This window comes from Brevibacterium sp. VCM10 (assembly GCF_000583215.1).
Taxonomy (GTDB): domain Bacteria; phylum Actinomycetota; class Actinomycetes; order Actinomycetales; family Brevibacteriaceae; genus Brevibacterium; species Brevibacterium linens.
This window is the reverse complement of sequence record NZ_JAJB01000041.1, coordinates 1-57,671: the sequence shown is the minus strand read 5'-3', so window position 1 is coordinate 57,671 and position 57,671 is coordinate 1. Positions and strand designations below refer to the sequence as shown.

Genomic DNA, 57,671 nt, shown 5'->3' with positions numbered 1-57,671 from the left:
TGGTCTGCGCGTGCGGGCTCGCCTTGCCGCGGACGAGACGGTCGCCGTGTTCGGCTGCGGCGGAGTGGGACTGTCTGCGATCATGATCGCCCGTGCCCTCGGTGCGAGGGTCGTGGCCATCGACGTCAGCGATGCGGCCTTGGAGTCCGCCCGTGAGTTCGGTGCCGCACGGACCGTCAACGCACGAGATCTCAGTCCGGAGGAGCTGAGCGCCGAGGTGGTCGCGCAGTTCGCGTCGACCGATGCCGACGGGGTGGCTGTGACCGTCGACGCGCTGGGCCGGGAGGACACGATCCGGGCGGCGATCGGAGCTCTGGGACCCGTGGGTCGGCATGTGCAGATCGGGCTGCTGCCCGCCGAGCCGGTCGTCGATCTGCCGCGCGTGATCGCGCTCGAACTCAGCGTGCTCGGATCGCACGGAATGGCCGCGGCCGAGTACCCGGAGCTCGTCGACCTCGTCGTGCAGGGACGGCTGCGCCCGCAGGACCTCGTCACCACTGTCATCGGACTCGACGAGGCACCGGCGGCGATGGAGGCGATGGGCTCCCCCGCCGCCTCGACGGGAATGACGATCATCGACCTGGCGCGGTGAGAACGGCCGGAGGCCCGGGCACTGTGCGTCGCCTCGGCGAGGTCGAGCACAACGCCGGCGATCACGGCAATGCTCACTCCGCGTCGAGCGACTCCCGCATGCTCGCGGCCAGGGAGCCGATGAGCTCTTGATCCCCGCGGACGCCGGGTTCGAACGGCAGACGCAGGCGGTCCTTGCTCTTGTCCCGGTAGCGCGGAATCACATGCATGTGGAAGTGGAAGACCGACTGCCAGGCATCGGCACCGCAGCAGTTGAGGAGATTGACTCCGTCCGCATCCCACGCCGCATAGGCGTGCTTGGCGATGCGCTGAGACTCGAGCGCCACCGCCGCCAGGTCGTCGGTCGGGATGTCCCGCAGATCAGTGCTGTGCCGTTTCGGCACGACGAGCAGATGCCCGTCCGCCCCGGGCTGGATGTCCATGAACGCCAACGTCGCTTCGGTCTCGGCGATCGGCGCACTCGGTGCGTCACCCGCGACGATCTGGCAGAAGATGCAATCGCTGCTCATGAGTACCGGCTCCTCCCCCGCGGTGAGTTGGCTGGGCCCTACGGCGTTCGGCCAGGGCCCCTCAGATCATAGAGGCGAGCCCTCAGACCATGATGGCGAGGACGACGTTCGTGTCCTGGCCCTCCCAGCGGCCGAGCAGCAGACCGGCGTCGGACTTCTCCGCCGGCGAATCGGGCGACAGGCGGTAGAGGATCTCGACGTCGCCGGCGCCCGGCAGCGGTCCCGTCCCGAAGGCGTGGGCCACGTCGGTGATCTCCTCTCCCCGATTGCCCTCAGCGTCGACGCGGTACTGCTTCGCCGCGGTCGATGCGGTGGCGATGGTGTGGTCGAGGCGCTGTCGGAACAGCGGGTCGCCCATGCCGGCGTAGACCCACCGCTTGCCGAGCACCGAATGCTCCATGTTCGCCACGAATGCTTCGTCGGCGCCGGCGAGCGGTGCACCACGGTAGGTCAGCGGCACCTGCAGCAGCTGATCGCCGCTGCGCACGATGTGCACCTCGATGCCGACCTCTCCGGTGGGATCGTCGAAGCGGTACGCGGTGACGGCCTCGAGCGGATTCGCCTCGAGATCGAGCTCGGCGGCCCAGTCCTGCTCGGCCACCCAGTCGCTGACGACGTCGAGCTTGCCGGGGTTGAGCTGAGCTGCGTAGATATCTGCCATGGCATGTCCTCCTGGAATCTGTCTGACGTCGGCGTCAGGTGTGGCTGGTGGTGGCGAGCCTCAGGCCTTGCGGGTGCCGGGGATCCATTCTCCGTCGACGACCTCGTAGTCGGCGAAGACCGCCGGAGCCTCCTCGCGCATGACCTCACCGATCTTGTTGAAGATCAGGCGGATCTCCTCTTCGGCGCCCTTCGCAGTGCGCATCTCGACGACATGGCGCAGAGAGCGCAGGTTCGCGGTGTAGACGATGCCGGTGGCCAGCCCCTCGGGGGCGAAGCGACGCATGAACGAGGTCATGTGCTTCTTGTGCGAGAACTTCGTGCCCTCCTCGTCGAGCTCGAAGTGCTCGGCCATCCACTTCTGGTGCTCCTCGAGGGTGTCGAGGACCTGAAGGCTGCGTTCCATGAGTTCGGGATCTTCGCGGGCCCACTCGGGGAACCAGAACGGGATGTCGGTGAGGCGGACGTATCGCAGCGATTCCTGCGAGAACGCCGACCCCGCGCGGTGGCGGATGAGCTCGTGGGTGAGCACGCGCGAGACGTTGTGGAGGACGAAGGTGAAGTTCGCGTGTTCGAGCACGGATCCGTGCTGGGACTTCACGACGTTGCCGAGGTACTGCGCGGAATCGGTGCGCACCCGGGAGACGTTCGGGTTGAGGCCCGGCTCCCACGAGCGGTAGCACATGCGTCCGGAGAACTCGAGGAGATCCTCGGCGTCGGGAGATTCCGCATCTTCGACCCGGTCCGCCCAGGAGGTTCCGCCCACCTCATCGAGGTAAGTCCTCATCGCCTCCCAATCGATATTGGGCTTGGCGAGCAGTTCAACGGACGGTTCGACCTGGCGCATGGCTCTCCTTGTGCAGGGGACGTGATTGGTTCCCAATCCTACAGACCGCCGCCGCCCGGATGGCCACCCGTCCGTCTCGAAACTCTTCTCGATTCGTCAGTCAGCGGTGGCAGCCGGGGAGCTCTCGCCGTTCATTCCTCGGCGGCCCGCGGCCGTGCGTGGTCGTTCAGGGTCCGGAGTCGGCCGTATTCGTCGACCGAATACGCGGCTGCGCCGTCGGATTCCACCATCACCGAGGTGGCCGCACCATCGACGTAGACGACCGCAGCATGGTCGTCGATGGCGGTTCCCGGGCCCGGCAGGCTGCCGTCGGCGATCCATTTCCGGAAGGAGGCTTCCCGGCCGGGTTCGCCGTGGAGATGCGGGCAGGCGCTCCCCTGCAGAAATCCGAGCCCATCGTCCAACGGGGCCAGCGGACCGAACGAATCCGTCGAGGATGCCTCGAACCAGCAGTTCGCTCCGGCGCTGATGCCGGCGAGGATCGTGCCGCCGGCAGCCGCCCGGCGCATGACCTCGTCGACTCCGTGCCGACGCCACAGGCTGAGCAGGTTCGCCGTGGAGCCGCCGCCGACGTAGATGAGATCCATGCCGAGCAGCATCTCCGGGTCCTGGTAGTCCCACGGAGCCTGCCCGAACAGGGAGAGGACGTGGGTTCGTGCCCGCGCCTCGAATGCCGCTTCGAACCGTTCGATGTAGTCGCGGCTGTCGCCGGATGCCGTCGGGACGAAGCAGACATGCGGGAGGTCAGATGCGGTGCTTCGCCGACTCGCCATCTGCAGAAGCTCGTCATCAATGCCCGACTGCCCGGTCTCGGACATCGAGAACCCACCGCCGCCGAGCGCGACGATCGTGCCGCGGAACTGCTCGACCGCCTCGGCGATCGGGCCGGAGCCCGCGGTCACGGCACTCGGTGCGTCCACTTCTCGGTTCCGAACTTCTCATCGACGAGTTCCTGTGCCCGCTTCAGCTCATCCTCGGTGTAGGTGCCGTAGGTGGCTCCATAGCGTGTGGCGAAGGTGTCGGCCATGACATCGATGATGTCCTTGCGTGCCTCACCGGTCTGGCTCCGCAGCGGATCGACGCGCTTCTTCGCACTCGCCACTCCTTTGTCGGAGATCTTCGCTTCGCCGATGCGCAGCACCTCGACCATCTTGTCGGCGTCGATGTCATAGCTCATCGTCGCGTGGTGGAGCAGGGTGCCGTCGCGATTGCGCTTCTGTGCTGCTCCGCCGATCTTGCCGCCGGTCGAGGAGATGTCGTTGATCGGCTTGTAGAACGCCTCCACACCGAGAGTCTTCAGCGCCGCGAGCACCCACTGGTCGAGGAACACATACGATTCTTCGTAGTCGAGACCGGCGACGAGGGCAGGCGGGACGAACATCGAGTAGGTGATGCAGTTGCCGCCTTCCATGAACATGGCTCCGCCCCCGGAGATGCGACGGACCACCTGCACGTCGTACTTGTCCACGCCTTCGGGGCGCAGTTCGTTGACGTAGGACTGGAAGGCGCCGATGACGGTGGCGGTGTCCTCCCATTCCCAGAACCGCAGGGTCGGCTGCCGACGACCTGCCGCGACCTCTTCGAGCAGCACCTGATCGAGCGCCACATTGAGCTGAGTGGGCAGCACCTCTCCGCGGATGACCTGCCAGTCGAAGTCGGTGAAGTTCGCGGCCGAGCCGAGGGCGCGACGCACGACCGTGGCGATATCGGCGGTGGAGAAGCCGTGCATCGCCAGGTCCGAACCATATCCGGCCAGGGCCTCGTCGAGGCGGCCGCGCAGGGCCGCATTGTCGGCGGTGACGCTGGCGCCGACGAGGGCCGGGGCAAGGTCGAAATAAGCTTCCTCGGGTTCGAGGAAGAAGTCACCGGAGATCTTCACCTCGGTGATGGTAGTACCGTCGGTGGTGACATCGGCGACGACGAGTTTGCCGCCGATGACCTTGTATTCGCCGTGGAAGTGCTGTGTCTCGTTCGTCATATCTGTCAACCTACTCCCCTGTCAGCGCGTTCCACATGAACCGGTAGCTCAGCGCCCGGGTGAACGCGGTCTGCTCATTGTCCGAAGCCGCGGAATGACCGCCTTCGGTGTCTTCGAAGAACCACACGTTCTCGATACCCTGCGCCTGCATCCGGGCGGCCATCTTCCGCGCCTGCACCGGTCCCACCCGGTCATCCGACGTCGCCGTCCAGAACAGCACCGGCGGATAGTCCCGTCCGTCTTCGAGGAGGTGGTAGGGCGAGAAGTGTCTGATGAACGCCCAGTCCTCGGCCACGTCCGGGTCGCCGTACTCGGCCTTCCATGAATAGCCGGCGCTGAGCTTCGTGTACCGGGCCATGTCCAGCAGCGGAACTCCACAGGAGACTGCGCCGAACAGCTCGGGATACTGGGTGAGCATATTGCCGACCAACAATCCGCCGTTCGAACCGCCGGCACAGGCGAGCCTCTTCGGGCTCGTCACTCCGCGGGCGATGAGATCGCGGGCCACGGCCGAATGGTCTTCATAGCAACGCATGCGGTTCTCTCGCATCGCGGATGTGTGCCATTCAGGCCCGTATTCGCCTCCGCCGCGGATGTTCGCGAGGACATAGACGCCTCGGCGGCCTGCCGGGATCGTGTCTCCGGTGGTGCTGCGGCTGAGCCAGCCGATGCCGACCACGGGTGAATATCCGGGTGTGCGGCTGACTTCGAATCCGCCGTAGCCGTCGAGCAGTGTGGGATTGTCGCCGTCGAGCACGAGGTCGTCGGATCCGATCTGGAAGTACGGGATCGTCGTTCCGTCAGCGCTGGTGGCGAAGTGCTGCTCGACGCTGAGCCCGTCGGCATCGAACATCGCCGGTGCCGATTTGATCACCTCGGCGGTGGACTTTTCGGAGTCCGTTCCCGCAGCTTCGTCCGAGGGGCCCAGAGTTCCGTACGACAGCGTCGAGGGCGTGAGGAAGCCGGTGCTGACCATCCAGAAGTCGTTGGCGGTGGCCGGGTCGTATTTGTCGACTGCGCCGAGGCCGACCATGTGGTTGGCCGGCACCCCGGGCAGGGTGGATTCGGCGAAGTCGTTGTTCAGGTCGAGGACCGTCAGTGTCGACTGCACGTCGGCGAGCAGCTCGAGGACGAGGTAGTCGCGGGTGAAGGTGAAGGACTGCAGCGAGGTGCGGGCGTCCGGGGTGAAGATCACGCGCGGAGTGATCTCTCCTGCCTTGACCGCATCGATATCGGCGATGGCAAGGCCGCCGGCGGCCACCTCGGTGGTGGTGGACTGCCAGGTCGACTGCGGACGGAAGAGCACGAGGTCGCGGTCGAAGCCGACCTCGACGTCGGTGGGAACGTCGACTCGGTTGAGCACGTCGGCCCAAGTCGTCGGTTCGACCGACAGCGTCCCGTCTGCGCCGGTGATGTCGGCGAGGTCGACGAAGCTCATCGTCGAGTTGAAGAAGTCGATGGCGTCGATGATGACTGCGCGGTCGGTGGCCGCGGTGTCGGGGCGGATGTCGCTGCCGACGAAGATCGCCACATGGTCGCGTGGGACTTCGGCGACGATCGGGGCCTCGTCGAGGCTCTGACCGCGGCGGAGTGCTCTGGCTTGGCGAGGATACGACGAGGTCGTCAGTGAGTCGGCGTCGGTCTCGGTGGCGACAAGGACGGTGTCATCATCGAGCCAGGCCAATCGTGTCTTGGCGGCGGGGATGTCGAAGCCGCCGTCGACGAAGGTGCGGTCATCGAGGTCGAATTCGCGGACTCGGTGGGAGTCGCCTCCGTCCGGGGACAGGAGGACCAGGGCGCGCCGATTGTCGCTGCGCCGGACCATCGCTCCTGACCAGACCCAGGCGGTGTCTTCCTGTGCCGCCAGTTCGTCGAGGTCGAGCAGCACATCCCAGTCGGGTGCATCCGTGCGGTAGCTCTCCCAAGTGGTGCGTCGCCACAGACCTTTCGGGTTGGTCCTATCGCGCCAGAAGTTGAAGAAGTGGTCGCCGCGTTTGGTGACCATCGGAATGCGGTCGTCGGAGTCCAGCGCGGTGCGCAGTTCGCCGGAGATGGTATCGAAGAGGTCGTCGTGGAATCGGTCGAGGGTCTCCGCGTTCTGGTTCTTCACCCAGGCGATCTGCTGCTCGCCGGAGATGTCTTCGAGCCAGAGGTTTTCGTCGTCGGGCAGTTCGGCACTCGTCGTCGGGGCCGCTGTCGGTGAGTCTTCTTCGCGCATTCTCCCATCCTAGTGACCGCCGCTGAAACAGCCACGTGGTGCCGCTGACGAGGAATTCCTCTGGCGTGCAGTTCTCACCGCGGGCTGCGGAACATGACCAGGCCGGGCTGCCCGTTGGGGGCGTCGGGGCCGTGTCCGAGTTCTGCGAAGCCGAGTTCTTCGTAGAGGCGGCGTGCCGGACTGTCGATATCGTCGGTCTGCAGCCAGCAGCCGCAGTGTCCGACCTCTCCGATCCACGTTTGAAGGGTGCGCCGTCCCAGGCCTTGTTCGCGCTGCTTCGGATCACGGGCGAGCAGGTTGAGTGCGAAGGTCGACTCGAGTTCGGTCGAAGCTTCGCCGAGGCGGCTCTGCAGTTCGAATGCCCACGGATACTTCTGCTCCTCCCACCTCCAATGGTGGCCGTAGGCGAATGAGCTCAGCCGCCCGTCGGGCTGGGTCCGGGTCAATGTCATGAGGACCTGTCCCTTGCGGACGGAGACGTCGTAGACATCGGCGAACAGTGCCGCAAACCTCGGGTCCTCGTTCAGCGGCGGCTCGGCGGCAGCGGCCCCATAGAGCGCTTCGACCTCGCTGCGGGGTGGCAGGACACCGCGGATTCCCGGCCCCGAGGGCACGCCCTGCCACAGTGGGCCCATCCCCGCCGGCATCCCCCACACGATTTCGACCGCGGGGTCGTCTGTGTGGCCGGACCGCGCGCAATGGCCGGCGGGCGACGGCTGCCCGGTGAGGTCGTTCATGACTATCACCATAGTCTCGTCATGGAGCGGGCAGTTGAACTTTCGGTGACCACTTGCCGTCGTCGCAGCAGACTCGGTTCACAGCGCGGCAGACTCGGCTCACAGCCTGCGTCTGTGTTCGAGGATTGCGGCGCGGAGAAGTTCTTCGGTTGGGCTCATCGGCCGTTCGTCGGCATCGACGATGTCGATTCCGACACTCGACCCACCGATATCGATGGTTGCCGGCTGCGAGGTCCGGCGAACGTATCGCCATGGGATCATCACCGAAAATTCGGAATCGGCACGCGGCGGTACAACGCGGGCTTCGTCATCCAGCTTTTCGGCACGGTCGCTGTCGCCCAGCGCTCCGGCACGGTCGCTGTCACTCGGCGGTGCGGCGCGAGCCTGGTCGCCCGGAGTCGCGGCGCGAGCCTCGTCGCTCGGCGGCGCGGCGCGAGCCCCGTCGACCGGTGTCGCCGTCCTCTCTGCCGCTGTTTCCCCGGTGTCTCGTCCCGGCTCGGGACCATGCTGTCGGCCGGGAAGTTGCTGCCGTTGCCGATCATGCTGCTGATCAGGAGGATCCTGTTCGCCGGGGCCATGCCTCGCACCACGACTGTCGTCCTGACCAGAGGCGCACCCGGGATCGGGACCGCTGAGGGGTTTGGTTCGGGTCCTGTAGTGGTGACCGGTCGGTGTGATGACCTCGAGGGCCTCGGCTGTCGCCTGATGGCGCCACCCACTGAGTTCCTTGAGATAGTTGCAGGCGGCGCACAGTCCAGAAGAGTTGTCCCAGTCCGTTTCCCCACCGGCAGCGGCCGCGTCGACATGATCGGCGTGCTGGATGGGTGCCTCGCACCAGGGCGAACGGCAGACGTCGTCGCGGAAGACGACCATGCGTCGAAGCAGCCCGGAGAATTCCCTGCGGCGGGAGTCCATCCGCACGAGCTGACCGTCTTCCGGCCGCGTGTACAGCCTGCGGATGAAGGTGGCGGCCTCGTTCTCGGCAACGACGTTCCTGGCGGCTTGGGCCGGGATCGGGCCGACCCCGGGGAACCATGCCGATTCTTCTCCGGGCCCGAACAGGCTGCTGTCCTGCATGATGAGGTGGACTTCGGTGGGCACGGCCGCAGCGGCAGCCTGCCCGGTCAGTCGCTCGACCAAGAGATCCGCAGCGATCTGATTCTGACCACGGCCGTCGGCTTTGCCGGTGGCGGTCACGGTCTGGGCCGACTTCTTGAGATTGGCGAATGCGGCAACGGCCTGCGACATCGGCAGCAGAGCAGTCAGATAGGCCATGTTTCCCGGGGCCGGACGCACGCTGACGGAGCGCTCTTCGACACAGCGTTCGAGGTGGTCGACCGCTGCCTGCTGGTCGAGCTTCTGTGCCAGGGCCCTCACCTCGTTGCCCAGTCGTCTGACTCCCACCTCGGCCAGGCGTTCGGCCATCCGCTCGTCGAGCTCGTGCTTCTTCTCACGTGGAAGCCAGTCGGATTCCTTTGCGACAGTGCGTGCCTTCTCCTCCGAGATGTCTCCGCCCTTCATCGCCGAGTAGACATTGGGCAGGTCCAGGAGCAGGGTCCGTGAGAATTTGAGCAGCGCGTTGCCACGGTGTCGCGAGACCTTTCTGGCCAGGCCGATCTCCGCGCCGACCCCGAGTCCCTGCTTCTTGCTCGGGACACCGTCTTCGGCCTCCCGATTCTTTCGGTGCATATCGAACGTCAGGGTTTCGCGGGCCTGTGCGGCGGCGCATGCGGAGGTCAGTTCCTCAAGAGCCGTGATGCGATCGATCGCTTCGTCCTCGGTCGCGGCAGGAGGCATTTCGGACAGGCTGTCGCGCCACCGAAGGATCTCGGTGAGTGCGTCTGGAACCTGCTTTGCCTCCATGTCCAGAACACTACCTGTCGGCACTGACACGACATTTCCCGAACGTATCTGCCCTGGTCAGACCACTAGTCAGTTCAATTCTTCACCGGTCGTCTCTCGTGCCATGAAGCTCATCAGAACCACGGCGACGACGGCTAGAGCTCCGGTGAGGACGAACGTCAGGGTCAGGCCGAGCACCGGCCACATGAACGCGCCGAACACGATCGGGGCGATTCCCGTGGCCAGACGCGACGCCGCAGAAGCCCAACCGAAACCAGAACCGCGCAGTCGGGTCGGGTAGAGCTCGGAGACATAGGTGTACAGGGTCGGGATCGCGATCTGGATGACGAAGCCGAAGCCGATGATGACCGCTTTCGCCGTCCAGGTGAGTTCGGCACCGGAGGCTTCGATGAATACGGCAGATCCGATCAGGAGGATCCCGGCCACGATCGCCGAGACTCCGAGCACCCATTTGCGACCGAATCGTTCGACGATGAGCGCGGAGACGATCACGCCGAGGATGCCGACCGCGGTCATCGACCCGGTGACGAGGAACGCCGCCTGATCGGCCAGCCCCTGTTTCTTCAGGATTCCGGGCAGCCATGTCAGTGCCGCGTAGTAGACAAGGAGGACGGAGACGAAGAGCGACCAGGCGACGAGGGTCGTCTTGGCTGAGTGCTGCCACAGCTGCACGAGCTGACCGCTGGCCGCTCGCAGCTGCCCGCTGACTCTGGGCCCCGCGTCCGAGGTCGGCGTCGTCTGCGACGCGGCGGGGCTCGCCGTGCTCCGATCCGCGTCGGGCTCAGCCGTCGCCGGGGCTGCATCGTCACCGGCCGCCGGCGTTGCGGCAGCCTCGCCGACCGGTTCATGGGTCCACTCGGTGACGTCGGCACCGGTGCGCTCGACCAGTCGCTTGATGATCGCGTCGGCTTCGGCGTACCGGCCGACCGAGGCGAGATAGAGAGGTGATTCCGGAATTCCGAAACGCACGGCGACGGTGAGCAGTGCGGGAACGATCATGACGAGCATGATCAGCCGCCAGTCCCCGAAACCGAGCAGATAGGCGGAGACGAACGCGCAGAGCGAGGCGCCGATCGGCCACCAGCCGTCCATGGCGGTGAGCACGCGTCCGCGATGTCGGCTGGGAGTGAACTCGCCGACCAGAGCGTAGTCGACTGGGATGCATCCGCCCAGACCGAATCCCGCGAGGAAGCGGAAGAGGATGAACCAACCATATGCGGGGGCGAATGCTCCGGCGACCGTGAAGATCGAGAAGACGAGCAGAGTGAGAGTGAACGCCTTCTTCCGCCCGATGACATCGGCGATGCCGCCCCAGATGAAGGCACCCAGTGCCATGCCGATGAGGTTGGCGGTCGCAATCCATGCGGCCTGGCCGAGGCTGAGACTCCAATAGTCGCTGAGCAGCGGAATGAGGAATCCGTTGAGAGCGACGTCCCAGGCGTCGAACATGAAACCGAGCCCGCCGATGATGAAGATGGCACCCTGGGTGCGCCACTTCCATGGCAGGTGGGCGATGACTTCGGAGGCTGTCGGAACCGACGCCGAGGTGGTCGTGTGCACGAGGCCACAGTACCGCAATTTACGCATAACTGAGTAAAACATCCGCCGGTGCAATGGAAAGAGGGTGAGCGACGCGCGGAAAGCCGGTGGGCGACGAGGGACAGCGGGTGGGCAGCAAGGGACAACGGGTGAACGACGCGCGGAAAGCAGAAGGCGGGCCGCCGCGAATCTCTTCGCAGCGGCCCGCCTCAAGAGCGTGCCCGGCTGACGTCCAGATCAGACACTGACGTCCAGTTCAGACAACGCCTGCCAGACCAACGACGTCCGTCCGATCAGGCCAGGCGCACCAGCCAGTTGTTCGTGTCCTCGACACGCCCGTACTGGATGCCGAGCAGCGTCCTGCGCAGCTCCATGGTCTTCTCACCGGCTTCTTCACCATGATCGATGGTGAAGTCCTCGCTGACGAGCTTGCTGATCGGCGTGATGACGGCAGCGGTGCCGCAGGCGAATGCTTCGACGATCTCGCCGCTGGCCGCACCCTCACGCCACTCCTCGATGGAGATCTGACGCTCTTCGGCCTCGAGTCCGAGCTGCGGTGCCAGTTCGAGCAGCGAACGACGGGTGACGCCGTCGAGGATCGAATCGCTCAGCGCCGGGGTGAGCAGCTTGCCGCTCTTCGTCACGAGCATGAGGTTCATGCCGCCGAGCTCGTCGATGTACTTGTTCTCCACCGAGTCGGTGAACAGCACCTGCTGGCAGCCCTTTGCGGCCGCCTCGTTGGTCGCCACCAGCGACGATGCATAGTTGCCGCCGCACTTGGCGAAGCCGGTGCCGCCCTCGCCGGCGCGCTTGAGCTTCGGCGAGAGCCAGATCGACACCGGCTTGATGCCTCCGGAGAAGTAGGGCCCGGCCGGAGATGCGATGGCGTAGTAGTCGACTTCATGGCTGGCCCGCACGCCGAGGAACCGCTCCGTGGCGATCATGAACGGCCGCAGGTACAGGCTCGACTCATCAGCGTCCGACTCCGGCGTCGGAACCCAGGCCTGGTCGAGGCTGACCAGCTGCTTGAGCGAGTTGATGAAGTCCTCTTCGGGCAGCTGCGGCAGCGCGAGACGCTCGGCGGAGCGGTTGATGCGCGCGGCGTTGCGCTCGGGTCGGAACGTCCATACCGAACCGTCGGCATGACGGTAGGCCTTGAGCCCCTCGAAGATCTCCTGGGCGTAGTGGAGAACAGCGGCTGCCGGGTCGAGCAGCAGCGGCCCGTACGGCCGGACCTCGTGCCCCTGCCAACCGTCGTCGACCGTGTAACGGATGTGCGCCATATGGTCGGTGAAGTACTGGCCGAAGCCGGGATCCTTCTTGATGTTCTCGCGCACCAGCTCGGGTTGCGGCTGGAGGTTCTTAAGAACGGTGAAATCTGTCATGAAAACTCTCTTCTCACTTGTGATGAGTGACACTTTCAGGGTAGTCCATCACCCCGGCGCTCGCCGCACCGGGGTGATGTCGTCGACCCTGAACACGGGTGTCGCTCGATTGGGTTCATCCTCGCAGAGGTGACCCCATCGTCACCCATCCGCCGCTCGCCGAGGCGGTCGATCCGGTCAGCCGAGGCGTGCCGCGATCGCGTCGCCCACCTCGGAGGTGGACCGCTTCGTTCCGTCGCGCTCGGCGAGGTCGGCTTCGACGGCCGTCTCGATCGCCTTGGCCACGGTCTCGAGTCCCAGGTGGGAGGCCATGAGCGCCCCCGAGAGGATCGACGCGGTCGGGTCCGCGATCTGCTGGCCGGCGATGTCCGGAGCCGAACCGTGAATGGGTTCGAACAGGCTCGGCGCCGTTCCTTCGACGTTGAGGTTCCCCGAGGCGGCCAGACCGATTCCGCCGGTGACCGCGGCTGCGAGGTCGGTGAGGATGTCCCCGAAGAGGTTGTCGGTGACGATGACGTCGTAGCGCTCGGGATTCGTGACCATGTAGATCGTGCACGCATCGGTGTGCTCGTAGTTGACGGCCACCTCGGGGAATTCCTGCCCGACCTTCTCGACCACGCGACGCCACAGGTGACCGGCATGGACCATGACATTGTGCTTGTGCACGTAGGTGAGCTTCTTGTTCCGCGCCTGAGCCCGGGCGAAGGCGTCGCGGACCGCACGTTCGACGCCGTACCAGGTGTTGACCGAGACCTCGGTCGCGACCTCCTGCGGGGTGTCCGTGCGCACGGATCCGCCGGATCCGGTGTACGAGCCCTCGGTGCCCTCGCGGACGACGACGAAGTCGATCTTTCCGGGATCGGCCAGCGGGCTGGTGACTCCGGAGAACAGCTTCGAGGGACGCAGGTTCACTGCATGCCCCAGCCCGAAGCGCATCTTGAGGATCACTCCGCGCTCGAGCACTCCGGAGGGCACGGACGGATCTCCGCAGGCGCCGAAGAAGATGGCATCATGTCCGCGCAGTGACTCGAGCTCGTCGTCGGTGAGCGTCTCACCGGTCTTGTGGTAGCGCTGGGCGCCGACCTTGTAGTCTGTGAGCTCGAGCTCGACGGGCTCGCCTGACACCTCGATGGCGCGGCGGAGGACTTTGAGGCCTTCGGGGACGACCTCGTTGCCGATTCCATCTCCGGGCATGACTGCGATTGAGAACTTCATGCTCACAGAATACGACGCCATCTCACGATGCAACTACGGCGTCTTACAATGTGAACCATCGTCAGCGGCGCTCACGGGCACGGCGGCGGAGCGACCTCCGGCACCCGAAAGCGGCCCCTGCCCCAACGGGCCGCGCCTGCCCTTCCCGGGACAGATCCCGCGATCCGTGTGCGGTGATGAACAATTTCACGTCTCAAACCCTGTTTTCGGCTACACATCCGGCGCCGCAGGGACGAAGATGGATACAGCACCCCAAACCCCGTGGGGGCCACGCAGAAACTGCCCCGAGAGAAAGTCGATCATTGACCGAGACCATCCGCAACGCCCGTGCCGCAGCTCTGCCCGCCAAACTCTCCCGGTCCTGGCTGCTCGTCAACGCTGCGAAGGAGGAGATCTTCACTCCCGCGCAGACGTCGGAAGCGGACTCCGTCATCTTCGACCTCGAAGCGTCCGTCGCCGACGACAAGAAGCTTGCGGCACGTGACAATGTCGTGCGCGCACTGAAGAACGGAATGTCGGCCTGGGTGCGCATCAACAAGATGGAATCCGAATTCTGGGACGATGACCTCGCCGCGATCGCCATGCTGCCCGGTCTGCGCGGAGTCATGCTCCCGGAGACCGAACGGCCCGAGCAGGTCTCCTATACCGCGATGCGGGCGAAGGCGGGCCTGCCGGTCATCGCACTCCTCGAATCGGCCCGTGGAGTGGAGAACGCCACGAAGATCGCCGAGGCGCCCGGCACCTTCCGTCTGGCGTTCGGCACGAACGACTTCCGCAAGGACACGGGTTTCTCCGGCGACCCGATGGCCCTGGCCTATGCCCGTTCGCGCCTGACGATCGCCTCCCGCATGGGCGGCCTGCCCGGACCCATCGACGGGCCATCGGCCGCCGATGCCGATGATGAGAAGGTCTGGGCCGATGCCGAGGTCACTCACATGATGGGCATGACCGGAAAGCTCGTGCTCACAGTCGACCAGGTCAACACCCTCAACGAGGCGATGAGCCCGAGCGAGGACGAACGCGATTGGGCCCGCCAGATGCTCGAAGCCGCCGAAGGCGGATCCGAGATCACCGACGGCTCCTACCTGCCCCGCCTGGCCCGTGCGAAGAAGATCGCGTCCCTGGCTGACACCTACGGCCTCTGGAACGCTTGAGCCGACAGCCGTCCTGGCTGCTGTGGGCAACACTGCCCGCCGTCCTGTTCGTCATCGCCTTCGGACTGTGGCTGCACCTCGAACGCATCGGACCCACCCCGATCGATCAGGCCTGGCTGGAGCTCGTCGGCCTCACTGAGGGCTCGGTGCCGTACTGGATCGCCGTCGTCCTCGCCGAGGTCGGCGGCGGCACCGGCGTGGTCATCTGCACCACGCTGCTCACGGGCTTCTTCATCCTGCGCAGACGCCTGCGCCCGGCGATCGTCCTCGTCACGACGATGCTGGCCGGCATCGCCGCCTCGGAGATCCTCAAGGCCATCGTCACCCGCCTGCGCCCCGGCGATCAGCTTTACGAATCCCTGGGCTTCTCCTATCCCTCGGGACATTCGATGGGCGCTGCCGCACTGGCCATGAGCCTGGCGATCATCGCCTGCCGCCGCCATCAGCTGCGCGGATCAATCGCCCAGACAGCAGAAGCTCGGGCACCAGAAGCTCGGGCACCGAGGATGGGCTTCTGCTGGTCATTCCTCCTCGCCGCAGTCTGGATCCTCGCCATGATGTGGTCGCGGACCGCGCTCCAGGTCCACTGGCTCACCGACACGATCGCCGGCGCCTTCATCGGCATCGCCGTCGCCGTTCTCGTCGACGAGTTCTGGACCCTGACAGCACAGAGGACCCGTTCACCCCGCTTCGCTCTCTGGCTTGCGGGGTGAACGGGTCCTGCTGTGTGAGGGTCTCAGTCCTCCTGGAGTGAGACGCCGGTGAAGGCCGAGGCGTTCACGGCACCGGCCACAGCCTTGACGACCTCGTCCGAGACGACCGAATCCACGGCCAGGACGGACAGCGCCTCGTTGCTCGTCGAAGCGGGCGAGACCTGCATTCCGGCGATGTTGACGTTGTTCGCGCCGAGCGCCAGACCCAGCTGACCGATGATTCCCGGACGATCCTCGTAGCGGAAGATGAGCAGGTTGTCCGTCAGCTCGATCTCGAGCGAGTAGCCGTCGACCTCGGTGAGCTTCTGCACGAGCTTCGGACCGGTCACGGTGCCCGACACCGAGATGCGCTGCCCGGTGCTCGTCGTCGCGGTCAGACGGGTGATGTTGCGGAACGATTCGCAGTACGGATCCGTGACGAGCTCGACGCCGATTCCGCGCTCTTCGGCCAGCAGCGGAGCGTTGACATAGGAGACCTGGTCGGACACGACGTCCTTGAACAGGCCCTTGAGCGCGGAGAGCTTGAGGACGGAGACGTCCTTGTCGGCGATCTCGCCGTTGACCTCGACCTTGAAGTGCGTGACCGAGGAGTCGGCCAGCGCGTTGACGACCCGGCCCAGACGCTCGGCCAGGGGAATGCCCGGACGCACATCCTCGTGGATGGCACCGCCTGCGACATTGACAGCATCGGGGACGAGTTCCCCGGCCAGGGCCTTGCGCACGGACTTCGCCACGGCGACGCCGGCCTTCTCCTGGGCCTCATGAGTCGAGGCGCCCAGATGCGGGGTGACGTTGACGGCGTCGAGATCCATGAGCGCCGAGTGCTCCGGCGGCTCGACGTTCCAGACGTCGATTCCGGCGCCGCCGACCTCACCGTTGGCCACGGCCTCGGCCAGGGCCGCCTCGTCGATGATGCCGCCGCGGGCGACGTTGATGAACCGGGCGCCGGACTTGGCGGTCTTGAGCTCCTCGGTGCTGATCATGCCGACCGTCTCCGGCGTCTTGGGCATGTGCACGGTGACGAAGTCGGATACGGCCAGCAGACCGGGCAGGTCGAGGACCTCGACGCCCATCTGAGCCGCACGAGCCTGAGTGATGTAGGGGTCGTAGCCGACCAGACGCATGCCGAAGGCCTTCGCGCGCTCGGCGACGAGTCCGCCGATGCGGCCGAGGCCGACGATGCCCAGAGTCTTCTCGTAGAGTTCGACGCCGGTGTACTTCTTCCGGTTCCACTCCCCCGCCTTCAGCGAGGTGTTGCCGGCGCCGAAGTACCGCGCGGATCCCAGAATGTGGGCCATCGTCAGCTCGGCTGCGGAGATGATGTTCGACGTGGGAGCGTTGACGACCATGACACCCGCCGAGGTGGCTGCGGGCACATCGACATTGTCGAGTCCGACTCCGGCACGGGCGATGACCTTGAGGTTGTTCGCAGCGTTGATGGCTTCGGCGTCGACCTGCGTGGCCGACCGGACGAGGATCGCATCGGCGTCGGCGATGGCGGGCAGGAGCTGGGACCGGTCGGCGCCCTCGGTGTGACGGATCTCGAAGTCTCCTCCGAGAGCTTCGATGGTGGCCGGTGACAGTTCTTCGGCGATGAGCACGACGGGCTTGGGCACTGATTTCCTCCTGTTGCGTCCGGGACGCGTCCACCTTATGAGACTTTCAGGAATCCTTCACAAAGTCTCAGATTCTGGGAACAATCGCTCAACAGACAGTGCTGCACGCTCGGAATCCGTAGCGCGCTCAGAACCCGTTCGGCGAATACGGCGCCCGGCCCAGGCTGAACATGGCGCTGGCCAGCACAGCGGACCCCGGCGTCTGCTCGTCGATGCGTCCCGCCCGGGCGAGGATGACGGGATCGGCGCCGCCGAGGTAGAGGGACCCGAGCTCGGCGATGCCGAGCCCCAGGTCAGCCGGTGTCGAATCGGAGGCGGGGGTCACCTCGGCGTTCTCACCGTCCGAGGTGATCGTGAAGCGCCCACCGGCGAGGTCGAGCGAATCGTCGATGTCGATCGTCAGTGTCCCGGGCACATACCAGGGCCGGGCCTCGAGCGCGGCCTTGACGTCGAGGATGCGGATCCAGATGTTGTCCTCGCTCGCGACGGTCTTCACACGCCTGGAATCGGTGAGCAGCCACGGCAGCGGGGAGTATTCGGCGGACTCGCCGAAGGTCACTCGGGTCGACAGATCGATGGCGGCGAGGAACGACCACAGCGAGGCGTAGGCCGCATCGGTGGCGGCCACGAAGTCGATGATGTCGACGGTCGGCGGGGTCTTCGACCAGCCGGCGAACTTGTAGGAGACATAGCCGTCGGGCTCGCCCTGCTCGTCGAAGTGCAGGGCCGCACGGACGCCTCGATCCTCTTCGCCGGTCTCCGTGTTGAGTGCACCCGTGGCGCGTTCGATGTAGGTCTGCTGACGCTCCATGGCACCGGGTGAGGTCCGCATGAACTCGCCGTAGATCTTCGGAGCCAGTTCACGCAGCTCGCTCGGCAGGCACATCTCGACGCGGCGATCGGGTTCGCGCACCATCTTGAAGCCGGGCGAGGTGTCGACCTCGATCGAACGCAGCCAGGTCGCCACACCGAAGCCGAAGCGCGAGTAGATTCCGCCTTCGGTCGCGGTCAGTGCGGCGAACGGGTAGCCGTTCGCCTTCGCCTCGGCGAGGTCCGTGGTCATCAGCGACCGCAGCAGACCGCGCCGGCGATGGGTCGGACGCACCGTGATCCAGGTGATGAGGTGACCGGGCACCAGCCGTCCCCCGCCGACGTTGACGAGCTTCTCGAACCACGCGAAGGTCGCCACCGGGATCGAGGCGTCGAGGCCGTGCCCGAACTCCTGATCGGCGTAGACGGCGGTGAGATTGCGCCCATCGGCGATCGCCCGCTCGACCCGGTTGAGCAGGGCCGCATCGGTCGACCGCGGGTCATGGAAGCCCACGCTCGTCGAGGCGAAATAGCCCTTCGTGCGCTCATCCGGTTCGCCGGTGGACGCGTCGATGGTCGGCTTGAAGTCTTCGAATCTGTAATTCGTCACACATCCACAGTAGTCCACATGGTCCGCCGTCGGGAGATTCTCCTGATCGATGTCGGGCGACCCCCGAGTTCCGCAACCGCTGATGGAATCGGCCGGCACGGCACCATGGGATCGCCGAGGTGAATGCGAAAGAGCCCCAGACACCGAGCGGCGTCCGGGGCTCCTGTGTACAGGACCGAGTGATCAGCCTCAGCGAGCGGCAGTGCCCTCGGTGTAGTCGTCGTCGGAGTCCTTGAGCCATGCGAACATCTTGCGCAGCTCGCGGCCGGTGGACTCGATCGGGTGCTGCTCTTCCTTGGCGCGCAGCTCCTTGAACTCCGGTGCGCCGTTCTTCTGGTCGTTCATGAAGCGCTCGGCGAACTTTCCGTTCTGGATGTCATCGAGGACGCCCTTCATGTTCTCCTTCACCTCGGGGGTGATGACCCGCGGGCCGGAGACGTAGTCGCCGTACTCGGCGGTGTCGGAGCAGGACCAACGCTGCTTGGCGATGCCGCCTTCGACCATGAGGTCGACGATGAGTTTGAGCTCGTGGAGGACCTCGAAGTAGGCGATCTCGGGCTGGTAGCCGGCCTCGGTCAGGGTCTCGAAACCGTACTGGACGAGGTGCGAGACACCGCCGCAGAGCACGGTCTGCTCACCGAACAGGTCGGTCTCGGTCTCCTCGGTGAAGGTGGTCTTGATGCCGCCGGCGCGCAGGCCGCCGATGCCCTTGGCGTAGGACAGGACGGTGTCCCAAGCCTTGCCGGAGGCGTCGACCTCGACGGCGACGAGCACGGGCACACCGCGGCCGTCGACGAACTCACGACGGACCACGTGGCCCGGTCCCTTCGGGGCGACCATGATGACGTCGACGCCCTCGGGAGCCTTGATGTAGTCGTAGCGGATGTTGAAGCCGTGGATGAACACGAGGGTCTTGCCGGGAGCCAGCTGATCCTTGATCTCGTTGTTGAAGATCTCGGCCTGAACCTGGTCGGGTGCGGCGATGGTGATGACATCGGCCCATGCGGCCACCTCGGCGGGGGTTCCGACCTCGAGGCCTTCGGCCGCGGCCTTGTCGCGGCTGGGCGAGCCTTCCTTGAGACCGATGCGGACTTCAGCGCCGGAGTCGCGCAGGCTCAGCGAGTGGGCGTGGCCCTGGCTGCCGTAGCCGATGACGGCGACCTTCTTGCCCTGGATGATCGACAGGTCTGCATTGTCGTCGTAATAGCGTTCTGCTGCCATAGTTCTAGCTCCTTATGCTTACGGGGTGATGTCCCCATTGTTTCACAGTTCGGTATTGCTGCTCACGTTTTGAGATGTCGAGGGTTCCACAAGTTGGAACGCGAAAATCTTCGCCGAGGCGGCCGCGCGATCGGTCGTGACCGCGCGGTTCCGTATTCTTCGTCAGCTGCGCAGTGTTCGTCAGCTGCGCAGGGCACGGTCGGTGATCGACTTCGCTCCGCGGCCGATGGCCACGGTTCCCGACTGCACGATCTCCTTGATCCCGAAGGGCTCGAGGACCTCGCGCAGCGCTTCGACCTTGCCGAGCTCACCGGTGGCTTCGATGCTCACGGAATCAGGTCCGACGTCGACGATCTTCGCTCGGAACATCTCCACCGCCGAGGCGACCTGCGGCCGCGTCGCCGCATTCGCCTTGACCTTGTAGATGATGTGCGCGCGACGCACCGAGGACTCGGGTTCGAGCTCGACGATCTTGATGACGTTGACGAGCTTGTTCAGCTGCTTCGTCACCTGCTCCAGGGGAACATCGTTGACGTCGACGACCACGGTGATCCGCGAGAGCTCTTCGTGCTCGGTGACGCCGACGGCGAGGCTGTGGATGTTGAAGCCGCGGCGGGCGATGAGCCCGGTGAACCGGGTGAGCACGCCGGGCTTGTTCTCGACGAGGACAGAGAGTGTGTGTCGGCTGTTGTTCATTCCAGGCCTCCTTCGATCTGAGCCACGGAACGCACCGTGCCGTCTTCGTTCGCTGCGGCCTCGGCGATGGCGGCCTCGGCTTCCTCTTCGCCCTCTCCGTCGAACTCGGGACGGATGCCGCGGGCGTATTCGATCTCGTCGTTCGACACGCCTGCCGCGACCATCGGCCACACCATCGCATCCGGTGGGACCGTGAAGTCGAGGACGACCGGTCGGTCGTTGATCGACAGCGCCTTCTCGATCGCGGCGTCGACGTCCTCGTTGCGATCCACGCGAATCGCCTCACAGCCGTAGGCTTCGGCCAGTTTGGCGAAGTCGGGGATCCGGATCGTCTCGTGGCCGGTATTGAGGTCGGTGTTCGAGTAGCGGCCGTCGTAGAACAGGGTCTGCCACTGGCGGACCATGCCCAGCGACGAGTTGTTGATGATCGCGACCTTGATCGGGATGTTGTTGAGCGCGCAGGTGGCCAGTTCCTGATTCGTCATCTGGAAGCAGCCGTCTCCGTCGATCGCCCACACCACACGGTCGGGCTGGCCGACCTTCGCACCCATGGCCGCGGGCACGGAGTAGCCCATGGTGCCGAGTCCGCCGGAGTTGAGCCAGGACTTGGGGCGCTCGAATTCGATGAACTGAGCAGCCCACATCTGGTGCTGTCCCACTCCCGCCGCATAGACCGCCTCGGGGCCGGTGAGCGCGGAGATGCGGGAGATCACGTACTGCGGATCGCACAGTTCGCCGTGTGTCTCGTAACCGAGCGGATAGGTCTGCTTGAGACGGTTGAGGAAGCGCCACCACGGTTCGCGCTGACGCTCCAGGGCCTTGGGGAACTTGCTGCGCATCTCTGCGAGCATCTCGGAGAGCACCTCGCGGGCATCGCCGACGATGGCCACATCGACCTCGCGGTTCTTGCCGATCTCGGCCGGGTCGATATCGGCGTGGATGACCTGGGCGTTCGGGGCGAACGAGTCGAGCTTGCCGGTCACGCGGTCGTCGAAGCGGGCACCGATCGCGATGAGCAGATCGGCCTTCTGGAAGGCAGTGACCGCCGGTACGCTGCCGTGCATTCCGGGCATGCCCAGGTGCAGCTGATGCGAGTCGGGGAAGGCTCCGCGCGCCATGAGCGTGGTGACCACGGGGATGTTCGTGGCCTCGGCCAGGCGCAGCAGCTCCTTCTCGGCCTCCGAGCGGATGACGCCGCCGCCGATGTAGAACACGGGGCGCTGGGCCTCGGACATCAGGCGCGCGGCCTCGCGGATCTGCTTGGCGTGCGGCTTGAGGATCGGGCGGTAGCCCGCCAGCACCGGCTCCTCGGACCAGACGAACGGAGCCGTGCCGGTCTGCGCATCCTTGGTGATGTCGACGAGCACGGGTCCGGGACGGCCGGTGGTCGCGATGTGGTAGGCGTTGACGAGCACTCCGGGGATGTCCTCGGCGCGGGTGACGAGGAAGCTGTGCTTGGTCACCGGCATCGTCATGCCGACGATATCGGCCTCCTGGAAGGCGTCGGTGCCGAGCAGCGACGAGGCCTGCTGTCCGGTGATCGCGAGCATCGGAACGGAGTCCATATTCGCATCGGCCAGCGCCGTGATGAGGTTCGTCGCGCCGGGACCCGAGGTGGCGATGCACACGCCGAGCTTGCCCGATGCCGCCGCATAGCCTTCGGCCGCATGGCCAGCACCCTGCTCATGGCGGACGAGGATGTGCCGGATCTTCTCCGTCTCGAACAGCGGGTCATAGGTGGGAAGGATGGTGCCGCCGGGAAGCCCGAATACCGTGTCGACCTCGAGCTTCTCGAGGCTGCGGACGATCGCCTGCGCGCCGGTCAGGACCTCCGGGCCGGTGTTGCGGCGAATGCTGGACGGTGTGGCTGTGACCGGCGTGGACGCGGCTTGAGTGCCCGTGTCCTTCGCGGTCGAGGGCTTGGCTGCCATCGATTCCTATCCTTCCTGGGTTTCCTTCTCATCCCCGCATGAAAAAAGCCCCTCCGGATTCGGTAGGGGCGCGCGGAACGTGTCGTCTCGACAGGCTACGGAAGATCCGCGCGCTGGTGAATAACGACGACAAGAAGGTGAGTCATGCCTCAATAGTTCCCCGCAGCACTCGAGGGTGTCAAACCTCGTCATCGTTCGTCCCAACATCCGAGACCTAAAATGGTTGACATGCGAGACTCGCCGAGGCGGCGCTGCGTCGACACCTCCCCACCGGTCGTCTGCCGGCCGGCGACATTCAGCGCACCCGGTGACATTCAGCGCACAGAGAAACGGGAAGTCCGTTTGCCGGAATCGTGGAATCGGTCACAGTCTGCGACTAGGCTGGATTCTCGTGCGCCCCCTCCTCCGTTTCTGGCCTGATCTCCGCTCCCGCATCGGCGTGTACGTCCTCGTGCTCGTGCTCACTCTCCTGGCCAACGGAATCCAGCTCATCGTCCCGGTGATCACCGGCCACATCGTCGACGGACCCATCGCCCACCGAGATCTGTCCGCCCTGTGGCTGCCGGTCCTCGGGGTGCTGCTCATCGGCATCGCCGAGGCGGTCGGCATGTGGGCCCGGCGCATGGTCGTCGCTCCCGTAGTCTCGGCCTGGGAGGTGACGTGGCGTTCGCGTCTGTTCGACCGTCTGCAGTACACCTCGGTGGCGATCCATGATTCCTGGGAGTCCGGCCAGCTGCTCTCACGCGCGGTCAATGATCTGTCCCAGCTGCGACGCTTCTTCGCATTCGGGCTGCCCTTCCTCCTGTCCACACCGATCGTGCTCGCCGTCGGCACGGTGATGCTCGTGATCATGCAGCCGGTGTTCGGCCTGATCATGATCCTCATGGCGGTGCCGGCGATCATCGCGGTCGCCGTCTTCGAGAAGCACTATCGGGAGACCTCCCGTCGGTCGCAGGACACCATGGGCGAACTGACCACCGACGTCGAGGAGTCCATCCAGGGCATCCGCATCCTCAAGTCCTTCGGCCGCTCCCCCTGGGCCGCCGAGCGCTTCTCCGAGATCTCGACCCGGCTGAAGTCCCTGGAGGTCCGCAAAGCGAAGCTCGACTCCTGGCTGTGGAGCGTGCTCCTGCTGCTGCCGACCCTGGCTCAGGCCGCGATCGTCGCCATCGGCACGTGGGGCGTCATCGAAGGCTGGACGACGATCGGCACGGTCGTGGCGGCGGTGACGATCTCGATGGTGCTGCGAATGCCCATCGAAATGCTCGGCTTCCTGCTCGCCGATGCGCTCATGGCGCTGACCGCCGCCGGTCGGTATTGGGAGGTCATCGACATCCGCCACGACATCACAGACACCGACGGCGGGGTCGACGATGCCCCCGAAGTCGGCCGCTACCGCGGGAGGCTGCGCTTCGACGATGTCGATTTCCATTTCGCCGATACGGAGCGGCTGACCCTGCGGAGCCTCGATCTCACCATCGAACCCGGTCAGACCCTCGCCCTCGTCGGGGCGACAGGCTCGGGCAAGACGACTCTGGCATCGCTGGTGCCCCGGCTCCAGGATGTCTCCGCCGGCACGGTGAGCATCGACGAGGTCGACATCCGGGACATGCCGGTCAACGAGCTGCGCCACCTCGTGTCCGTGTCCTTCGAGGATCCGATCCTGTTCTCGACCTCGGTCGCCGAGAACGTCGAGATGGGCGCCCCGGGGGCGAGCGAGGAGGAGATCTGGGAGGCCCTCGAGATCGCGGCGGCGAAGGATTTCGTCTCCCGCCTGCCCGAGGGGCTGGATACGCAGGTCGGCGAACAGGGTCTGTCGCTGTCCGGCGGTCAGCGACAGCGCCTCGCCCTGGCTCGCGCTGTCATCGGCCGTCCGCGCATCCTCGTCCTCGACGACCCGCTCTCGGCCGTCGACGTCGACACCGAGGATCGGGTGCAGCGGGCCCTGCGGGAGATCCTGCCGGATTCGACGACTCTCATCATCGCCCACCGCCCCTCCACTGCGGCGCTGGCCGATGTGGTGGCCGTGCTCGACGAGGGCCGGATCGCGGGGCTGGGCACCCACGAACAGCTGCTCGAGTCCTCGAAGCTCTACCGCGAACTCATGGGGGCGAGCGCGAACACCGAGGCGCACACGCATCCGGGGGCTGCCGCCTCGGCGACGGAAGGAGGGACACCATGAGTATGCCCCGACTCGATCGCGACGACGAGACCGAGTCGCTGCCGCCGGACATTGCCAAGAAGGCCCGCGCCCTGCTGATGTCGCTGGTCAGGCCGCATTCGACGATGATCATCTTCCTCGCCGTCATCGTCGTCCTCACCGCGGCCCTCATGGTCATCGGGCCGGTATTCATCGCCGATGCCCTCGATCAGGGCGTGCCCGCCGCCATCGACGGAGACATGGGTCCGCTCATCCGGGCGGTCACGTTCTTCGTGGTCTCCGCGGTCGCCTCGGCGATTCTGGCGTTCACCTCGACCAGGCTCGTCGGGATCACAGCACAGAAGATCCTCTTCACTCTGCGCGAGCGGATGTTCACTCATGTGCAGCGTCTTGACCTGGGCTATCACGAGAAGTCGACCTCGGGTCGGCTCGTGTCCCGACAGACCTCGGACATGGAATCGGTACAGCAGTTCCTGTCGTACTCTCTGTTCGAAACGGCGCTGGCGGTGCTGCAGATGCTGTTCATCGCCGTCACGCTCGTCGTCCTCGATGTGCCCTTGGCGATCGTCGTCTTCGCCGGTTTCGTGCCGCTGTTCTTCATCACGAAGGCCGCACATTCGACTCAGCGCAGCGCCTACCGGCGGACGCGGACGTCGATCGCGAAGGTCATCGTCCACTTCGTCGAGACGATGGGCGGCATCCGCGCCGTGCAGGCGTACCGCCGTCAGCCCGAGCGGCGAGGGACGCTGAGCGATCAGGATGCACGGTATCGGGATGCGAACACCGATGCCCTGCGCGGGGTGGCCTGGTTCGCCGGATGGACGCGGCTGATCGGCAACATCACCCAGACGGTCATCATCGTCGTCGGTGCGTGGCTCGTCATCGAAGGGTGGACGCAGATCGGCGTGCTCGCCGCGTTCATCCTCTACCTGCGCCGTTTCTACGGCCCGCTCGACGAACTCGTCCAGGCGTTCAATCTCTACCAGTCCGCCTCGGCGGCGTTGGAGAAGATCGCCGCCGTCCTCGACACCGACCCCGAGGTGGTCGAACCGACCCAGCCGCAGGCTCTGCCTGCGCAGGCGAACGGTGGCGCACCGCCTGCGGACAATGACGCCGCACCCACACGACCCGCCAACGGCCGCTCCCTCGATCTCGACGGCGTCCGCTTCGCCTACGCCGACGGACCCGATGTCCTCCCCCTCTTCGATCTGCACATCCCCGCGGGGCAGATCGTCGCGCTCGTCGGCGCCACCGGCGCGGGCAAGTCGACCCTGGTCAAGCTCGTCACCCGGTTCTATGACCCCAGCGTCGGTCGGATCACCCTCGACGAGGTGGATCTGCGTGACCTCGATGACGGACAGCTGCGGTCGTCGGTCGTCATGGTCACCCAGGAGTCGTTCCTCTTCGCCGGCACGATCGCCGACAACATCCGCATCGGCAATCCTGGTGCCAGCGACGAGGCAGTCGTGGCAGCCGCGACCGCCGTGGGCTTGGATGCGTACATCCGCCGACTGCCCGAGGGATATGCCACGGATGTGAAGAAGCGCGGCGGCCGGTTGAGTTCGGGACAGCGTCAGCTCGTGTCCTTTGCCCGGGTGTTCCTCGCCGATCCGGATGTCGTCGTCCTCGATGAGGCGACCGCTCACCTCGACATTCCGTCCGAGCGGCTGGTGCAGAACGCTCTGGCCACGGTGCTCGAGGGCAGGACCGCGATCATCATCGCCCACCGCCTGTCCACTGTCGAGATCGCCGATCGCGTGCTCGTCATGGAATCCGGTCGGATCATCGAGGACGGCACGCCGGACGAACTCATCTCCGGGACGGGCAAGTTCGCCCAATTGCACCAGGCCTGGCGCGACTCCCTCGTGTGAGGTCACTCGCTGATCAGCGGCACGAACCGATACCACCCGTGACGAGTGATCGTCAGCTCGTCGGCACCGGGCCCGTCACGGATGATTCGGAGCATCTCCCCTGCGACGGGAATGACCATGGTGGCGCCGAGGGCCAGCTGATCGACGAGCTCGTCGGGCAGTGACTCTGTCCCGGCGGAGACGAGAATCCGGTCGAACGGGGCCTCGGCCGGGAGACCGAGGGCACCCGGAACGGCTGCGTGGATGGCCACCTCAACGAGGGTCTCCTGGTCTGGGGCATCAGCGGTGACGGCGTCGATGGCCGCCCGCGAGGTTTCGACGAGCTCGGGATGGCGTTCGACCCCGATCACCCGCCCGGCCGGACCGACGAGGACGGCGAGCAGCATCGACGTCCACCCCGAGCCTGATCCGAGGTCGAGGACGGTGTGGCCCGGCTGCGGATCGAGGAGTCGGAGCATGTCCGCGACGGTGCTCGGCTGCGAATTCGTCTGTCCGTGCCCGATCGGCAGGGGCACATTGTCGGAGGCGTTCTGTCGTTCCGCCACCGGCAGGAACGGATCGCGCGGAACCCGGGCGAACGCCTCGGCGATTCGATCGTGCGTCGCATTCGATGTCATTGCTCCTCCGATCGACGGCGGTCTTCGGTACCTCCCATTGTGCCGATCCGCGCTGAGGGCACAATGGCGCCACCGAGTATCGTTGTGCCGTGACTCATTCCGATCTCGCCCGCGCCCAGAGCCTCATCACCTCGATTCCCGACTATCCCGAACCGGGAGTGGTCTTCCGCGACATCTCTCCGCTGCTCGCCGATGGCCCGGCGATGCGGGCCGTCACCGAGGCGCTCATCGAACCGTTCGCCGGGCAGTTCGATATCGTCGGCGGGCTCGAGGCCCGCGGCTTCCTCTTCGCCGGTGCCATCTCCGCGATGACGGGAGTCGGAATCCTGCCGATCCGCAAGGCCGGGAAGCTCCCCCGCCCGGCTGCCGCCGTGTCGTACACCCTCGAATACGGCACCGCCACGATCGAAGGCCCCGATGTCCTGACGAAGGGTGAGCGCGTCCTCCTCATCGATGACATCCTCGCCACCGGCGGGACGCTCACCGCTGCTCAGTCCCTGGTCGCCGATCTCGGCGCCGAAGTCATCGGATCAGCCGTCGTCCTTGAGCTCACTGCGCTCGGCGGGCGCGAACGTACGGGTGAGGTGCACACGCTCTTCGTAGAGTGACGCCTGCGCCTCAGAGATGGACGGTGTCGATGCCCACACCGAGACCGACGAGCGCCTGCGCGAAGACGTGGCTGCCACAGTCAGCAGGCCGCCCTTGGCCACAATCAGCAGCAATTCGCCGTGACTGACCTTGAACTGCAGACAAGGCCCAGATCGCCGCCGCGGAGTCCACCGGTAAGAGGCCACAGGACGAGGGGCGAAGCTGAAGGCAGGTCAGCCGCTGTCTGTCAGGACCGCCACTGACGATCACTGGCACGTGTCGTACAGTGCTCGCAGTTGATCCTCAAGAGTCTGCGCGGAAGAGGTGGACTGCGAGTCTGGCTCCTCACCATAGTCGCATCCGCCCACATTGACCCATCCTGGATTCCACTGACTGTTCGGGCCCGTGGTGAGATTCCAGTGGAAATCCCAGGGCTGAGGGTTGACGGTATCGATGCGTTCGATCTTCTCTCTCAGCTGACCGACCGCTGCCGGCCCGTCATGGACTTCAACGCGGTAGCTCGACACCTGGTCGTCTTCGATCCTGATCTCATCGGTCTGGCCGAGAATCGGACTGATTGCCGTCTCCAGACGATTCTGCGCCTGTTCCGAGTACGGGAAGGCCACCATCCACTCAGCCTGGGACGGAGCTCTGGTCCTCAGCTGGAAGTCCTCGGAGCCGAGCTCTGTCCGTACCGCACTGATTGTCCGGAAGGGGTCAGCCTGCGCAGCTCTCAGTTCCAGTGAGTCTTCGAAGGTACTCTGCTCGGACTGTTGATCCCACTCGATTCGGTCGGCGGACAGTTCTGACGCGAGCGCAAGAAGATGCGGTGTTCGATCCGCCATGATGTCGCTGCTCGTGTAGTCTCGCATCTCGATGACCTGGTGCGAAATCACGAGCGTGAGCTCTTGGTCATAGCGATCGAATTCGCTGCCGGTCTCCTGATCGAACGTGGCGGCGACCTCGACAGCCTGATTGTGAGTCGCATCGGTGGACATTGTGACAGTGTGTGCCAGCAACCGACCCGAATCGAAGCCGTTCTGGTAAACAGTTCTGACATCTTCGACCCCCGCCTTCGTCGACAGCACCGCGCCGATGTCATGTGCGCGGCCGCTGAGGTCCGGCCCGAAACACCCGGACAGCCCGACCGCCGCAACAATGACGGCAGCGACAGACGCGATCCGGCGGCGAAGATGTGTTCTTCGTTCCCCCATGCCTCGAACCTATCGGTCTCACACTCGCTTCCACGGTCACACCGTGTGCCAGTCTCGACACTGATCGCTCGTGGCGGCATCGAAAAATGAAGAAACTGAGAGAAATAGGGAATGATCGCCAACGACACTGTCGTTATAGAGTCGCTCGGGGATCACCTTCAGATCCCCGACTCCGCGGAGACATCCCACAAGGACGTTCCGCAGATCATTCCAGCCCCGTGACGAAAGGCGGACACCTTGACGGTTCCCACACTCACTCTCAACGACGGCAAGACGATCCCGCAGCTGGGCTTCGGCGTCTTCAAGGTCGACCCCGACGAGACCGAACGCATCGTCACCGACGCCCTCGAAGTCGGCTACCGCCACATCGACACCGCCGCCGTCTACGGCAACGAGGAAGGCGTGGGCCGGGCCATCGCGAAGTCCGGAATCGCCCGTGACGAACTCTTCATTACGACCAAGCTGTGGAACGACCGCCACGGCGCGGAAGAATCCAAGCGGGCCCTCGGAGAATCCCTGGAGAAGCTCGGCCTCGACCACGTCGACCTCTACCTCATCCATTGGCCGACCCCGGCGAACAAGAACTCCGTCGAGACCTGGGAGGCCTTCCCCGGCTACCGGGATCAGGGTCTGACCACTTCGATCGGAGTCTCGAACTTCGACCACCGCTTCCTGCCGGAGATCCTCGACACGGGCATCATCCCGGCCGTCGACCAGATCGAGGTCCACCCGCAGTTCCAGCAGGTCGAGACCCGTCCGCTGCTGGCCGAACACGACATCAAGATCGAAGCCTGGGGTCCGCTGGGCCAGGGCAAGGTCGACTACGCGAACACCGTCATCGGTGAGATCGCCGCCGCCCATGAGAAGTCCTGGGCCCAGGCGATCATCCGCTGGCACCTGCAGAAGGGCCACGTCGTCTTTCCGAAGTCGAACAACCGCGACCGCATGGAACAGAACTTCGACGTCTTCGACTTCGAACTCACCGACGCCGAGGTGGCAGCCATCGACGCGCTCGAAAACGGCGGCCGCGTCTCGGCCGATCCCGCCGAGGTGAACTGACCCAGTCGAGTTGAGCAATGCGAAAGCCGCCGGAGAGTTCTGACTCTCCGGCGGCTTCGTCGTTCTCAGGGCGCTGCCCACACGGCGGCGGTCACGCTGTCGGCCGGCCGTCGACGCCGAGGACGACGGCGTCGATGAGCACCGGTCCGTCGGCCCGCAGCGCCTCACGGTAGGCGGTCTCGAACTCTTCCCGCGTCGTGGTCCGGCGGGCCGGGACTCCGTACCCCTGCGCCAGGGAGACGAAATCGATCGTGCCCAAGGTCAGGCCCGGGGTGCCCGGAACTCCCATGCGCTCGGCGAAGCCGGAGAGCGCACCGTAGCCGGAGTTGTTGACGATGACGAAGATCGTCTTCGTGCCCAACTGAGCCGCCGTGTACAGGGCTGTGAGTCCGTAGTTCGCGGAGCCGTCACCGACGGTGGCGACGATGGTCTTCTCCGGGTCGCCGATGGCCAGCCCCACGGCGACCGGCAACCCGAAGCCCAGTCCGCCCGAGGCCGGGAAGTGATACATGCCTGGCCGGTCGATGACGATCCGCTCGAGGTAGTCGAGGTCGAGGGTGGTCGTCTCATTGACGTAGACGACGCTGTCGTCGACGTGATCGTTGAGCACGGCGAGCACCTCGGTGCCGGACATTCCCAACTCTGACCGCGGTGGGGCGGTGACGACTCGAGACCCACGGTCGCCTCGGCGAGGTCCTCGGTCCGTCGTCGCTGCCGCGAGGTCGGCGAGCGCGGTTGCGGTATCCGCGACGACGGCGCGCCCGAACGGTGCGCGTGTCGCCTCCCGCGGGTCCTGGGTGATCTGGATGACCTCGGTGCCCGGCTCCAGATAGTTCGCCGGCTCCCAGCGGTGATAACGGAAGGTGGCGGCTCCGATGACGAGCACGACGTCGTGGCCGGCAAGCCGGTCACGCACTGACTTGATACCTGGGACGAGGACGCCTTCGAAGTTCGGATGCGTCGTCGGGAACGGGCAGCGAGTCGGTGAGGGTGCAACGAAGACCGAGGCGTTCAGACGCTCGGCCAGAACCATGGCATCCTCATAGACCGTCGGATCAGCGACGGCGGCGGCATCGACCTGCGGCCCGAGGACGAGGGCAGGGTTCTGTGCCCCGTCGAGGACGTCCGTGAGCTCGCGAAGCAGCGAGGTCGACATCGTCCCCGCCGTCGCCACCGACCGCTGCGCCAACAGTGCGTCGTCGGGAAGCGCCGACTGGTCCCAGTCGTCGAGTGGGACGGACACATAGACGGGACCGCTGGGCTGGGTGGCCGCCTCGAGGACCGCCTGCGACAGGGTGCGGGGCACGTCGAGGGCCGACAGCGGCTCGTGCGAGTACTTCACCAGCGGGGCGGGCAGCGTCGAGGCATCGACGCTGGCGAGCATCGTCTCCTGTCCGACGGTGCGGCGCACCTGCTGACCGGCGAGGACGACCAGCGGAACGTGCCCGTAGTGGGCGTTCGTCAAGGCGCCCATACCGTTGCCCGACCCCGAGGCGGCGTGCAGATTCACCAGCGCCGGGGCTCCCGTGGCGCGTGCGTATCCTTCGGCCATGCCGACGACGGCCTGTTCATGCAGACCGAGGACGAATCGGAAGTCGTCGCCAAGACCGGCGAGGAACGGCAGCTCGTTCGAACCCGGATTTCCGAAGATCGTCGTCATCCCGTGGGCACGGAAGACCTCCAGACTCGCGTCGAGGACTGTCTTCTCTCCGTCTGCCATGTCACTGCTGCTTTCGTTCGTGTCGGGTGTGCTCAGTTCGGGGAGGCGTCGGTGCGGTCTCGCACCGACGCCTCCCAGTGCATGTGGTCAGAAGGGCACGGGGCCCATCGACGAGCGGACGCCGATCCAATGCAGCGTGGTGAAGTCCTCGATCGCCTGCTCGCCGTTGAAGCGGCCGATGCCCGAGTTCTTCTCACCGCCGAACATGACATGCGGCTCGTCGTTGACCGTCGAGTCGTTCACGTGCGTCATTCCCGCCCGCACACCGCGCGCGAAGCGCACACCGCGCTCGACGTCGCGAGTGAAGACGGCGGACGACAGCCCGAATTCAGTGTCATTGGCGATGCGCAGAGCGTGTGCCTCGTCGTCGGCCTTGATGATTCCGACGGCGGGACCGAAGATTTCATTGCGGGCGATGTCCATGTCCATGGTCACATCGGCGAACACGTGCGGGCCGATGAGTCGTCCGTCGATCTGGCCGCCGACGACCTCCCGTGCACCTTGGTCCTTGGCCGACTGAATGAGTTTGGTGACCTCTTCGGCCTGGGAATCGTTGATGATCGGGCCGACGAGGATACTCTCATCGGTGGTGTTGCCGGCGTTGAGGTGTGCCGCCCGCGCGGCGAAGCGCTCGACGAAGTCGTCGTAGATCGACGCGTCGACGACGATGCGGTTGACCGCCATGCAGATCTGGCCCTGATTGAGGAACTTGCCCATGAGGGCGCCGTCGACGGCACCGTCGATGTCTGCGTCATCGAGGACGACGAACGGAGCGTTGCCGCCGAGTTCGAGCGCCACGTGTTTGAGATGCCCCTGAGCCGCGAGTGCTCCGACGCGCTGACCGACCGGGGTCGACCCGGTGAAGGAGATCATCGAGGGAACCGGGTGTTCGACCAAGTAATCGCCGATGATGGCGCCCGAGCCGGGGACGACTGACAGCAGTCCGGCGGGCAGCCCGGCCTCTTCGAACACCTCGGCCAGGATGAGCCCACCCGAGATCGGGGTGTCGGAGGCCGGTTTTACGACGACTGCGTTGCCGAGTGCCAGAGCCGGGGAGACTGTGCGGATGGACAGATGCAGCGGGAAGTTCCACGGCGAGATCACCCCGATGACTCCGCGCGCCTGGCGGTAGACGCGGTTCTCCTTGCCGGGGAACGACGAGGGGTGGAGGGTGCCGTGAGCCCGCGTTGGGAACGTCGCGGCTTCGCGGGTGATGCCGATGGCCGAGGAGATCTCGATGTCGGCCTTGAGCGCCGAGGCTCCCGCTTCGATGCGCAGCAGAGCGGCGATCTCGTCTCGGCGCCGTTCGAGGACGTCGGCGGCGCGGGAGATCACGGCAGCGCGTTCGGAGGCCGGGAGGGCTTCCCACTCGACCTGAGCCTCCGCGGCCGCCTCATACGCTTCGTCGAGGTCGGCGGCGTCGGCACCGTTGAAGCTGCTCAGCTCCTGTCCGTCGAAGGCCGCAGTCACTCGGACCGGGCGGTCGGAGGATCCGTCGCGCCAGCGACCGCCGATGAAGGTTCCGCCCTGAAGGCGTTCGATGACCTCGGCGGCCGATGCTGAGGTGTCGGGTGCGGACGTTGTGGTATCTGTGGACATGGCGAACTCTCTGAAGCAGGTGTCGAAGACGACCAGTCCGTGGCGGGCTGGCCTCCGAGGCAGACGTGATGCAGCGGATGCTTCGAGACTATGCCGCCCTCCGGAATTCGGCCAATAGAATCTCCACATCCGTGTATAGACTGTGTTTATAATCCTGCATGGCCAGTATAGATCTGACACTTCTGCGGACGTTCAACGCGATCTTCGAGACACGGAATCTCACGAGAGCGGCCCACGAGCTCTGCGTCACCCAGCCATCGGTGAGCTACGCCCTCTCTCGGCTGAGGAAGCAGCTGGGCGATCGACTGTTCGTGCGCACTGCCAGCGGCGTCGAACCCACGGTGCGCGCCGAGGAGCTCTATATGGTCTTTGCCCGAGCGGTGTCCGAGATCGACGCAGCCGTCGATGACGATTTCGATCCAGCAACGACAGAAAAGGCATTCCGGCTCTGCCTCTCCGACCTCGGCGAGCTCACCTTCCTCCCCGCCATCAGCGCACGCATGGCGTCCGAGGCCCCGCACGCCGCGCTGGAGATCGTGCCGATGCACATCAACGACGTCCGCGAATGGATGCGCCGTGGTCAGGTGGATGCCGCAGTCGCCAGCATCGATCTGCCCGGCCTGGAGAAGCGAGAGCTGATCGCCGGCGACCGGTATGTCTGCGCGATGCCCGGCGGCGCCGGAGGAACGGGTGAAGAAATGAGCCTGGAGGAGTTCACGAACGCACGACACGTCGTCGTCGACCAGGCCGCCGGACACGACCAAGTCGAAGCGGCCATCTCCGCGCATGGCATCGACCGCCGGATCGTCCTGAGGGTTCCCCATTTCTCCGTGCTTCCCCAAGTTCTTCCGCTGGGCAACCTCGTCGCCATCATTCCGATGCATGTGGCACAGACCTTCGCCGCGGACTGGGATTTCGATATTCGGGAACTGCCTGTCTCCGTCCCGTCGTTCGACGTCTCTCTGTACTCACAGCCCGCGGACCTGCTGCTGCCGGCGACCCAATGGTTCATGGACCTCGTCGCCGAGACGGCGGCGACTGGAGCGGCATAACCGGTCCCACCCCACATCATTGATGCCTTCTATATCCATTAGCAAGAGAATCTAGTGGCCCTATGTGGTCATGGCTTCTAGAGTCAGTTGTCACGACCAGTGCACTGTCCTGCAAACGCAGCACCTGGTCAATGGTCGGTCTGCCGGATCAATGAGGAGCCCCTATGTCCACCACCCATGCACCACTCACAACCGAGGCGTCGACGAAGAGCCAGCAACGCAAGGTCGCCGCCGGCACGCTCATCGGCACCACCATCGAGTGGTACGACTTCTTCATCTACGCCCAAGCCGCCGGACTGATCTTCGCGGATCTGTACTTCAAACCGCTGGGCGCCGAGAGTTCGGCGCTGGCCCAGATCGTCTCGTGGGCGTCTTTGGGAATCAGCTTCCTCTTCCGCCCCCTCGGCGCCGCAGTCGCCGGACACCTCGGCGATCGCCTCGGCCGTAAGACGATGCTGGTGCTGTCGCTCATCCTCATGGGCGGGGCCACCGCTCTCATCGGACTGCTGCCGACCTATGCGACGTGGGGCGTCTGGGCTCCTTTGCTGCTCGTCTTCCTCCGCGTGCTCCAGGGGTTCTCCGCTGGAGGCGAATGGGGCGGAGCAGCGCTCATGGCCGTCGAACACGCCCCGGCTCAACGTCGCGGATTCTTCGGCGCCTACCCCCAGATCGGCACTCCCCTGGGCATGGTTCTCGCAACCGCAGTCATGTTCGTCACCACCACAGTGCTCAGCCACGAGGCGTTCCTGGCATGGGGGTGGCGCATTCCCTTCCTCCTGTCGGTCGTACTCGTCGCAGTCGGCTTCTTCATCCGCCGTTCGGTCGAGGAAAGCCCGATGTTCCGCAGAATGCAGGAGAGGAAGAACGATTCTCATGCACCGATGACAGTGCTCCTGCGCCATCATCTGTGGCAGGTCATTCGAGCATCCCTGATCTTCGTCGCGAACAACGCCGCCGGCTACCTTCTCATCGCCTTCTTCGTTTCCTACGGCACGAAGCATCTGGGCATGGAACAAGCACCGCTCCTGCTCATCAGCACCGTCGCCGCAGTCTTCTGGCTGGCCTTCACGATGACCGGCGGCATCGTTTCCGACCGCATCGGTCGTGTCCGCACCTACCAGATCGGCTACGCCGTGCTCCTTCTCTGGTCGGTGCCGATGTGCCTGCTCATCGAGACCCGCAGCCTGCTGTGGTTCGCTGTGGCGCTGATTTTGCTCAGCCTCGCTCTCGGCCTGTCGTTCGGCCCGCAGGCAGCGCTCTTCGCGGAGATGTTCCCCACGAGCATCCGCTACTCGGGAGTCTCTCTCGGATACGCGATCGGTGCGGTCGTCGGCGGCGCCTTCGCTCCGATGATCGCCGAGATGCTCGTGGCCGAAACCGGCAGCTCCGTCGCCATTGGCGCCTACATCACGGCACTGTGTCTGACTTCGCTCATCGTCGTCTCCACCGTCAGGGAGCCTCGCGGCATCGACCTCGACAAGGCAGGCGCCTGAAACGGCCCACCACCTCAACCGGTTATGAAAGGAAAAGTGATGACCACACACGCAACCGCCGACGCAGAGACCTCGACCTGGCCGAGGACGGTCGCCGTCATCGGAGCCGCCGGCCTCATCGGTGCCGGCGTAGTGGAAGGGCTGGCGCTCTCCGACGCCGCGGACACCATCGGCCTCACCGATCTCCGTGAGAATGTCCTGCAGGCACACGCCATTGATATCTCCGAGGCGCAGATCCTCGCGGGCACCGACCGAGCCCGGCTGGCGGTCGGAGAGGAGACCGCGCCCGACGAGGTCGATCTCGTCATCGTGGCGGCCTCTGCCCCAGAGACCCCCGACGGGGACCGGAGAGACTTTCTCCGTGACAATCTCCAGCTGCTGCGCAAGATCACCCCGAGCATTGAACGGCTGGCGGGCGCGGAGGGCATCGTCATGCTCCTGTCGAACCCCGTCGACATCCTCTGCGAGGCATTGCGGCGGACCTCCTCGGTGACGCCTGACCGGATCGTCGGGTACAGCGTCAACGACAGCATTCGGCTCCGAGCCGCCATCGGAAGGGTCTTGGGCGTGTCGGGGGCGCGCGTCGGAGGGCTAGTCCTCGGGGAGCACGGTGATGGTCAGGTGCCCCTGTGGGACAACATCACGGTCGACGGCGCCCCGTACGAGCTCGATGCCGAGCAGCGTCGCCTGGTTCAGGAGGACATCCTCGGCTGGTTCGCTCGTTGGTCGGCGCTCAAGCCTGGGCGCAGCAGCGGGTGGACGACGCCACGCGGAGTCGTCGCCGATATCGGCAGCATGTCGGCGGGGACGCCTCACCCTGCGTGCGTCTGGACCGGAGGCATCGAATCGGTCGCCGACAGCTTCATCACCCTGCCGACGGTGATGGAGCACGGTCGGATCAGACCCGCCGATGATGCCCTTGCCGTCTCGAGCGAGGTCCGCCAGGGGCTGCAGAAGGCAGCCGAGTCGGTCGCCGTCACGGCAGCGGATGCTCTGGCTGATCTCCCGACTGGGTGAGCATCGCGAACCAGGGATCCTTCGGGTTCGCCTGGCCACGACTCAGCCGAGCACGCGGATCGGCTCTCCTGAGATCCAGGCGGCGATGTCCTCGACGGCTTGAGTGAAGAAGATCCGATACGTGTCCTCCGTGACGTATCCCAGGTGCGGGGTGAGCACGGTCCGCGGGGTGCTGCGCAGACGGTGATCGACCGGCAGCGGCTCCTCGTCGTGGACGTCGAGTCCGGCGCCCCGGATCCCACCTGCTTCCAACACGGTGATGAGCGCGTCGGTGTCGATCAGCCCCGCACGTGAGGTGTTGACGAGGATGCTGCCCGGCTTCATCGCCTTGAGCTCGGCAGCGCCGACGAGTCCTCGGCTGCGGTCGCTGAGCTTGTAGTGGATCGTCACCACGTCGGCGGTGGAGAACAGTTCGTCCTTGCTCACGGAGCGCACGCCCAGGCCGTCGGCCCGTTCGGCATCGAGGTTCTGGCTCCACGCCACGACGTCCATGCCGAAGGCAGCGCCGACCCGCGCGACCTTCGTTCCCAGGCGTCCCAGACCGACCACGCCGAGGCGGTGCCCGTCGAGGTCTCCCCCCGACGCTCGACTGCCAGCCGCCGCCTCGGACGGCGGCATCCTCGGCCGGGATGCTGCGCAGGACGGAGAGGATGAGTCCCCAGGTCAGCTCCGGTGTCGCCGAGGTGGTCGACTCGGTCCCGCAGACCACGATCCCCAGCGCACGCGCCGCCTGCACGTCGATGGAGGCGTTGACCCGCCCCGTGGTCACGAGCAGACGCAGATCCGGCAGACGTTGCAGCCGACCGGCGGTGAAGGCGGTTCGCTCCCGCATCGCCACGACCACCTCGGCACCGGAGAGGACCTGCACCAGGTCATCGTCGTCGACGATGGGCCGATCAATGAACTCGACCTCGGCGTCGAGACCGCTCCAGTCCGCGAATGTGGCTGCCACCTCTTGAAAATCATCGAGAACGACGATGCGCATGGTGTTCCTCTCCTGAACTCGTGTGACCTACATCCTAGAGCCGATAGGCTGGGCTGGTGAGTGCACCGATCATCCTGAGACAACGCAGCGGCCCTATCATCACGGTCATCGTGTGGGCGTTCCTCGCCTTCCTCCTCGGTGACGCTCTCCTGCGCGGAGCGTGGGAGACAGTCGGGCGCTTCGGGCCCGGCCTTGTGCTCATCGGATGGGTCGCATTCGCCGTGCTCTGGCGGCCGGCGCTCGTTGTCGGAACTGACGAAGTCGAGGTCAGAGAGATCCTGCGCACGACATCGGTGCCCTACACCCGAATCCGTGATGTCCGACTGGGGTCTGTCGTGACGATCGAATCAGCTTCGGCAGACGGGGCCACGCGCACGATTCGACCGTGGAACGCCCCCGGACTGCCGCGGAGGAAGATCGATTCCGGGCTGACCGGCGGAACTCGACCGGAGTCTCCGGACAATCATCCGGCATTCGAGCTGCTGCGCCGCTGGGAGCAGACCCTCGCGGATGCTCCTGGAACGGGCGTGCGAAACGGCCCGTCCGCCGATGCCGAGGACGTGCGCACTCGGTGGAGCCTCGGCGTCATCGGGGTGACTCTGGTGCTCGTGCTGCTGGTGGCGATCGGATTCGTCTGATCCCACTCGGCTGTCAGCCGGGCACAGAAAAACCGACCCCGTGGGGAACGTGATCCCACGGGGCCGGCAGTCTCGGTTGGCTTCAATCGATCAGAGCATCACTTCGTGAAGCCGATGGTCGTCCAGTCCGGCGTTTCGAGCTGACGGGGACCGAGGTTGACGACGTCGTCCCTGACGCCCCACACATAAGGTGTCGGGTAGATCGGAATGAGCGGCTTGAGCTTGAGTACTGCGGCGTCTCCCTCATTGGCCAGCTTCTTCGCTTCGGCCGGGTCGAGAGTCTTCGTCGCTTCCTTGAACTTCTCACCGATGTCATCGCTGGAGATCTTCGAGAAGTTCTGCTCCGAGTCCGCGGGGTAGAACAGGTTCGATCCCGAGGAGATCGGGAAAGCCGTGCCCTCCCAGGTGAACGTGGCCATCTCGAAGTTGCCGTTGAGCACGTGGTCGGCGAAGTAGGCGGCCACCGGCACGGTCTCGATTTCGATCTTGAAGCCGATCTCGTTGAGGTCCTTCATCACCTGTTCGGCACGCTGAGCGTTCGAGGCGGTATCGGCCGGGACGACGATCTTGAAGGTGAGCTTCTCGCCGTCCTTCTCACGCACGCCTCCATCGCCTTCGGTCCAGCCGGCGTCGTCGAGGATCTTCTTCGCCTTCTCCTGATCGAAGTCGAGGCTGCCGTCGGTGTTGTCCTGGTAGCCTTCCTGGCCGGGCATGAAGGTGACGTTGTTGACCAGAGTCACGGGCGCTTCGACGGGACCGATGGCGGCCTGAGCGATGGCTTCGCGGTTGATCGCGTGTCCGATGGCGTCGCGGACCTCCTGCTCCTTGAGCGCCCCCTTCTCGGCATTCATCGTCAGATGCGTCCACTGCATTCCCTGCGACTTGTAGATCTCGCCGTCGTCACGTTTGCCGGCGGTCGTGTAGGAGTCGCCGTCGGTTCCCACGTCGACGAGGTCGAGCTCCTTGTTCGCGTAGGCCTGAGCCTGCTGCGCCTGGGACACGACCTTGAAGATCACCTTGTCGAGCTTCGGCTCCTGGCCCCACCATTCGTCGTTCCTGACCATGGTGATGACACCGGACTTGTTGTCGACCTTCTGCGCCTTGAATGGACCGTTCGAGGGCAGGACCTTCTTCACATAGTCCTTGTTGAACGCGTCGACATCCTCGGAGATCTCATCGGGCAGGAATGCGCCGATGTAGTTCGGCCAGTCGATGTTCGGCGTCTTGAACGTGACCTTGACGTCGTACTTGTCCTCGCCGGATTCGATCTTCTCGATGTCTTCGAAGCCCTTGGTCGAAGCGACCTCGTACTTCTTGTTCGAACCGTTCTGAGTCTTCCAGAAGGCCTTGTAGTCATCGACGTCGATCGGGGTGCCGTCTTCCCAGACGGCGTCCTTGTTGAGCTTGACGTCGATGACCAGCGGATCCTCGCTGGCGACCTCGACGCTCTCGGCGTAGTTCTTGTCGACTTCCCACGTGCCGTCGTCTTTGATCCTGACCGGTCCGCCCAATGACGTCCCGTAGAGGTTGTTGTTGTCCACGTGCGCGCCGTCGGCGTGGTAGTAGTTGAGGCTCGCGGGGATCTCGGTCATCGGGTAGGTCAGCGTTCCACCGTCTTTGACCTCGTCATAGGCGGCCTTCTGATAGTCGACGGTCGGAAGCCCGGAAATCTCCTTGTCGGCCTTATCGCTGTCGACGCCGCCGGAGTCATTGTTCGCCTGCTGGCAGCCGGACAGCGCCAGGCCCAGTGCAGCGGTCGCCGCGACGACCGCTGTCGACTTGTTCCTCATTCTCATGAGTTCCTCATTTCCTGTGTTGTATTCCTCGAGGTGGGTTGGTGGGGTGAGATCAGTCCGCAGACTCGAGTTCTCGGCTCCGTTCCGCGTGATGGCAGGCGACGAGGCCGCCTTCGAGCGGACGAGGACCGGGGTCGTCGTTCAGGCACAGCTGTCTGTCGCTGTCCGGCAGCAGGGTGAACAGCGGGCAGCGGGTGCGGAAGTTGCACCCTGAGATCTCATCGGTCGGACTCGGCAGGTCGCCGGTGAGCAGCACCCGTTCGCGTGAGCGTTCGACCTCGGGGTCGGGTACCGGGATCGCCGACATCAGCGCCCTGGTATAGGGGTGCCGCGGGTGACGATAGAGAGCATCGGATTCGCCGTACTCGACGATCCGACCGAGATACATCACGGCCACGAAGTCCGAGATCTGCCGGACGACTGCGAGGTCGTGGGCGACGAACAGATAGGACAGTCCCAAGGTGTCTCGAAGGTCCTCGAGCAGATTGATCACACCGGCCTGGACGGAGACGTCGAGGGCCGAGACGGGTTCGTCGAGGACGAGCAGCTTCGGATTCGTCACCAGTGCCCGAGCAATCCCGATGCGCTGCCGCTGACCACCAGAGAACTCGTGCGGATAGCGCTCGGCCATCGACGCATCGAGACCGACGAGTTCGAGCATCTCGGCGACCTTGTCATTGCGCTCCTTGGCCGGCACCTTATGCACGGTCAGCGGTTCGGCGATCACTTCGCCGACCGGCAGACGCGGGTCGATCGCGGCCATCGGATCCTGGAAGACGACTTGGACGTCCTTGCGCATGGCCAGACGTTCGCGCTTGTTCAGGTCCGCGACGTCGATGCCGTTGATGACCAGCCGCCCCTTCTGCGGAGCGACCATCTCCAGAACCTCGCCGATCGTCGTCGACTTCCCACAGCCGGATTCGCCGACCAGACCGAGAGTCTGCCCGGTCCTGATCTCGAGGTCGATTCCGTCGACGGCCTTCACCGTGCCGATCTGTCGTTTGAACACCGCCCCCTTGAGCAGCGGGAAGTGCTTCTGCAGACCGGTGACCTCAAGGATGTTCGGCGCCGAATCGTCTCTCACCCGAGTCGCCACCGGATCGGGACGCGGGTAGATGTCTGTGGCCGCCAGATCGCCCCGGGCGATCTCGTCAGCACGGTGGCAGGCAGCCTGCACCCCGGAGATTCCGTGTTCGACGAGGTCGGGCTCGACCTCGCGGCATCGGTCGACCGCGATCGGGCAGCGCGGTGCGAAAGGGCACCCCGGGGCCAGATTCGACAGCGACGGCGGTTTGCCCTCCAGCGGAACGAGTCGCTGGGTTCCCGCGGTCGCGAGGTTCGGCACAGACCGCAGCAGTCCTGTTGTGTAGGGCATCTGCGGGCGGTGGAAGACCTGCTCCACTCCCCCGGTCTCGACGAGCCGACCGGCGTACATGACTGCGATCCGATCGGCGTTTCCGGCTACCACACCGAGGTCATGGGTGATGAGCACGATCGCGGCACCGGTGATCTCCCGCGCCTTCTGCAGCACGTCGAGGATCTGAGCCTGGATCGTCACGTCCAGGGCGGTCGTCGGCTCATCGGCGATGATGAGGTCGGGGTCGTTGGCGATCGCAATGGCGATCATCGCGCGCTGCCGCATGCCTCCGGAGAACTCGTGCGGGTACGATTTCACCCGCCGCTGGGCTCCGGGGATGCCGACAATCTCCAGCAGTTCGATCGCTCGTTCGTTCGCCGCTTCCTTCGACAGGCTCGGATCGTGGATGAGCAGCCCCTCACAGATCTGCTCGCCGATCGTGTAGACGGGCGTCAGGGCCGACAGCGGGTCCTGGAAGACCATCGCGATCTCGCGGCCGCGCAGCTGCGACATCTGATGGTCGCTCATATCCAGCAGCGACTGCCCGCGGTACCGGATGGAGCCGGCGACCTGTGCGGTCGAGGGAAGAAGTCCCATCACTGCCATCGAGGAGACGGATTTGCCGGAGCCGGATTCGCCGACGATGCCGAGGAATTCGCCCGGTCTGACCGCGTAGTCGACTCCGCGGACGGCGTGGACGTCGCCCTTGGGGTTGGGGAAGGTCACGGTCAGATCGCTGACCTCGAGGATCGGCTCGGCCGCACTGACGGAGTTGAGATCGATGTCAAGGGTTTCAGTCACGGTTGACTCCTGATGTCGGATCGATCGCATCGCGCAGGGCATCGGCCATCAGGCTGATGGCGAAGAGCATGAGCACGAGGACGCCTGCGGGGAAGACGAACAGCCAGGGGCGGGTGGCAGCGGCTCCTGACCCATCGGCCAGCAGCGTGCCGATCGAAACGTCGGGTTTCTGGATGCCTAAGTTGAAATAGCTCAGTGAGGTCTCGGCGATGATCGCGGAGACGACGCCGAGGGTCGCATCGACGATGAGGATCGAGGCCACGTTCGGGATGATGTGGCGGCTGAGGATCTTCGGCGTCGACACCCCCATGTATCGAGCAGCTCGGACGAAGTCGCGGTCCTTGATCGCCTTCGTCTGGTTGCGCACGACCTGAGCCATGATCATCCATCCGAAGAGCACGAGGAAGACGACGATCGCCATCCAGGACAGCTGCCGCAGCAGCGGTGCCATGAGCACGAGGATGAAGAACGCGGGCAGCACGAGCAGGAGATTGATGAACCACACGATGACCGCTTCGACGCGGCCGCCGAAGTACCCGGCCGCTGATCCGATGATCGCTGCCAGGATGCTCGCCGCCGGGCCGGCGATGATGCCGATGAGCAGGGATTTCTGCAGTCCGACCACGGTCTGGGCGTAGATGTCCTGACCGATCGTATTGGTGCCGAACCAGTGCTGGGCGCTCGGGCCTTCGTTGAGGGCGAAGACGTCCTGGTCCGTCGGCGAGTAGATGTTGATGGTGTTGCCGAACAGGGCGAAGAGGACGAAGAACGCGAGCAGGATTCCGCCGACCCAGAAACGCGGGGTCGCGCGCAGCCGCCGCCAGATGAGCGTCGCCCGGGAGGTCGGCTTCGCACGCTTCGGCACCACCTCAGTGTCGGAATGTGTGGAGATCGGGATGTCTGTTGCCATGTCAGATCCTCACTCTCGGGTCGAGTGCGGCGTAGAGGACCTCGGACAGGGTCGAGGCCAGCAGCGTGAGCACTGCGACGAAGAGGACGGAGCCTGCTGCCGCATTGATATCGGACTGCAGGATGGAGTTGATGGTGAACTGGCCCATGCCGTTCCAGGAGAAGACGACCTCGAGCATCGAGGAGCCCGCGACCAGCGTGCCGAACGCGTAGGCGAAGTAGGTCGACATCGGGATGAGCGCGACGCGCACTCCGTGTTTGACGAGCGCGGTCTTGCGGGTGCGGCCCTTGGCGCGAGCGGTTCTGATGAAGTCCGAGGCGAGCACATCGAGCATGACCGAACGCTGGTAGCGCGAATACGTCGCGGCGCCCATGAGCACAAGTGCCAGCGTGGGCAACAGCATGTGTGAGATCTGGTCGGTGAACCACGGGAGGAACCCGGGGTCGATATCGGCCGAATAGTCCCCCGAGAATCGGATGAGCGTCGTGCCGATCATATTGTTGAAACCGGTCGCGATGATCATCAGGAGCACACCGATGACGAACGTCGGAGTGGCGATGATGAGATAGGACGCGTAGGTCACTGTCTGATCAGATGCCTTGTACTGCCTGACGGCTCCCCACACGCCGAGGATCACACCGAGCAGGGCTCCGATGATCGAACCGATGAGCAGGAGCTTGAGGCTGACACCGGCGCGGATGACGATCTCCTGCAGCACCGGAGAGTTGTGCACCGTCGTGCCGAAGTCACCGTGGAGGAAGATCTTCGTCAGCCAGTCCCAGGTTCTCTCGAGGACCGGGACATCGGGATTCGTGCCGTGGCCGTTGAGGATGTTCTGGATCGATGCTTCCGACAGCGGCGGATTCTGACCGCGGTACCGGGAGGCCGGATCCATGAACGAGCTGGAGGTGATGTAGGCGGTGACCGTCGCGATGAACGCGAGGATGAAGTAGTTGATGAACCGCCGCAAAACGTATTTTCCCATGGCGCCGACTACGCCACCGCGATCAGACTGCCCTCACTGTGGTTCACGGAATGGTGCATCGGACCGGGAAGCTGGGAATAGATCTCATGGCGAATCGGGAAGGTGGTGACAGTCATCAACGTTCAAGGGTCCTTTGGGATATTCGGTGCGTAGGCCAGTCGAGATGTGAGAAGCCTCAATGGCTCCTCATAAACGACTGAGCATATTTCGCACTGTATCACTATGTGACCCACCGCACAAACGTCTCCTGCCGTGCCGATTGCAACAAGGCCCCGTGTCCCCCGGAAAACCGCGCGACACGCCGAAGTAACTTTTCGGTAACTGTAGTTTCGTGTCGCACGGTCAATTCGACCCACGCTGTGATCAGGGGCGTTCCCCAACGAAATCGCCGAGGCGGTGCAGACGTGATGTCTGCACCGCCTCGGCGATGATGGAACCTATCCGATTCGCTGAGCGTCACCCGGAAGCGGACTGCGTCAGCAAGAGGCCTTGAACTGGCTCAGTAGCAGACCGCGCCCTTCGACGCCGACTGCACGAGCTTTGCGTACTTACCGAGCACGCCGGTCAGGCGGTGGTTCTCGGGCAGCGTCCAGGACTTACGACGCTCGGCCAGCACCTCCTCGTCGACGTGGAGCTCGATCGAGCGAGCCGCGATGTCGACGGTGATCTTGTCGCCGTCCTCGACGAGCGCGATCGGACCGCCGTCGACCGCCTCGGGGGCGATGTGGCCGATGCACAGACCGGTCGAACCGCCGGAGAAGCGACCGTCGGTGAGCAGCAGGACGTCCTTGCCGATGCCCGCGCCCTTGATGGCACCGGTGATCGCGAGCATCTCGCGCATTCCGGGCCCGCCCTTGGGGCCTTCGTAGCGGATGACGACGACGTCGCCCTTCTTCAGCTCGCCGCCCAGCACGGCGTCCATCGCCGGCTTCTCCTGGTCGAAGACGCGCGCGGTGCCTTCGAAGACGTCGGCGTCGAAACCGGCGGACTTCACGACGGCACCTTCGGGGGCCAGCGATCCCTGCAGCACGGTGAGGCCGCCGGTGGCATGGATCGGATTGCTCAGCGCACGCAGGATCTTCCCGTCGGGGTCCGGCGGGTTGATCGACTCGAGGTTCTCGGCCACGGTCTTGCCGGTCACGGTCAGGCAGTCTCCGTTGAGCAGACCCGCGTCGAGGAGGGCCTTCATGATCACGGGCACGCCGCCGATCTTGAAGACGTCGTTCATCACATACTGGCCGAAGGGCTTGACGTTGCCCAGGTGCGGGACCTTGTCGCCGATGCGGTTGAAGTCGTCGAGCTCCAGCGTCACTCCGGCCTCGTGCGCGATGGCCAGGAGGTGGAGCACTGCATTGGTCGATCCGCCGAAGGCCATGACCACGGCGATCGCATTGTGGAGCGATTCGCGGGTGATGATGTCCTTCGCGGTGATGCCCTGACGCAGCAGGTTGACGACCGCCTCGCCGGACTTGCGGGCGAACATCGTGCGGTTGCGGTGGATCGCCGGCGGAGCGGCCGAACCCGGCAGCGACATGCCCATCGCCTCGGCGGCCGAGGCCATCGTGTTCGCGGTGTACATTCCGCCGCACGCGCCCTCGCCGGGGCAGACGGCGCGTTCGATGGCGTCGACGTCCTTCTGGGACATGATGCCCGCGCGGCAGGCGCCGACTGCTTCGAACGCGTCGATGAGGGTGACTTCCTTCTCCGAGCCGTCCTCCATCTTCGCGGTGCCGGGCATGATCGAACCGTTGTAGAGGAAGACGCTCGACAGTCCCAGGCGGGCGGAGGCCATGAGCATTCCGGGGATCGACTTGTCGCAGCCGGCCATGAGCACGGAGCCGTCGAGTCGTTCGGCGCTCATCACGGTCTCGACGGAGTCGGTGATGACCTCACGTGAGACCAGCGAGTAGTGCATGCCTTCGTGGCCCATCGAGATTCCGTCCGAGACGGAGATGGTGCCGAATTCCAGCGGGAAGCCACCGGCCTCGTGGACGCCCTCTTTGGCGGCCGAACCGAGACGCTGCAGCGACATGTTGCAGGGGGTGATCTCGTTCCACGAGGTCGCGATCGCAACCTGCGGCTTCACCCAGTCGTCGTCGCCCATGCCGACGGCGCGAAGCATTCCACGCGCGGCAGTGGCTTCGAGACCGTCAGTGACATCGCGAGAACGGGGTTTGATGTCGGGAGTGGTGGTGTCTGTATCGATGCTCATGCAGGCATGCTACGCCCGATTTCAGCATCCGCATGCCGGACTCTCGCATGGTGGAACCTCTCGTGGGCACCATGCGGGAGTCCGGCGGCACTGCGGTGTTCGGGGCCCGCTTAGGTCAGGTTGGCGTGACCTATTGACCGCGCTTCAGGCCTGCTGTGCGCGACAGCTCCGGCTTTCTGTTGACCGCGCCTCAGGCCTTGATGAGATTGACCGGCTGCTCTCCGTCGTTGATCCGCCTGACCTGCGCGGCGAGGATCTTCACGACCCGTGGTTCGAACGCCGAGGTGTCTCCTCCGACGTGGGGTGTGATGAGGGTGTTCGGGGTGCCCCACAGCGCGTGGTTGCGCGGCAGCGGCTCCGGGTCGGTGACGTCGAGTGCGGCATGGAGTCGTCCGGTGGCAAGCTCTGCCACGAGCGCGTCCGTATCGACGACCTTGCCGCGAGCGACGTTGACGATGAGCGCATTGTCGGGAAGCAAGCTGAGGAACTCCGCGTCGACGAGGTGGTGCGTCCCTTCGTTGAGCGGGGTGATGAGCACGACCACCTCGGTGTGAGGCAGAAGCCTCGGCAGCTCGTCGACGCCGTGGATCTTCCCGCGTTCGTCCTCACGCGCGGTCGAGGCGACGCGGGTGAGCTGGACCTCGAAGGGGTCGAAGCGGTCGGCGATGGCCGAGCCGATCTCACCGACGCCGATGATCATCACGCGTCGGTCCTGCAGCGAACGGTAGCGGTGGTGCTCCCACACCCGCGAGACCTGCGAGCGCACGGCGTCGTCGATTCCGCGCAGACTGGCCAGGGTCAGCGCCAGCGCGAGCTCGGCGGTGCCTCCCGTGTGCACGCCGGAGGCGGTCGCGACCTGGATTCCACGCTCGGGCAGGTGGGCGACGGGGTCGTATCCGGTCGTCTGCGTGATGACCATACGCAGATTGGGCAGCTCGTCGAGCAGTTCGATCGTCGGCTCGGAATTCAGGTACGGCAGGATCACGACGTCGACGTCGTCACGGCTGAGCTTGGCCGACCGTTCGGCGTCGGAGAAGACGACGAGGTCGACATTAGCGCGTTGGTGAGCCGGGATCTGAGCGATCACACGATTGCGGAGCTCGGAGTTCGGGAAGGCGATTGTGGTGATGGACATGCCCTCATTGTGGCACGCAGTCTCAGACCATGCCGAGACGTTCGTCACTCTGAGATGACCGGCCTCAGCTCTCAGGCAGTGCCCACCTCACCCCTCGACCGACACCTGTCTCAGTTCGCCGGCAGCGCTTTCCCGATCCGAGTGAAGACGGCTTCGATCACCTCGAGCTCGGCGTCACTGACATGGTCGAAGAAGACCTCGTCGACATAGCTCTTGTGCCGGGAGCCGGCGGACAGGAAGGCCCGCGCTCCCGCCTCGGTCAGCGCCACATTGTGAGCACGCCCATCCCCGGGGCACTGAGTCTTCGTCACCAGTCCCGCCTCAACGAGGACCTTGATCCGATAGTTCAGCCGCGAGGGTGAGAAGACGAGCTTCTTCGCCAGGGCGCTCATCGTCAGCGTCCGCTCCGGCGCCTCCCACAGCAGGAGCAGAGTGTTGTAGTCGCTGACGTCGAGCCCCGCATCGTCCTTGAGCTGGGCCTCGAGGGCCTGACGCAGGCGCTGCGAGGTCTCGAAGTAGGTTCGCCACGCGTTCTGCGCCAGCGCCTCCCTGCCGAGCCCGAATCTGATCTCCGTCATCTCAGCCCTCGAGCAGCTGCGCGAACGGAGTGACGTTCGCGGGGTCGAATTCGTCGACGAATCCGCGATTCGCCGAGGCCCCCGGGGCCGCACCCGCCCCTGCACGTGCGCGCGGATCGGGGTCGGCCACCTCGGCGAGGTCGTAGCTTCCGGCCCCGCTGATCGGTGCGGTCAGGGACACGAGCTCCTCCCCCGCCTGGCGGATCCGGGCGGTCAGCGCCCGGCCGCCTGCGACGGTTCCCCAGTCGTCGGTCGCGGCGAAGACCGTCGTGGGCACGACGATGCCCTTGAGGTAGGACAGCATCGGCCGCAGCACGGCGTCCCCGGCCAGGGAATGCCGGGCGGTGCCGCCGGTGGAGGCGATGAGCACGGGCTTGCGGCTCAACGCCTTGTCGTCGATGAGCTGCCAGAACAGGGTGTGCAGACCGACAGGAGCGGCCTTGTACACCGGCGCGACCGTGACGATCGCATCGGCTGCGGCGATGGTCGCGAAGGCCGTCTCCAGCGCTTCGGAGCGGAACCCGGTCAGGGTCATGTCCGTGAGCGCGGTGGCGAGGCTGCGGACGTTGATGACGTCCGTGGTCACGTCGCTGCCCACCGATTCCCCCGCCGAGGCGGCGGATGCCAGGATCCGGTTCGTGAGCTTGAGCGTGGTCGAGTCCTCGCTGAGCGAGGTGGTCACGGCCACGATATTCATCGTCTTCGTGCTCATCAGCGGTCGGCTCCTTCCCGTGTCGCATCCTGGGCGTCGTTCCCGGCGGACTCGGCGGCGCGTGCCTGGCGGTCCTCGAAGGCACGTGATCCTTCTCCGCCGCCGGGGATCGGATCCCGGCCTTCGCAGTGGCGGATGACCAGCGACTCGTGCGTCGGGGCATCGGGGACATCGGCCGGGCGGCCCTTCGCGAACTCCTCGCGGAGGACGGGGATGACCTCTTCGCCGAGCAGGTCGAGCTGTTCGAGCACCGTCTTCTGCGGCAGTCCCGCATGGTCGATGAGGAAGAGCTGACGCTGGTAGTCGCCGGCCCAGTCGCGGAAGCTCAGGGTGCGCTCGATGACCTGCTGGGGTGACCCGACGGTCAGCGGAGTCTGCGTCGAGAAGTCCTCGAGGCTGGGTCCGTGGCCGTAGACCGGGGCATTGTCGAAGTAGGGTCGGAACTCGCGGACGGCGTCCTGGGAGTTCTTGCGCATGAACACCTGACCGCCGAGGCCGACGATCGCCTGGCTGGCCGTGCCGTGGCCGTAGTACTCGAAGCGCTGGCGGTAGAGCTGAACCATCCGGGCGGTGTGCGAGGTCGGCCAGAAGATGTTGTTGTGGAAGAACCCGTCGCCGTAGTAGGCGGCCTGTTCGGCGATCTCGGGGCTGCGGATCGAACCGTGCCACACGAACGGCGGAACCTCGTCCAGTGGGGTCGGGGTGACGGTGAAGCCGTTGAGAGGAGTGCGGAACTTGCCTTCCCAGTCGAGGTTCTTCTCACGCCACAGACGGTAGAGCAGGTTGTAGTTCTCGACCGCCAGCGGGATGCCGGCACGGATGTCCTTGCCGAACCACGGGTAGACGGGACCGGTGTTGCCGCGGCCCATGATCAGGCTGATGCGACCGTCGGAGAGGTGCTGCGCGTAGGAGTAGTCCTCGGCGATGCGCACGGGATCGGTCGTGGTGATGAGCGTCGTCGCCGTGGAGAGTTCGAGTGTCTGCGTCTGTGCGGCGATGTTGGACAGCAGGATCGGCGGATTCGCCGGTGCCACGAAGGGCGGGTTGTGGTGCTGACCGGTGGCGAAGACGTCGAGTCCGACTTCCTCGGCCTTCTTGGCGATCTCGACGGTGTTCTTGATCCGCTGGTGTTCGCTGACGGTGGTGCCGTCAGTGGGGTCGGTGGTGACATCGCCGATTGTGAAGATTCCGAATTCCATGGCGCCTCCTGCGTCTGGGCTCCTGCGGCTTGAGCGGCCGCCCCGCTGAATGAACTCACTTCAATTTTGAAGTAACTAGTTGAAAGCTTAACAGACGTGGTCTCAGAAGTATTCCCGACCCCTGGGCGGTCACCTGAGTGCATCGCGAGTCCATGACCGCAAACGGTCGATTGTCGGGTCGATCCCCGGTGGTTCCAGCCCGGCTCTCACCGTGGAACGACCCGACAAAGCACGACAAGCGGCTCCCGCCCGGAGGCAGGAGCCGCTGTTGACGCCCGGAGGCAGGAGCCGCTTTTGGCACCCGTAGGCAGGAGCCGCCTCAGATCCAGAGCGCGGGGTCCTCGAGCACGAAATCCGGGTGTTTCACCGAACCGTCATCCGCAGATGCCTTCGCCGGGGCGGCGCCGTCCTTCTTCTTCGGGCGCACGGTCGCGGGAATGCCCACGGCGCTCGAGTCGGCCGCCACGTCCTTGACGACGACGGCATTGGCTCCGACCGCGGAGTTGTCGCCGACGACGACCGGGCCGAGGATCTTCGCCCCGGCGCCGACGAGCACGTGGTTGCCGATCGTCGGGTGGCGCTTCGTCTGTGCCATCGATGTGCCGCCGAGGGTCACCTGGTGATAGAGCATGACGTCGTCGCCGATCTCCGAGGTCTCGCCGATGACGACGCCGTTGGCGTGGTCGATGAAGAATCGACGCCCGATCTGCGCCCCCGGGTGGATCTCCACGCCGGTCAGCGTCCTCACCAGCTGGGACATCAGTCGCGCGGGCACCTTTCCAGCATCGTGCTGCCACAGGCGGTGGAGTCCGCGGTGGGCCCAGATGGCATGCATCCCCGGGTAGGACACCAATGAGACGAAATCATTGCGCGCCGCCGGATCTCGCCGCTTCACCGTCTCAAGGTCTTCTTTGAGCGTCTCGCGCACACCGGGTCGGCTCAGCCCATAGGCTGCCGCACCGGCGGCCGCCGCGGCCGCTGTCCACAGTGCCTTCATCGTTGACTCCCCCTGCTCATTCGTCTTGGTCTGTCTCGTGCAAGTCGGATCCGGGCGGAAGAATTCCCGCAGCGGTCCGACATCGGACTCTGCAGACAGCGAGGGCGCCAAACCGAAGTCTGACGCCCTCGTGCCGCTGCCATGGAGTCAGTCCATGTACTCGGCAAACAGCGGAGTCGACAGATACCGCTCGCCGTAGCTGGGGATGATGACGACGACGCGCTTGCCGGCGTTCTCCGGTCGAGACGCGACCTTTTCGGCAGCGAAGAGTGCGGCGCCGGAGGAGATGCCGACGAGCAGGCCCTCTTCGAGAGCGACGGCGCGAGCCCGCTCGAAGGCGTCGTCGTTGTCGACATCGACGACTTCGTCGTAGATATCGGTGTTGAGCACCTTGGGCACGAAGTTCGCGCCGAGGCCCTGGATCGCGTGCGGTCCGGCCGTGCCTTCGGTCAGCAGCGGCGAAGCGGCGGGCTCGACGGCGATGATCTTCACATCCGGGTTGGCCTCACGCAGCGCGGCTCCCGCACCGGTGATGGTCCCGCCCGTGCCGATGCCGGAGACGAAGATGTCGACCTTGCCATCGGTGTCGGCGAGGATCTCTGGACCGGTGGTGGCCTTGTGGATCTCGGCATTGGCCTGGTTCTCGAACTGGCGCACGAGGACGGCGCCGTCGGAAGCAAGCTCTTCGGCCTTGGCCACTGCCCCCTTCATACCTTCGGCCTTGTCGGTGAGGACGAGTTCGGCACCGAAGGCGCGCAGCAGGGCGCGACGTTCCTTCGACATCGACTCGGGCATCGTCAGCTTGACCTTGTAACCGCGGGAGGTGCCGACCATCGCCAGAGCGATGCCGGTGTTGCCGGAGGTGGCTTCGACGATCGTTCCGCCGGGCTGCAGTTCACCGGACTTCTCAGCCGCGTCGATCATCGCCACACCGATGCGATCCTTGACGGAGTTGCCCGGGTTGTACGATTCGAGCTTCGCAACGATTTCGGCGCCGGAGCGTTCACTGGCCTTGTTGACGCGGATCAGCGGAGTACGGCCGACCAGATCGGAGACGTTGTTGAAGATGGTCAAAGTAAGTCCTTTCACGCTTCTGTGTGCACCCGCCGTCACAGGCCTCTCACCACTCGGCAGAGCTGTTCCGGCAAGCGTTGAGCGACAGCTTTCATCTCGTGGTCCGAGACGGCTTGCCCTCATCATAACCACGCCGACCCTGAACGTGTTCCCAGATATGTTGCTCAACAATCTGTGTTCGCTGGCGGCGAAACTATATGACGTTCCGTATCACAGGCTGGGAGCGGTCGCATATCTATCCATCTGCCGCAGGTCCGAATCGGAACAACCGCTGAGCAATCGGTGGACATGATCACCGAGGCGGTTCTCCCTGACGCTCATGCCCGACCATGGTCGTCAGGCTGAGGCTGAGACGGTCTCCGGTGACCGATACGATTATCCCCATGGCTATTCATCCCATCGTCGTCTACGGCGAGCCCGTTCTGCATCGTCGTGCCGAGAAGATCACCGAGTTCGACGAGGACCTTGCCGAACTCGTCGCAGACATGCACGAGACACTCGATGCCAGCAACGGAGTCGGCCTGGCCGCGCCGCAGATCGGCGTCGGCAAGTCCATCTTCGTGTACAACGCCGATGACGACTATGGTGTGCGTCGTCGCGGCACCTTCGTCAATCCCGTGCTCATCTCATCGAAGGTCCCCGATACCCGTCCCGATCCGGACGACGAGACGGAAGGGTGCCTGTCGGTGCCGAGTCTCGATTTCCCCCTCAAACGTGCCGACAGGGTCACCGTCAACGGCTTCGATGAGAAAGGCGAACCGGTGACGCTGAGTGCGGAAGGGTGGTTCGCGCGCATCATGCAGCACGAATACGACCACCTGCAGGGAACCCTCTACGTCGACCGCCTCGATAAGCGCTGGTCGAAGAAGTGGAAGAAGGCCCAGGAAGCGCATGGCTACAACCAGCCGGGCCTGTCATGGATGCCGGGAGTCGACCCCGACCCCTTCGGTCACTGAGCCGGAGCCGAGCCTAAGCCTCGAGTTCGTCCACGGATTTCTGAGCTGCGGCCAACCGGGTGTCGAAGTCGTCGAAATCATCGGCAGTCTGGTCGAGTTCGGCAACGAGTCCGGAGATGATCGACGACTGCGAGTCCGCGTCGATGCGCAGCTCCCTGAACTGCCAATCAGCGGAATCGTCGGCGGCGGTGCGAGACAGCACGTCGAGCACCCGATCACCGAGCTCGCGGGAGCGTTCGGAGTTGTGCAGCAGCATGAGCTGCTGATCGAGTTCGAGGAGGCGTTCGTAGTAGTCGTGCATCGACTCCACGCGGCGTGCCATGGACGAGAACGCGACGGCCAGCTTCGACAGATAGGTCTCCACCGACTTCGCGGTCCCCGCATCACGGATGCCCTCGATCTCCTCGCGGAGGCTGACGAGTTCCTGCAGCCGCACGCCGATGGAGGCCACGGCGTGGTCGAGATCGACGCGCGAGACGTGGTCTTTGAGTATCGGATGGGTCCAGGCGCGGGTGCGCACGATCTTGCGGGCGATCGTGACCGCGAGATGGAACAGACGCTGCTCGTCGGTGTCCCGGCCCTCCTTGCGCCCGGGCAGATAGCCGAGACTGGCCGGAGTCACCCACTGGGCGCCTGAGACCTTGCGCCGGTTCTTGCGGCTCAGTCGCTTCGGATCACGGAAGTATTTGGGGCCGGTGACGGCGGCGAAGATTCCGGTGCCCAGAGCAGTGGCCGCACCCATCCCGCCGAAGGTCAGAGCGGCATCGGCGAACCCCGAGACCAGGGCCAGTCCTCCGGGCGCCGCGAACCCAGCGGTCACGGCGGTGCCGGCGGCGGTGCCGCCCTTGAACAGGACGCTGGAACGGAAGAAGTTCCGGCTCATCCCACCAGTGAGCATGATCGCGCTCGGCGCTCCGGCCGTGTAGCGGTATCCGCGGGCACTCCAAGCGCGCAGCACCGCCTCGTTGACGCTGTCGGGCACGAGCACCCGGTAGATCGGCGCGGTCTTCCCGCATTCCCTCTTCCACAGCGATTTCCACTCAGACACCGCTTCACCTCCACGCGTGTGGGTCACGCTCTTGGCCCTGTCCTGGCGGGCCATCGGCTGCGGGGAATGCGAACAGCCACACCCTCCGCTGTGTTCGGGAACCCGGTCGGTTCCCTTGGACGCACAGTCTAGAGGGTGTGGCTGGATCAATCCTGAGTCCTGCTCGGCGCTGTCAGGCGCCGGCGTCGACCAGAATCGGAGTCGGACCCGGACTCAGACGCCCAACTTGGCGAGGATGAGGTCCTTGGCCTTTCCGGCATCGGCCTGTCCGCGGGTGGCCTTCATGATCGGGCCCATGAGCGCGCCGATGGCCTGCATCTTTCCGCCCTTGATCTTCTCGACCACATCGGGGTTGGCAGCGATGGCCTCCTCGACGGCGGCTTCGAGTGCCCCGGTGTCCTCGACGATCTCGAGATCGCGGGCGGCCATCACCTCGGCGGGATCACCCTCGCCGGCGGCGACTCCAGCCAACACGTCCTTAGCCAGTTTGTCGTTGAGTTTGCCTTGGCCGATGAGGTCGACGAGTCCTGCCACCTGAGCGGGGGTGACGATCTCGGTGGGGTGCTTGTCCTCCTGGTTGGCCAGGCGGGCGACCTCACCGGTCCACCACTTGCGTGCATTCGCGGGCTTCGCACCGGCGGTGACGGTGTCCTCGATGGCTTCGAGGAGTCCGGCGTTGACGATGTCGCGCATCTCCAGGTCGGAGAACTTCCATTCCCCGAGGAGGCGGCGACGCTTCTGCGCCGGCAGCTCGGGCAGGCTCGCCCGCAGCTGGTCGACCCATTCGCGGGACGGCTGCAGCGGCACGAGGTCGGGCTCGGGGAAGTACCGGTAGTCGTCGGCGTCGGACTTCGGTCGTCCCGAGGAGGTCTCTCCGGTCTCCTCGTGGAAGTGACGGGTCTCCTGGACGACCTTCTCCCCCGCCTCGAGGAGGGTCGCCTGGCGGGCGATCTCGAAGCGCACTGCGCGTTCGATCGAGCGGAAGGAGTTGACGTTCTTCGTCTCCGTACGGGTGCCCAGCGGTGCCTCGGCATTCTCCCGCAAGGATACGTTGACGTCGGCGCGGACATTGCCCTGTTCCATGCGGGCTTCGGAGACATCGAGGGCGCGGAAGATGTCCCTCAGGGTCCGCACATAGGCGGCGGCCACCTCGGCGGCCCGCTCCCCCGTCACGGTGATCGGGTGGGTGACGATCTCCACGAGCGGCACACCGGCGCGGTTGTAGTCGACGAGGGAATGGTCGGCGCCCTGGATGCGGCCGGTGGCCCCTCCCACGTGGGTGTTCTTGCCGGCGTCTTCCTCCATGTGAGCTCGCTCGACGGGGACGGTGACGATGGTGCCGTCCTCGAGCTCGACCTCGACCTGTCCTTCGGCCGCGATGGGCTCATCGGACTGGCTGGTCTGGAAGTCCTTGGGCACGTCCGGGTAGAAGTAGTTCTTGCGGGCGAACCGGCAGGTTTCGGCGATCTCGCAGCCGAGTGCCAGACCGATCTTGATCGCGTACTCCACCCCCTTCTCGTTGACCACGGGCAGGGAGCCGGGCAGCCCGAGGGAAGTGGGGGTCACGTTCGTGTTCGGTCCGCCGCCGAAGGTGTTGGGTGCGGCGTCGAACATCTTGGTCGCGGTGCCGAGTTCGACGTGGACCTCGATGCCGATGACCGGATCGTATTTCTTGATCGCGTCTTCGTATTTCACTTGGCGTTCAGTCCTTCCGCGAGAGTGTCGAGCACGCGTCCGCCGGCGGATTCGAGTGCGGCTTCCAAGGGTCCGGCCACCTCGTAGAGCTTGACGTCCTCACGGGCCGGAGCCAGGATCTGGAAGCCGACGGGCAGACCATCGGCCAGGCCCGCGGGCAGGGACAGTCCGGGAATTCCGGCGAGGTTCGCCGGGATCGTCGCGACGTCGCCTAAGTAGAGGGCCATCGGGTCGGCGGCCTTCTCCGCGCCGAACTTCAGTGCGGTCGTCGGGGCGGTCGGGGACACGAGGACGTCTGCCGCAGCGAAGGCCTTCGCGAAGTCGTTCTGGACCAGGGTGCGGATCTTCTGCGCCGAACCGTAGTAGGCGTCGTAGTAACCGGCCGACAGGGCGTAGGTGCCGAGGATGATGCGGCGCTTGACCTCATCACCGAAGCCTGCAGCACGAGTGGCCGACATGACGGTCTCGGCGGTGACGGGACCGGACTCGGGTTCGACGCGCAGGCCGTAGCGCATGCCGTCGTAGCGGGCGAGGTTCGACGACACCTCGGAGGGCATGATGAGGTAGTAGGCGTCGAGGGCGTAGGAGATCGACGGGCAGTCGACCTCGACGATCTCGGCACCTGCGGCGGCAGCGGTTTCCAGCGCTGCGGTGAACGCGGTGCGGACTCCGTCCTGGTATCCCTCACCGGCCAGCTGCTTGATGACGCCGAGCTTCTTGCCCTTGAGGTCGCTGGTCTGGGCGGCGGTCAGGAATCCGCCGACCTCGTCGGGCAGTGAGGTCGAGTCGAGCGGATCGTGTCCGGCCAGCAGTTCGTGCAGGGCGGCGGCGTCGGCGACGTTGCGGCCCATCGGTCCGACCTGGTCGAGGCTCGAGGCCATGGCGATGATGCCGAAGCGCGAGATCGACCCGTAGGTCGGTTTGACGCCGACGGTGCCGGTGAACGCGGCGGGCTGGCGGACGGATCCGCCGGTGTCGGTGCCCACGGACAGCGGGGCCTGGAATCCGGCAAGCGCTGCGGCCGCGCCGCCGGAGGAACCGCCGGGCACGTGGTCGAGGTTCCATGGGTTGCGGGTGTTGCCGAAGGCCGAGTGCTCGGTCGTCGATCCCATGGCGAATTCGTCGAGGTTGGTCTTGCCGAGCACCGGCAGTCCGGCGGCTTTGACCAAGGTGTGCACAGTCGATTCGTAGGGCGGAACCCAGTTCTCGAGCATCTTCGACCCGGCGGTCGTACGCGTGCCTTCGGTGACGACGAGGTCTTTCAGCGCCACCGGAACGCCGGCCAAGGCGTGGACGTCCTCACCGGCGGAGCGCTTGGCGTCGACGGCCTTCGCGGTCTCCAGGGCGAGTTCGTCGGTGACGGTGATGAAGGAGTTGAAGTCATCCTCGGTGGCGGAGATGCGGTCGAGGTGGGACTGCGTGACGTCGACGGAGGAGAACTCGCCGGACTTCAGTCCTGCGGCGAGTTCGAGGGCGCTTTTGTTCGTCAGTTCGGTCATCTCATTCCTCCCCGAGGATCTGCGGGACGAGGAACTTGTCGTCCTCGGCGGCCGGGGCCGAGGCCAGTGCCTGTTCGCTGGACAGCGTCTCACCCACGATGTCGGGGCGCATGACGTTCGTCAGCGGGATGGGGTGGCTGGTTGCGGGCACATCGTCGCCGGCCACTTCGTTGACCCTGGCGACGTTTCCCAGAATTGTGCTGAGATCACCGGCGAGCGATTTCAGCTCGTCCTCGCTCATGGCGATCCGAGACAGTGAAGCCAGATGCTCCACCTGTTCGGGGGTGATTGCGGAAGACTCCGTCATTCCCTGCCTTTCATCGTCGTTTTCACTCGCCCCCAGTCTAGTCTCTCCGCGGGGCGCCCTCCCGAAGTCCCGCTGTGACCTTCCCCCATTACTACCTGACGGC

Annotated in this window: 48 protein-coding genes and 1 pseudogene (1 of these 49 running past the window's edge); 12 read left to right on the top strand and 37 right to left on the bottom strand. The window is 65.2% G+C overall.

Going from position 1 to position 57,671, the window contains the following annotated elements; translation table 11 throughout:
• On the top strand, positions 1–592 hold the 3' portion of the coding sequence (locus tag AD89_RS0112720; RefSeq protein ID WP_025779448.1) for a zinc-binding dehydrogenase. Its footprint begins 464 nt before the window's first position; only the last 592 of its 1,056 coding nucleotides appear in the window; its start codon lies off the left edge, out of view; it ends in the stop codon at positions 590–592.
• A gap of 73 nt (positions 593–665) precedes the next feature.
• On the opposite strand, the gene AD89_RS0112715 is transcribed toward AD89_RS0112720, so the two are convergent.
• The 11 genes from AD89_RS0112715 to AD89_RS0112665 all read right to left on the bottom strand — a co-directional run bounded on the left by AD89_RS0112715 (position 666) and on the right by AD89_RS0112665 (position 13,542).
• Positions 666–1,100: an HIT family protein gene (locus AD89_RS0112715; RefSeq protein ID WP_025779446.1), complete on the bottom strand. Its 435-nt coding sequence runs from the start codon at positions 1,098–1,100 to the stop codon at positions 666–668.
• Positions 1,101–1,182: 82 nt separating this feature from the next.
• Positions 1,183–1,761, bottom strand: coding sequence for a maltokinase N-terminal cap-like domain-containing protein (locus tag AD89_RS0112710; RefSeq protein ID WP_025779440.1), 579 nt, complete (start codon positions 1,759–1,761; stop codon positions 1,183–1,185).
• A gap of 60 nt (positions 1,762–1,821) precedes the next feature.
• The gene (gene thyX / locus AD89_RS0112705; RefSeq protein ID WP_025779438.1) at positions 1,822–2,607 is read right to left on the bottom strand and encodes an FAD-dependent thymidylate synthase; all 786 of its coding nucleotides are present in this window, start codon (positions 2,605–2,607) and stop codon (positions 1,822–1,824) included.
• A gap of 131 nt (positions 2,608–2,738) precedes the next feature.
• The gene (locus AD89_RS0112700) at positions 2,739–3,527 is read right to left on the bottom strand and encodes a peptidase E (RefSeq protein ID WP_231488652.1); all 789 of its coding nucleotides are present in this window, start codon (positions 3,525–3,527) and stop codon (positions 2,739–2,741) included.
• Positions 3,506–4,585: a lipoate--protein ligase family protein gene (locus AD89_RS0112695; protein WP_025779433.1), complete on the bottom strand. Its 1,080-nt coding sequence runs from the start codon at positions 4,583–4,585 to the stop codon at positions 3,506–3,508. The genes AD89_RS0112700 and AD89_RS0112695 overlap by 22 nt, the downstream gene beginning before the upstream one ends.
• 10 nt (positions 4,586–4,595) lie before the next feature.
• Positions 4,596–6,803 carry a prolyl oligopeptidase family serine peptidase gene (locus AD89_RS0112690; RefSeq protein WP_025779431.1) on the bottom strand — a complete coding sequence of 736 codons (2,208 nt, stop codon included), beginning with the start codon at positions 6,801–6,803 and terminating at the stop codon, positions 4,596–4,598.
• A 74-nt stretch (positions 6,804–6,877) separates the two neighbouring features.
• The gene (locus AD89_RS0112685; RefSeq protein WP_025779429.1) at positions 6,878–7,540 is read right to left on the bottom strand and encodes a GNAT family N-acetyltransferase; all 663 of its coding nucleotides are present in this window, start codon (positions 7,538–7,540) and stop codon (positions 6,878–6,880) included.
• Between the two features lie 99 nt (positions 7,541–7,639).
• A complete protein-coding gene (locus AD89_RS18635; protein WP_025779427.1) occupies positions 7,640–9,403 on the bottom strand; it encodes a DUF222 domain-containing protein in 1,764 nt (587 codons plus the stop codon).
• 69 nt (positions 9,404–9,472) lie between these two features.
• On the bottom strand, positions 9,473–10,990 hold the full coding sequence (locus AD89_RS0112675; RefSeq protein WP_051505249.1) for an MFS transporter: 1,518 nt from the start codon (positions 10,988–10,990) through the stop codon (positions 9,473–9,475).
• 245 nt (positions 10,991–11,235) lie between these two features.
• On the bottom strand, positions 11,236–12,327 hold the full coding sequence (locus tag AD89_RS0112670; protein ID WP_025779423.1) for a branched-chain amino acid aminotransferase: 1,092 nt from the start codon (positions 12,325–12,327) through the stop codon (positions 11,236–11,238).
• Positions 12,328–12,504: 177 nt separating this feature from the next.
• Positions 12,505–13,542 (bottom strand): 3-isopropylmalate dehydrogenase, encoded by a 1,038-nt coding sequence (locus tag AD89_RS0112665; protein ID WP_025779421.1) that lies wholly within the window; start codon positions 13,540–13,542, stop codon positions 12,505–12,507.
• 302 nt (positions 13,543–13,844) lie between these two features.
• On the opposite strand from AD89_RS0112665, the gene AD89_RS0112660 reads away from it, so the two are divergent.
• Together AD89_RS0112660 and AD89_RS0112655 are read left to right on the top strand one after the other, a co-directional pair.
• Positions 13,845–14,696 (top strand): HpcH/HpaI aldolase/citrate lyase family protein, encoded by an 852-nt coding sequence (locus AD89_RS0112660; RefSeq protein WP_025779420.1) that lies wholly within the window; start codon positions 13,845–13,847, stop codon positions 14,694–14,696.
• Positions 14,693–15,409, top strand: coding sequence for a phosphatase PAP2 family protein (locus AD89_RS0112655; RefSeq protein WP_025779418.1), 717 nt, complete (start codon positions 14,693–14,695; stop codon positions 15,407–15,409). Before AD89_RS0112660 ends, AD89_RS0112655 begins: the two co-directional genes overlap by 4 nt.
• A 23-nt stretch (positions 15,410–15,432) precedes the next feature.
• Here the strand turns inward: AD89_RS0112655 and serA are convergent, their stop codons facing one another.
• The 5 genes from serA to AD89_RS0112630 form a co-directional block, all read right to left on the bottom strand.
• The gene (serA, locus tag AD89_RS0112650; RefSeq protein ID WP_025779416.1) at positions 15,433–17,025 is read right to left on the bottom strand and encodes a phosphoglycerate dehydrogenase; all 1,593 of its coding nucleotides are present in this window, start codon (positions 17,023–17,025) and stop codon (positions 15,433–15,435) included.
• Positions 17,026–17,152: 127 nt separating this feature from the next.
• Positions 17,153–18,445 (bottom strand): GNAT family N-acetyltransferase, encoded by a 1,293-nt coding sequence (locus AD89_RS0112645; protein ID WP_025779415.1) that lies wholly within the window; start codon positions 18,443–18,445, stop codon positions 17,153–17,155.
• A gap of 189 nt (positions 18,446–18,634) precedes the next feature.
• Positions 18,635–19,666, bottom strand: coding sequence for a ketol-acid reductoisomerase (gene ilvC / locus AD89_RS0112640; RefSeq protein WP_025779414.1), 1,032 nt, complete (start codon positions 19,664–19,666; stop codon positions 18,635–18,637).
• A gap of 180 nt (positions 19,667–19,846) precedes the next feature.
• Positions 19,847–20,362: an acetolactate synthase small subunit gene (ilvN, locus tag AD89_RS0112635; protein WP_025779412.1), complete on the bottom strand. Its 516-nt coding sequence runs from the start codon at positions 20,360–20,362 to the stop codon at positions 19,847–19,849.
• Positions 20,359–22,293 carry an acetolactate synthase large subunit gene (locus tag AD89_RS0112630; protein ID WP_025779410.1) on the bottom strand — a complete coding sequence of 645 codons (1,935 nt, stop codon included), beginning with the start codon at positions 22,291–22,293 and terminating at the stop codon, positions 20,359–20,361. Before AD89_RS0112630 ends, ilvN begins: the two co-directional genes overlap by 4 nt.
• 391 nt (positions 22,294–22,684) lie before the next feature.
• Here AD89_RS0112630 and AD89_RS0112625 point away from each other — a divergent pair, with 391 nt between their 5' ends.
• Both AD89_RS0112625 and AD89_RS0112620 read left to right on the top strand, forming a co-directional pair.
• The gene (locus AD89_RS0112625; protein ID WP_231488650.1) at positions 22,685–24,475 is read left to right on the top strand and encodes an ABC transporter ATP-binding protein; all 1,791 of its coding nucleotides are present in this window, start codon (positions 22,685–22,687) and stop codon (positions 24,473–24,475) included.
• On the top strand, positions 24,472–26,325 hold the full coding sequence (locus tag AD89_RS0112620; protein WP_025779406.1) for an ABC transporter ATP-binding protein: 1,854 nt from the start codon (positions 24,472–24,474) through the stop codon (positions 26,323–26,325). The genes AD89_RS0112625 and AD89_RS0112620 overlap by 4 nt, the downstream gene beginning before the upstream one ends.
• A gap of 2 nt (positions 26,326–26,327) precedes the next feature.
• Here the strand turns inward: AD89_RS0112620 and AD89_RS0112615 are convergent, their stop codons facing one another.
• Complete coding sequence (locus tag AD89_RS0112615; RefSeq protein WP_025779404.1) at positions 26,328–26,942, bottom strand: protein-L-isoaspartate O-methyltransferase family protein; 615 nt, start codon at positions 26,940–26,942, stop codon at positions 26,328–26,330.
• Between the two features lie 89 nt (positions 26,943–27,031).
• Here AD89_RS0112615 and AD89_RS0112610 point away from each other — a divergent pair, with 89 nt between their 5' ends.
• Complete coding sequence (locus tag AD89_RS0112610; RefSeq protein WP_025779402.1) at positions 27,032–27,550, top strand: adenine phosphoribosyltransferase; 519 nt, start codon at positions 27,032–27,034, stop codon at positions 27,548–27,550.
• 246 nt (positions 27,551–27,796) lie between these two features.
• Here AD89_RS0112610 and AD89_RS0112600 read toward each other — a convergent pair whose 3' ends face one another.
• Positions 27,797–28,618 carry a hypothetical protein gene (locus AD89_RS0112600; RefSeq protein ID WP_155807440.1) on the bottom strand — a complete coding sequence of 274 codons (822 nt, stop codon included), beginning with the start codon at positions 28,616–28,618 and terminating at the stop codon, positions 27,797–27,799.
• A 363-nt stretch (positions 28,619–28,981) separates the two neighbouring features.
• On the opposite strand from AD89_RS0112600, the gene AD89_RS0112590 reads away from it, so the two are divergent.
• Positions 28,982–29,803 (top strand): aldo/keto reductase, encoded by an 822-nt coding sequence (locus tag AD89_RS0112590; protein WP_025779398.1) that lies wholly within the window; start codon positions 28,982–28,984, stop codon positions 29,801–29,803.
• A 91-nt stretch (positions 29,804–29,894) separates the two neighbouring features.
• Here the strand turns inward: AD89_RS0112590 and mdlC are convergent, their stop codons facing one another.
• Both mdlC and AD89_RS0112580 read right to left on the bottom strand, forming a co-directional pair.
• Entirely contained in the window at positions 29,895–31,523 is a 1,629-nt protein-coding gene (mdlC, locus tag AD89_RS0112585) for a benzoylformate decarboxylase (RefSeq protein ID WP_025779396.1), read from the bottom strand.
• Between the two features lie 87 nt (positions 31,524–31,610).
• A complete protein-coding gene (locus AD89_RS0112580; RefSeq protein ID WP_025779394.1) occupies positions 31,611–33,122 on the bottom strand; it encodes an aldehyde dehydrogenase family protein in 1,512 nt (503 codons plus the stop codon).
• A 158-nt stretch (positions 33,123–33,280) separates the two neighbouring features.
• On the opposite strand from AD89_RS0112580, the gene AD89_RS0112575 reads away from it, so the two are divergent.
• The 3 genes from AD89_RS0112575 (at position 33,281) to AD89_RS0112565 (ending at position 36,684) form a co-directional block, all read left to right on the top strand.
• Positions 33,281–34,174 (top strand): LysR family transcriptional regulator, encoded by an 894-nt coding sequence (locus tag AD89_RS0112575; RefSeq protein WP_025779391.1) that lies wholly within the window; start codon positions 33,281–33,283, stop codon positions 34,172–34,174.
• A 164-nt stretch (positions 34,175–34,338) separates the two neighbouring features.
• Positions 34,339–35,667, top strand: coding sequence for an MFS transporter (locus tag AD89_RS0112570; protein WP_025779390.1), 1,329 nt, complete (start codon positions 34,339–34,341; stop codon positions 35,665–35,667).
• Between the two features lie 39 nt (positions 35,668–35,706).
• Entirely contained in the window at positions 35,707–36,684 is a 978-nt protein-coding gene (locus AD89_RS0112565) for a lactate/malate family dehydrogenase (RefSeq protein WP_025779389.1), read from the top strand.
• Positions 36,685–36,726: 42 nt separating this feature from the next.
• On the opposite strand, the gene AD89_RS20570 is transcribed toward AD89_RS0112565, so the two are convergent.
• Together AD89_RS20570 and AD89_RS20565 are read right to left on the bottom strand one after the other, a co-directional pair.
• On the bottom strand, positions 36,727–37,302 hold the full coding sequence (locus AD89_RS20570) for an NAD(P)-dependent oxidoreductase (RefSeq protein ID WP_331279726.1): 576 nt from the start codon (positions 37,300–37,302) through the stop codon (positions 36,727–36,729).
• Positions 37,303–37,336: 34 nt separating this feature from the next.
• Positions 37,337–37,669, bottom strand: a pseudogene (locus AD89_RS20565) (D-2-hydroxyacid dehydrogenase family protein); the annotation flags it as partial.
• Between the two features lie 56 nt (positions 37,670–37,725).
• Between AD89_RS20565 and AD89_RS0112555 the strand changes: the two are divergent.
• Positions 37,726–38,307: a PH domain-containing protein gene (locus AD89_RS0112555; RefSeq protein ID WP_025779387.1), complete on the top strand. Its 582-nt coding sequence runs from the start codon at positions 37,726–37,728 to the stop codon at positions 38,305–38,307.
• Positions 38,308–38,405: 98 nt separating this feature from the next.
• On the opposite strand, the gene AD89_RS0112550 is transcribed toward AD89_RS0112555, so the two are convergent.
• The 11 genes from AD89_RS0112550 to cysK form a co-directional block, all read right to left on the bottom strand.
• The gene (locus tag AD89_RS0112550) at positions 38,406–40,103 is read right to left on the bottom strand and encodes an ABC transporter family substrate-binding protein (protein WP_025779385.1); all 1,698 of its coding nucleotides are present in this window, start codon (positions 40,101–40,103) and stop codon (positions 38,406–38,408) included.
• Positions 40,104–40,155: 52 nt separating this feature from the next.
• Positions 40,156–42,261: an ABC transporter ATP-binding protein gene (locus AD89_RS0112545; RefSeq protein ID WP_025779383.1), complete on the bottom strand. Its 2,106-nt coding sequence runs from the start codon at positions 42,259–42,261 to the stop codon at positions 40,156–40,158.
• Positions 42,254–43,171: an ABC transporter permease gene (locus tag AD89_RS0112540; protein WP_025779381.1), complete on the bottom strand. Its 918-nt coding sequence runs from the start codon at positions 43,169–43,171 to the stop codon at positions 42,254–42,256. The genes AD89_RS0112545 and AD89_RS0112540 overlap by 8 nt, the downstream gene beginning before the upstream one ends.
• 1 nt (position 43,172) lies before the next feature.
• Entirely contained in the window at positions 43,173–44,156 is a 984-nt protein-coding gene (locus AD89_RS0112535; protein ID WP_025779379.1) for an ABC transporter permease, read from the bottom strand.
• Positions 44,157–44,655: 499 nt separating this feature from the next.
• Positions 44,656–46,368 carry a dihydroxy-acid dehydratase gene (gene ilvD / locus AD89_RS0112525; RefSeq protein ID WP_025779377.1) on the bottom strand — a complete coding sequence of 571 codons (1,713 nt, stop codon included), beginning with the start codon at positions 46,366–46,368 and terminating at the stop codon, positions 44,656–44,658.
• Positions 46,369–46,558: 190 nt separating this feature from the next.
• Positions 46,559–47,503, bottom strand: coding sequence for a 2-hydroxyacid dehydrogenase (locus AD89_RS0112520; RefSeq protein WP_025779375.1), 945 nt, complete (start codon positions 47,501–47,503; stop codon positions 46,559–46,561).
• Positions 47,504–47,613: 110 nt separating this feature from the next.
• The gene (locus AD89_RS0112515; RefSeq protein ID WP_025779374.1) at positions 47,614–48,081 is read right to left on the bottom strand and encodes a MarR family winged helix-turn-helix transcriptional regulator; all 468 of its coding nucleotides are present in this window, start codon (positions 48,079–48,081) and stop codon (positions 47,614–47,616) included.
• Between the two features lies 1 nt (position 48,082).
• Positions 48,083–48,793: an NAD(P)H-dependent oxidoreductase gene (locus AD89_RS18625; RefSeq protein ID WP_231488648.1), complete on the bottom strand. Its 711-nt coding sequence runs from the start codon at positions 48,791–48,793 to the stop codon at positions 48,083–48,085.
• A complete protein-coding gene (locus AD89_RS0112505; protein WP_025779370.1) occupies positions 48,793–49,992 on the bottom strand; it encodes an LLM class flavin-dependent oxidoreductase in 1,200 nt (399 codons plus the stop codon). The genes AD89_RS18625 and AD89_RS0112505 overlap by 1 nt, the downstream gene beginning before the upstream one ends.
• 319 nt (positions 49,993–50,311) lie before the next feature.
• The gene (gene epsC / locus AD89_RS0112500; protein WP_025779368.1) at positions 50,312–50,989 is read right to left on the bottom strand and encodes a serine O-acetyltransferase EpsC; all 678 of its coding nucleotides are present in this window, start codon (positions 50,987–50,989) and stop codon (positions 50,312–50,314) included.
• 147 nt (positions 50,990–51,136) lie between these two features.
• The gene (gene cysK, locus AD89_RS0112495; RefSeq protein ID WP_025779366.1) at positions 51,137–52,063 is read right to left on the bottom strand and encodes a cysteine synthase A; all 927 of its coding nucleotides are present in this window, start codon (positions 52,061–52,063) and stop codon (positions 51,137–51,139) included.
• 383 nt (positions 52,064–52,446) lie between these two features.
• On the opposite strand from cysK, the gene def reads away from it, so the two are divergent.
• Entirely contained in the window at positions 52,447–53,019 is a 573-nt protein-coding gene (gene def / locus AD89_RS0112490; RefSeq protein WP_025779365.1) for a peptide deformylase, read from the top strand.
• Positions 53,020–53,032: 13 nt separating this feature from the next.
• Here the strand turns inward: def and AD89_RS0112485 are convergent, their stop codons facing one another.
• The 4 genes from AD89_RS0112485 to gatC all read right to left on the bottom strand — a co-directional run bounded on the left by AD89_RS0112485 (position 53,033) and on the right by gatC (position 57,568).
• On the bottom strand, positions 53,033–54,067 hold the full coding sequence (locus AD89_RS0112485; protein ID WP_025779363.1) for a hypothetical protein: 1,035 nt from the start codon (positions 54,065–54,067) through the stop codon (positions 53,033–53,035).
• 213 nt (positions 54,068–54,280) lie between these two features.
• Entirely contained in the window at positions 54,281–55,762 is a 1,482-nt protein-coding gene (gene gatB / locus AD89_RS0112480; protein ID WP_025779361.1) for an Asp-tRNA(Asn)/Glu-tRNA(Gln) amidotransferase subunit GatB, read from the bottom strand.
• Positions 55,759–57,261 (bottom strand): Asp-tRNA(Asn)/Glu-tRNA(Gln) amidotransferase subunit GatA, encoded by a 1,503-nt coding sequence (gene gatA / locus AD89_RS0112475; RefSeq protein WP_025779360.1) that lies wholly within the window; start codon positions 57,259–57,261, stop codon positions 55,759–55,761. The genes gatB and gatA overlap by 4 nt, the downstream gene beginning before the upstream one ends.
• 1 nt (position 57,262) lies before the next feature.
• On the bottom strand, positions 57,263–57,568 hold the full coding sequence (gene gatC / locus AD89_RS0112470; protein ID WP_025779358.1) for an Asp-tRNA(Asn)/Glu-tRNA(Gln) amidotransferase subunit GatC: 306 nt from the start codon (positions 57,566–57,568) through the stop codon (positions 57,263–57,265).
• Positions 57,569–57,671: the final 103 nt, after the last annotated feature.

Excerpts from the sequence above, each read along its gene's own strand:
- AD89_RS0112715 (WP_025779446.1), bottom strand. The coding sequence starts at position 1,100 with ATGAGCAGCGATTGCATCTTCTGCCAGATCGTCGCGGGTGACGCACCG.
- AD89_RS0112710 (WP_025779440.1), bottom strand. The coding sequence starts at position 1,761 with ATGGCAGATATCTACGCAGCTCAGCTCAACCCCGGCAAGCTCGACGTC.
- thyX (WP_025779438.1), bottom strand. The coding sequence starts at position 2,607 with ATGCGCCAGGTCGAACCGTCCGTTGAACTGCTCGCCAAGCCCAATATC.
- AD89_RS0112695 (WP_025779433.1), bottom strand. The coding sequence starts at position 4,585 with ATGACGAACGAGACACAGCACTTCCACGGCGAATACAAGGTCATCGGC.
- AD89_RS0112690 (WP_025779431.1), bottom strand. The coding sequence starts at position 6,803 with ATGCGCGAAGAAGACTCACCGACAGCGGCCCCGACGACGAGTGCCGAA.
- AD89_RS0112685 (WP_025779429.1), bottom strand. The coding sequence starts at position 7,540 with ATGAACGACCTCACCGGGCAGCCGTCGCCCGCCGGCCATTGCGCGCGG.
- AD89_RS18635 (WP_025779427.1), bottom strand. The coding sequence starts at position 9,403 with ATGGAGGCAAAGCAGGTTCCAGACGCACTCACCGAGATCCTTCGGTGG.
- AD89_RS0112675 (WP_051505249.1), bottom strand. The coding sequence starts at position 10,990 with ATGCGTAAATTGCGGTACTGTGGCCTCGTGCACACGACCACCTCGGCG.
- AD89_RS0112670 (WP_025779423.1), bottom strand. The coding sequence starts at position 12,327 with ATGACAGATTTCACCGTTCTTAAGAACCTCCAGCCGCAACCCGAGCTG.
- AD89_RS0112665 (WP_025779421.1), bottom strand. The coding sequence starts at position 13,542 with ATGAAGTTCTCAATCGCAGTCATGCCCGGAGATGGAATCGGCAACGAG.
- ilvC (WP_025779414.1), bottom strand. The coding sequence starts at position 19,666 with ATGGCAGCAGAACGCTATTACGACGACAATGCAGACCTGTCGATCATC.
- ilvN (WP_025779412.1), bottom strand. The coding sequence starts at position 20,362 with ATGAACAACAGCCGACACACACTCTCTGTCCTCGTCGAGAACAAGCCC.
- AD89_RS0112630 (WP_025779410.1), bottom strand. The coding sequence starts at position 22,293 with ATGGCAGCCAAGCCCTCGACCGCGAAGGACACGGGCACTCAAGCCGCG.
- AD89_RS0112620 (WP_025779406.1), top strand. The coding sequence starts at position 24,472 with ATGAGTATGCCCCGACTCGATCGCGACGACGAGACCGAGTCGCTGCCG.
- AD89_RS0112615 (WP_025779404.1), bottom strand. The coding sequence starts at position 26,942 with ATGACATCGAATGCGACGCACGATCGAATCGCCGAGGCGTTCGCCCGG.
- mdlC (WP_025779396.1), bottom strand. The coding sequence starts at position 31,523 with ATGGCAGACGGAGAGAAGACAGTCCTCGACGCGAGTCTGGAGGTCTTC.
- AD89_RS0112580 (WP_025779394.1), bottom strand. The coding sequence starts at position 33,122 with ATGTCCACAGATACCACAACGTCCGCACCCGACACCTCAGCATCGGCC.
- AD89_RS0112575 (WP_025779391.1), top strand. The coding sequence starts at position 33,281 with ATGGCCAGTATAGATCTGACACTTCTGCGGACGTTCAACGCGATCTTC.
- AD89_RS0112570 (WP_025779390.1), top strand. The coding sequence starts at position 34,339 with ATGTCCACCACCCATGCACCACTCACAACCGAGGCGTCGACGAAGAGC.
- AD89_RS0112565 (WP_025779389.1), top strand. The coding sequence starts at position 35,707 with ATGACCACACACGCAACCGCCGACGCAGAGACCTCGACCTGGCCGAGG.
- AD89_RS20570 (WP_331279726.1), bottom strand. The coding sequence starts at position 37,302 with ATGCCGCCGTCCGAGGCGGCGGCTGGCAGTCGAGCGTCGGGGGGAGAC.
- AD89_RS0112550 (WP_025779385.1), bottom strand. The coding sequence starts at position 40,103 with ATGAGAATGAGGAACAAGTCGACAGCGGTCGTCGCGGCGACCGCTGCA.
- AD89_RS0112540 (WP_025779381.1), bottom strand. The coding sequence starts at position 43,171 with ATGGCAACAGACATCCCGATCTCCACACATTCCGACACTGAGGTGGTG.
- AD89_RS0112535 (WP_025779379.1), bottom strand. The coding sequence starts at position 44,156 with ATGGGAAAATACGTTTTGCGGCGGTTCATCAACTACTTCATCCTCGCG.
- ilvD (WP_025779377.1), bottom strand. The coding sequence starts at position 46,368 with ATGAGCATCGATACAGACACCACCACTCCCGACATCAAACCCCGTTCT.
- AD89_RS0112520 (WP_025779375.1), bottom strand. The coding sequence starts at position 47,503 with ATGTCCATCACCACAATCGCCTTCCCGAACTCCGAGCTCCGCAATCGT.
- AD89_RS0112515 (WP_025779374.1), bottom strand. The coding sequence starts at position 48,081 with ATGACGGAGATCAGATTCGGGCTCGGCAGGGAGGCGCTGGCGCAGAAC.
- AD89_RS18625 (WP_231488648.1), bottom strand. The coding sequence starts at position 48,793 with ATGAGCACGAAGACGATGAATATCGTGGCCGTGACCACCTCGCTCAGC.
- AD89_RS0112505 (WP_025779370.1), bottom strand. The coding sequence starts at position 49,992 with ATGGAATTCGGAATCTTCACAATCGGCGATGTCACCACCGACCCCACT.
- epsC (WP_025779368.1), bottom strand. The coding sequence starts at position 50,989 with ATGAAGGCACTGTGGACAGCGGCCGCGGCGGCCGCCGGTGCGGCAGCC.
- def (WP_025779365.1), top strand. The coding sequence starts at position 52,447 with ATGGCTATTCATCCCATCGTCGTCTACGGCGAGCCCGTTCTGCATCGT.
- gatA (WP_025779360.1), bottom strand. The coding sequence starts at position 57,261 with ATGACCGAACTGACGAACAAAAGCGCCCTCGAACTCGCCGCAGGACTG.
- gatC (WP_025779358.1), bottom strand. The coding sequence starts at position 57,568 with ATGACGGAGTCTTCCGCAATCACCCCCGAACAGGTGGAGCATCTGGCT.